This window comes from Streptomyces sp. NPDC102258 (assembly GCF_055584685.1).
In genome coordinates this window covers 56923-113384 of record NZ_JBVJLO010000001.1, presented here as the reverse complement: position 1 = coordinate 113384, position 56462 = coordinate 56923, and the positions used below count along the sequence as shown (strand labels likewise).

46 protein-coding genes, 1 tRNA gene and 2 pseudogenes (1 of these 49 running past the window's edge) are annotated in these 56462 nt (G+C 73.5%); 24 read left to right on the top strand and 25 right to left on the bottom strand.

What is annotated here, in order from left to right:
• Positions 1-291: 291 nt before the first annotated feature.
• The 3 genes from ACZ6ZT_RS00505 to panD are packed head-to-tail and all read right to left on the bottom strand — an operon-like array spanning position 292 to position 1699.
• On the bottom strand, positions 292-930 hold the full coding sequence (locus tag ACZ6ZT_RS00505; protein ID WP_469714128.1) for an aspartate/glutamate racemase family protein: 639 nt from the start codon (positions 928-930) through the stop codon (positions 292-294).
• Positions 924-1265, bottom strand: a complete 342-nt coding sequence (locus ACZ6ZT_RS00500; protein ID WP_469714126.1) for a GNAT family N-acetyltransferase — start codon at positions 1263-1265, stop codon at positions 924-926. Before ACZ6ZT_RS00500 ends, ACZ6ZT_RS00505 begins: the two co-directional genes overlap by 7 nt.
• Positions 1266-1279: 14 nt before the next feature.
• Positions 1280-1699 carry an aspartate 1-decarboxylase gene (gene panD, locus ACZ6ZT_RS00495; protein ID WP_469714124.1) on the bottom strand — a complete coding sequence of 140 codons (420 nt, stop codon included), beginning with the start codon at positions 1697-1699 and terminating at the stop codon, positions 1280-1282.
• A 691-nt stretch (positions 1700-2390) separates the two neighbouring features.
• Here panD and ACZ6ZT_RS00490 point away from each other — a divergent pair.
• From ACZ6ZT_RS00490 to ACZ6ZT_RS00480, 3 genes are all read left to right on the top strand, one after another.
• The gene (locus ACZ6ZT_RS00490; RefSeq protein ID WP_469714122.1) at positions 2391-4607 is read left to right on the top strand and encodes a hypothetical protein; all 2217 of its coding nucleotides are present in this window, start codon (positions 2391-2393) and stop codon (positions 4605-4607) included.
• A 222-nt stretch (positions 4608-4829) separates the two neighbouring features.
• On the top strand, positions 4830-6647 hold the full coding sequence (locus ACZ6ZT_RS00485) for a GmrSD restriction endonuclease domain-containing protein (protein ID WP_469714120.1): 1818 nt from the start codon (positions 4830-4832) through the stop codon (positions 6645-6647).
• Positions 6644-7687 (top strand): CBS domain-containing protein, encoded by a 1044-nt coding sequence (locus tag ACZ6ZT_RS00480; protein WP_469714119.1) that lies wholly within the window; start codon positions 6644-6646, stop codon positions 7685-7687. The genes ACZ6ZT_RS00485 and ACZ6ZT_RS00480 overlap by 4 nt, the downstream gene beginning before the upstream one ends.
• A gap of 193 nt (positions 7688-7880) precedes the next feature.
• Here the strand turns inward: ACZ6ZT_RS00480 and polX are convergent.
• A pseudogene (polX, locus tag ACZ6ZT_RS00475) lies at positions 7881-9598 on the bottom strand (DNA polymerase/3'-5' exonuclease PolX).
• Between the two features lie 650 nt (positions 9599-10248).
• Between polX and ACZ6ZT_RS00470 the strand changes: the two are divergent.
• From ACZ6ZT_RS00470 to ACZ6ZT_RS00460, 3 genes are all read left to right on the top strand, one after another.
• Positions 10249-11016, top strand: coding sequence for a DUF4142 domain-containing protein (locus ACZ6ZT_RS00470; RefSeq protein WP_469714117.1), 768 nt, complete (start codon positions 10249-10251; stop codon positions 11014-11016).
• Between the two features lie 9 nt (positions 11017-11025).
• Entirely contained in the window at positions 11026-12435 is a 1410-nt protein-coding gene (locus ACZ6ZT_RS00465; RefSeq protein WP_469714115.1) for a DUF1996 domain-containing protein, read from the top strand.
• Between the two features lie 106 nt (positions 12436-12541).
• Entirely contained in the window at positions 12542-13351 is an 810-nt protein-coding gene (locus ACZ6ZT_RS00460) for an RNA polymerase sigma factor (protein ID WP_469714113.1), read from the top strand.
• A gap of 76 nt (positions 13352-13427) precedes the next feature.
• On the opposite strand, the gene ACZ6ZT_RS00455 is transcribed toward ACZ6ZT_RS00460, so the two are convergent.
• Complete coding sequence (locus ACZ6ZT_RS00455; protein ID WP_469714111.1) at positions 13428-14702, bottom strand: PucR family transcriptional regulator; 1275 nt, start codon at positions 14700-14702, stop codon at positions 13428-13430.
• A gap of 454 nt (positions 14703-15156) precedes the next feature.
• Between ACZ6ZT_RS00455 and ACZ6ZT_RS00450 the strand changes: the two genes are divergently transcribed.
• From ACZ6ZT_RS00450 to ACZ6ZT_RS00430, 5 genes are all read left to right on the top strand, one after another.
• Positions 15157-16134: a hypothetical protein gene (locus ACZ6ZT_RS00450; RefSeq protein ID WP_469714109.1), complete on the top strand. Its 978-nt coding sequence runs from the start codon at positions 15157-15159 to the stop codon at positions 16132-16134.
• Positions 16131-17579, top strand: a complete 1449-nt coding sequence (locus tag ACZ6ZT_RS00445; protein WP_469714108.1) for an NADH-ubiquinone oxidoreductase-F iron-sulfur binding region domain-containing protein — start codon at positions 16131-16133, stop codon at positions 17577-17579. The genes ACZ6ZT_RS00450 and ACZ6ZT_RS00445 overlap by 4 nt, the downstream gene beginning before the upstream one ends.
• A gap of 196 nt (positions 17580-17775) precedes the next feature.
• Positions 17776-18786, top strand: a complete 1011-nt coding sequence (locus tag ACZ6ZT_RS00440) for an SCO0930 family lipoprotein (RefSeq protein ID WP_469714980.1) — start codon at positions 17776-17778, stop codon at positions 18784-18786.
• A 118-nt stretch (positions 18787-18904) separates the two neighbouring features.
• Positions 18905-19426: a hypothetical protein gene (locus ACZ6ZT_RS00435; RefSeq protein ID WP_469714106.1), complete on the top strand. Its 522-nt coding sequence runs from the start codon at positions 18905-18907 to the stop codon at positions 19424-19426.
• A 179-nt stretch (positions 19427-19605) separates the two neighbouring features.
• Positions 19606-21243: an alpha/beta fold hydrolase gene (locus tag ACZ6ZT_RS00430; RefSeq protein WP_469714105.1), complete on the top strand. Its 1638-nt coding sequence runs from the start codon at positions 19606-19608 to the stop codon at positions 21241-21243.
• A 69-nt stretch (positions 21244-21312) separates the two neighbouring features.
• Here ACZ6ZT_RS00430 and ACZ6ZT_RS00425 read toward each other — a convergent pair whose 3' ends face one another.
• The 8 genes from ACZ6ZT_RS00425 to ACZ6ZT_RS00390 all read right to left on the bottom strand — a co-directional run bounded on the left by ACZ6ZT_RS00425 (position 21313) and on the right by ACZ6ZT_RS00390 (position 32187).
• Positions 21313-21726: a PaaI family thioesterase gene (locus tag ACZ6ZT_RS00425; RefSeq protein ID WP_469714104.1), complete on the bottom strand. Its 414-nt coding sequence runs from the start codon at positions 21724-21726 to the stop codon at positions 21313-21315.
• Between the two features lie 44 nt (positions 21727-21770).
• Positions 21771-23786 carry an oxidoreductase gene (locus tag ACZ6ZT_RS00420; protein ID WP_469714102.1) on the bottom strand — a complete coding sequence of 672 codons (2016 nt, stop codon included), beginning with the start codon at positions 23784-23786 and terminating at the stop codon, positions 21771-21773.
• A 168-nt stretch (positions 23787-23954) separates the two neighbouring features.
• On the bottom strand, positions 23955-26975 hold the full coding sequence (locus ACZ6ZT_RS00415; protein WP_469714100.1) for an alpha-mannosidase: 3021 nt from the start codon (positions 26973-26975) through the stop codon (positions 23955-23957).
• Between the two features lie 74 nt (positions 26976-27049).
• The gene (locus tag ACZ6ZT_RS00410; RefSeq protein ID WP_469714098.1) at positions 27050-27898 is read right to left on the bottom strand and encodes a carbohydrate ABC transporter permease; all 849 of its coding nucleotides are present in this window, start codon (positions 27896-27898) and stop codon (positions 27050-27052) included.
• Positions 27895-28881 carry a carbohydrate ABC transporter permease gene (locus tag ACZ6ZT_RS00405; RefSeq protein WP_469714096.1) on the bottom strand — a complete coding sequence of 329 codons (987 nt, stop codon included), beginning with the start codon at positions 28879-28881 and terminating at the stop codon, positions 27895-27897. Before ACZ6ZT_RS00405 ends, ACZ6ZT_RS00410 begins: the two co-directional genes overlap by 4 nt.
• A complete protein-coding gene (locus ACZ6ZT_RS00400; protein WP_469714094.1) occupies positions 28878-30194 on the bottom strand; it encodes an ABC transporter substrate-binding protein in 1317 nt (438 codons plus the stop codon). Before ACZ6ZT_RS00400 ends, ACZ6ZT_RS00405 begins: the two co-directional genes overlap by 4 nt.
• 416 nt (positions 30195-30610) lie before the next feature.
• A complete protein-coding gene (locus tag ACZ6ZT_RS00395) occupies positions 30611-31531 on the bottom strand; it encodes a serine/threonine dehydratase (protein WP_469714092.1) in 921 nt (306 codons plus the stop codon).
• Positions 31532-31545: 14 nt separating this feature from the next.
• Positions 31546-32187, bottom strand: coding sequence for a TetR/AcrR family transcriptional regulator (locus tag ACZ6ZT_RS00390; RefSeq protein WP_469714090.1), 642 nt, complete (start codon positions 32185-32187; stop codon positions 31546-31548).
• Positions 32188-32371: 184 nt separating this feature from the next.
• On the opposite strand from ACZ6ZT_RS00390, the gene ACZ6ZT_RS00385 reads away from it, so the two are divergent.
• The 7 genes from ACZ6ZT_RS00385 (at position 32372) to ACZ6ZT_RS00355 (ending at position 41585) form a co-directional block, all read left to right on the top strand.
• Entirely contained in the window at positions 32372-34054 is a 1683-nt protein-coding gene (locus ACZ6ZT_RS00385; RefSeq protein WP_469714088.1) for a ricin-type beta-trefoil lectin domain protein, read from the top strand.
• Between the two features lie 10 nt (positions 34055-34064).
• Positions 34065-36326 (top strand): alpha-N-acetylglucosaminidase, encoded by a 2262-nt coding sequence (locus ACZ6ZT_RS00380; protein WP_469714086.1) that lies wholly within the window; start codon positions 34065-34067, stop codon positions 36324-36326.
• Positions 36327-36544: 218 nt separating this feature from the next.
• Positions 36545-36865, top strand: a complete 321-nt coding sequence (locus ACZ6ZT_RS00375) for a hypothetical protein (protein WP_469714084.1) — start codon at positions 36545-36547, stop codon at positions 36863-36865.
• Positions 36866-36977: 112 nt separating this feature from the next.
• Entirely contained in the window at positions 36978-37574 is a 597-nt protein-coding gene (sigK, locus tag ACZ6ZT_RS00370) for an ECF RNA polymerase sigma factor SigK (protein WP_469714082.1), read from the top strand.
• Complete coding sequence (locus ACZ6ZT_RS00365) at positions 37571-38635, top strand: anti-sigma factor (RefSeq protein WP_469714080.1); 1065 nt, start codon at positions 37571-37573, stop codon at positions 38633-38635. The genes sigK and ACZ6ZT_RS00365 overlap by 4 nt, the downstream gene beginning before the upstream one ends.
• A gap of 67 nt (positions 38636-38702) precedes the next feature.
• Positions 38703-40286 carry a molybdopterin-dependent oxidoreductase gene (locus ACZ6ZT_RS00360; protein ID WP_469714078.1) on the top strand — a complete coding sequence of 528 codons (1584 nt, stop codon included), beginning with the start codon at positions 38703-38705 and terminating at the stop codon, positions 40284-40286.
• 228 nt (positions 40287-40514) lie between these two features.
• A complete protein-coding gene (locus ACZ6ZT_RS00355) occupies positions 40515-41585 on the top strand; it encodes an alpha/beta hydrolase (RefSeq protein WP_469714076.1) in 1071 nt (356 codons plus the stop codon).
• Between the two features lie 26 nt (positions 41586-41611).
• On the opposite strand, the gene ACZ6ZT_RS00350 is transcribed toward ACZ6ZT_RS00355, so the two are convergent.
• Positions 41612-42880, bottom strand: coding sequence for a cytochrome P450 family protein (locus tag ACZ6ZT_RS00350; RefSeq protein ID WP_469714074.1), 1269 nt, complete (start codon positions 42878-42880; stop codon positions 41612-41614).
• 136 nt (positions 42881-43016) lie between these two features.
• On the opposite strand from ACZ6ZT_RS00350, the gene ACZ6ZT_RS00345 reads away from it, so the two are divergent.
• Positions 43017-43949, top strand: coding sequence for an SDR family oxidoreductase (locus tag ACZ6ZT_RS00345; RefSeq protein ID WP_469714072.1), 933 nt, complete (start codon positions 43017-43019; stop codon positions 43947-43949).
• Between the two features lie 92 nt (positions 43950-44041).
• Positions 44042-44788 carry a TetR/AcrR family transcriptional regulator gene (locus ACZ6ZT_RS00340; RefSeq protein ID WP_469714070.1) on the top strand — a complete coding sequence of 249 codons (747 nt, stop codon included), beginning with the start codon at positions 44042-44044 and terminating at the stop codon, positions 44786-44788.
• Between the two features lie 34 nt (positions 44789-44822).
• On the opposite strand, the gene ACZ6ZT_RS00335 is transcribed toward ACZ6ZT_RS00340, so the two are convergent.
• Together ACZ6ZT_RS00335 and ACZ6ZT_RS00330 are read right to left on the bottom strand one after the other, a co-directional pair.
• On the bottom strand, positions 44823-45920 hold the full coding sequence (locus ACZ6ZT_RS00335) for an enoyl-CoA hydratase/isomerase family protein (protein ID WP_469714068.1): 1098 nt from the start codon (positions 45918-45920) through the stop codon (positions 44823-44825).
• A gap of 115 nt (positions 45921-46035) precedes the next feature.
• Positions 46036-46812, bottom strand: coding sequence for an AraC family transcriptional regulator (locus ACZ6ZT_RS00330; RefSeq protein WP_469714065.1), 777 nt, complete (start codon positions 46810-46812; stop codon positions 46036-46038).
• Between the two features lie 223 nt (positions 46813-47035).
• Here ACZ6ZT_RS00330 and ACZ6ZT_RS00325 point away from each other — a divergent pair, with 223 nt between their 5' ends.
• The gene (locus ACZ6ZT_RS00325; protein WP_469714063.1) at positions 47036-47476 is read left to right on the top strand and encodes a MarR family winged helix-turn-helix transcriptional regulator; all 441 of its coding nucleotides are present in this window, start codon (positions 47036-47038) and stop codon (positions 47474-47476) included.
• A gap of 33 nt (positions 47477-47509) precedes the next feature.
• The gene (locus ACZ6ZT_RS00320) at positions 47510-48112 is read left to right on the top strand and encodes a hydrolase (RefSeq protein WP_469714061.1); all 603 of its coding nucleotides are present in this window, start codon (positions 47510-47512) and stop codon (positions 48110-48112) included.
• Positions 48113-48121: 9 nt separating this feature from the next.
• Here the strand turns inward: ACZ6ZT_RS00320 and ACZ6ZT_RS00315 are convergent, their stop codons facing one another.
• From ACZ6ZT_RS00315 to ACZ6ZT_RS00305, 3 genes are all read right to left on the bottom strand, one after another.
• A complete protein-coding gene (locus ACZ6ZT_RS00315) occupies positions 48122-48550 on the bottom strand; it encodes an ATP-binding protein (protein ID WP_469714059.1) in 429 nt (142 codons plus the stop codon).
• A 19-nt stretch (positions 48551-48569) separates the two neighbouring features.
• A complete protein-coding gene (locus ACZ6ZT_RS00310; RefSeq protein WP_469714057.1) occupies positions 48570-48938 on the bottom strand; it encodes an STAS domain-containing protein in 369 nt (122 codons plus the stop codon).
• A gap of 151 nt (positions 48939-49089) precedes the next feature.
• Positions 49090-49163: transfer RNA gene (locus ACZ6ZT_RS00305), tRNA-Pro, on the bottom strand.
• A 109-nt stretch (positions 49164-49272) separates the two neighbouring features.
• Between ACZ6ZT_RS00305 and ACZ6ZT_RS00300 the strand changes: the two genes are divergently transcribed.
• Complete coding sequence (locus tag ACZ6ZT_RS00300; RefSeq protein ID WP_469714055.1) at positions 49273-49782, top strand: DUF309 domain-containing protein; 510 nt, start codon at positions 49273-49275, stop codon at positions 49780-49782.
• A gap of 58 nt (positions 49783-49840) precedes the next feature.
• On the opposite strand, the gene ACZ6ZT_RS00295 is transcribed toward ACZ6ZT_RS00300, so the two are convergent.
• The 4 genes and pseudogenes from ACZ6ZT_RS00295 to ACZ6ZT_RS00280 form a co-directional block, all read right to left on the bottom strand.
• Positions 49841-50233: a VOC family protein gene (locus tag ACZ6ZT_RS00295; RefSeq protein WP_469714053.1), complete on the bottom strand. Its 393-nt coding sequence runs from the start codon at positions 50231-50233 to the stop codon at positions 49841-49843.
• Between the two features lie 5 nt (positions 50234-50238).
• Positions 50239-50972: pseudogene (locus tag ACZ6ZT_RS00290) on the bottom strand (LutC/YkgG family protein).
• Positions 50969-52447, bottom strand: a complete 1479-nt coding sequence (locus tag ACZ6ZT_RS00285; RefSeq protein ID WP_469714052.1) for a lactate utilization protein B — start codon at positions 52445-52447, stop codon at positions 50969-50971. The pseudogene ACZ6ZT_RS00290 and the gene ACZ6ZT_RS00285 overlap by 4 nt, the downstream one beginning before the upstream one ends.
• Positions 52444-53202 (bottom strand): (Fe-S)-binding protein, encoded by a 759-nt coding sequence (locus ACZ6ZT_RS00280; protein WP_469714050.1) that lies wholly within the window; start codon positions 53200-53202, stop codon positions 52444-52446. Before ACZ6ZT_RS00280 ends, ACZ6ZT_RS00285 begins: the two co-directional genes overlap by 4 nt.
• Before the next feature lie 18 nt (positions 53203-53220).
• Between ACZ6ZT_RS00280 and cobF the strand changes: the two genes are divergently transcribed.
• Positions 53221-53973 carry a precorrin-6A synthase (deacetylating) gene (cobF, locus tag ACZ6ZT_RS00275; protein ID WP_469714048.1) on the top strand — a complete coding sequence of 251 codons (753 nt, stop codon included), beginning with the start codon at positions 53221-53223 and terminating at the stop codon, positions 53971-53973.
• Here the strand turns inward: cobF and ACZ6ZT_RS00270 are convergent.
• Positions 53960-55117, bottom strand: coding sequence for an aminotransferase class V-fold PLP-dependent enzyme (locus ACZ6ZT_RS00270; RefSeq protein ID WP_469714046.1), 1158 nt, complete (start codon positions 55115-55117; stop codon positions 53960-53962). The genes cobF and ACZ6ZT_RS00270 overlap by 14 nt on opposite strands.
• A gap of 333 nt (positions 55118-55450) precedes the next feature.
• Positions 55451-56462: the 3' portion of a glycoside hydrolase family 71 protein gene (locus tag ACZ6ZT_RS00265; RefSeq protein WP_469714044.1), read on the bottom strand. The gene runs 638 nt beyond the window's last position; 1012 of the gene's 1650 nt are visible here — the last part of the coding sequence; its start codon lies off the right edge, out of view; the stop codon is at positions 55451-55453.

The following is a 56462-nucleotide window of genomic DNA, read 5'->3' as shown; positions in this document are numbered from 1 at the left end:
ACGGGGCTACGGGAATTCCGGGCCGGGAACGGCCGGGACCCTCAGCTCAGCGGACCCGGCTGCGGGATCGGCGCGGGCCCGGGCGGCGGGGGCACCGGATCGGGCTCGGGGACGGGCGCGGGCACCGGCGGCACCGGCTGCGGCACGGGCCCGGGGCCCGGTGCCGGTCCGGGGCCCGGCACGGGCGGGAACGGCGCCGGGACCGGATCCGGCTCGGGCACCGGGGGCTGCGTCTGCTCTGCGTTTCGCACCATGGACCCCACCTTCCCCCGATCCGTTCCCGTACGCCTCTCAGCCCGCCGGGGGCAGCGCCCCCAGGCGCAGGGCGGCGGCCAGGCCGGGGCGGGGGCTGGAGAGGACGGGCACACGGGTGCGGACGAGCGCGGCGGCCCCGGCCATGGAGGCCTGGGCCAGCACGATGACGTCCGCGTCGGCCACGGCGTCGGCCGCGTCGGCCACCGCCGCGAGGTAACCGGCGGCGTCACCGGCCTCGAAGAGCTCCCAGGCCCCGTCGACGAGGTGCGTACGGATGGTCAGCGGCCGGCCGTCGGCCTCCTCGGCCAGCAGCTCCCCGGTCGGCGCGAGCGTCGACGCGACGGTGGCCAGTACGGCGATCCGCGGCCCCGTCCGGACGGCCTCGGCCGCCATCGGCCGGTCCACCCGGAGCACGAGGGCGCCGACGGCGGGCGCGAGGGCCTCGGCGACCGCCCCGAGCGTCGAGCAGGTGACCAGCACCGGCCCGCCCGCGCCCCCGAGCAGCCGGCGCAGCTCCGGGACCACCGACTCCGGGCCCCGCTCGCGGGCCCGGTCCAGCAGTTCCGGGACCACCAGGTGCCGCAGGACGGCGCCGGGGTGGTCCCGGTCGCGCAGCGCGTCGAAGACCGGCACGTGCACCGGGGAGGTGTGGAGCAGCGTCAGCCCGGTCACCACAGCGCCGGGTCGTCCGCCAGCTGCGTCTTGGCCGCCTCGACCACCTCGGCCGGGGCCTCGGGCGCCTGGTCGGGATGCTTGGCGGCCCAGCTCGCCGCGTAGGGGCACAGCGGCACGACCGGAACGCCCTCGGCCGCGGCGATCCCGTAGAAGGCCTTCACCAGGTCCCCGGCGATGCCCCGCCCCTCGTGCCCCGGCTCGACCACCGTGTGGACGGCCACCAGCGCGTGGGGCTCGGCGGCGAGGACGAAGTAGGCGATGAAGCCGACCACCTCGCCGCCCTCGACGGCCAGCAGCCGCCCGGCCTTCCGCTCGTCGCGCACCTCGATCGCCATGTCCCCGACTCCCCTCAGCCAGCCACCGCGTGGGGGCTGCGCTCCTGATCCGTACCCGGCACCGGGGCGGACGGATCCGCCCCGAGTTCGACGATCTTATTGTCCGCGTCGACGTGCACGACGCGCGGCACGAACGCCCGCGCCTCCGCGTCGTCGACCTGCGCATAACTGATCAGGATGACCAGGTCCCCGGGATGCACGAGATGCGCGGCAGCCCCGTTGATCCCGATGACCCCGGACCCCCGCTCACCTTCGATGACGTAGGTCTCCAACCGCGCCCCGTTGGTGATGTCCACGATGTGGACAAGCTCCCCGGGCAACAGATCGGCCGCGTCGAGCAACTCGGCATCGATGGTCACGGACCCGACGTAGTGCAGGTCGGCCTGCGTGACGGTGGCCCGGTGAATCTTGGACTTGAACATGGTCCGAAACATGAAGAGGCTCCCAAAAGGTCTGCTCCCTGCCTGCTTCCCGCAGGTCAAGGGCGTCTCCGGAGCCTACAACGATTCACATGCGCGGTCAGCTCTTGCCAAGCCTTTCAAGGGGCATCGCCTGCGATCCGCGACCGAGAACCAAACCCTTGTTCGGTGAGCCTGACTACCGGCCATAGTCCGCGCCCCCCCACAGTCCCCTGCGGCACGCCTCCACCTCGCACCCTCATAACACTGATCGCCAGTTATTGCAATACTCTCTATCGGATTGAGTGAAGACAGCCTGCTGATACGTGGTTAGTTTTCCCAACTCCCGCCGTGAGTCCACAAGTTCGACGTCGACTCGTGAGAGTGAACACTCGACACCGAGGCCCACGGCGGTGTGGGCGGGTGCCAGGATTCCGCTCGTTCACTTAACAAGCTCAGGCGGTGCGGGAGTTGACCGGCTGGTCGATGCTGCCACGTCTCTCCTGAAGGGCCTCAGCCATGCGTTCTCCTGCGGAATCCCCTCGTTCGGGTGACGATCGGATGAAGTGCCATCCTCGTTGCCGGATCAGTATTTGGATCACTTTGGCCAGGCTCGCGCTTGTGAGCCTGGGTCTGTTCACCGACAACCCCGCCGTGCGTGTGGCGCACAGGGTCGCCGTCTGGCTGTCTGGCCACATCCGGGAATCCGAGTGATGTAAGGATGCACATGCCTGAAACCTTCACCGAAGGTCCATTTCCGCTGCCCGCTTCCAGAGAGGTACAAGAAAAATGGATTGAGGCAGTGTTGGCCACGGACGGGGTCAACCTTCCCCGAGGCGCACTGGAGAATGTAGCCCCCTTCATCGCCAACCCGGGTGAGATGCTCGGAGATCCGGGCTCCGATGGCGTCCGACGGCTCAAGGGCGCTGCGGTGCGGCGCATCCGCACGGATGCCGGTGAGATGCTGGTGGCGATCGTCCGCATGCATGGTGTCGGGGGAGTGCTGTGGAGCCACAATGAGCGCATCAGTTCGATCTGGCGTTCCCTGGCGGACCCTACGGTGGCGCAGGGGACCGAAAAGACGCTGGCCTCCGTGCAACCCTGGAGTCATGTCGATGACGAAGGGCGCGAACACTTCTTCGCAGCCCTAGAGAGTTCCGTACCGACCCGGCAGGCATTGATCATGGATGCCGAAGATGCTGCGGACGCCCTGTTGAAGTACGACCGGCTACGAAAGTACGACCTCGGCGAGGATCTAGTCCTCAATGGGCAGCAGGAGCCCGGCATGTACGTTCCACAGCACATCCGCTTGCAGGACAATCCGGAGCTGGACGCGGCAGGGAATCCCCTCTATCCGGGGGCGTATTGGGGATGGATGGCGGTCCGTGGAAATAATCGAACACAGAAGCGTCAATCCATCTTCCGAGTGAGCTCCGGTGAGGTACTCACCGGGGTCCCGGCCGAAAAGCTGGGGCGAGCCGAGGGTGGCATCGTCTGCGACCCACAGGTTTGGCTGGCTGAATTCTCTACTCTACTCAACCAGGAATACGGCGCCTCGGAAGAGGACTTGGACCCGAAGTCCGGCACGCGGGCGCACCGAGCCGCGGCAATCGCCGTCGTGGAAGCACATCTCGTCATCGGTACGCCGACCCCACAGCGCCTCTACCGCATCGTGCAGATGAGCAACCGTCGCGACCACGTGAACCCCCCGCTGGAGTTCGATGCCGTTGGTCGTTCCCGCGCCCTCGGGCGTGGTGTTCTGGGGATGTACGTCGCACGACAGCTCATGGACGAGAAGACTGCAGAGGTGCTGTCCGGGCTGGCGCCCATCCGTGAACTCCCTGGCGCCGCAACCAACATGTCGGTCTCAGAATTGCGTGATCGGCGTGCCATGGCACTGCTGCAGGCTCTGTTTCCCACCGACCCACAGAAGCGTCTCCTTCTTCAGCGGGCACTCAGCGAGAATCCGCCGTCCCAGCTGAAGGCGACCGAGATCCACCAGCGCGCCCGGGCCTGGTCGGCCCTCACGTCCGAGAGCTACCCGAAGCCGTGGAATCCGAGGGTCGGCGAGATCTTCACCACCAAGATCAGGGACGGCGTGGTCCTCTCTGGACGCTCACTGCCTGAGCTCCTGGCGGCCGCTCACACCGACAACGACGCGTTTGAGGAGTTGATCTCTTACCGCGCGGTGCACTGGCTGGCCTCCTTCGCCCTAGTGGAACCCGACCGCGGCTCTCTAGACGGCCAGGGGGCGTTCGACGACGCGGGTGGGCGCGTGGCCAGGGAGCGGCGGACGGTGACGAACGTCCTACAAGCGCTGCGCCATGAAAAGAAGCGGATGATGGCGGTCGGCGTCCTCAGGGCGCTGGTTGCGGCGATGGATGACGGGGACCGCAAGCCATGGCGGGTCAGCAGCCATGGCGTGGAGCGACCGGGCCATGAGATGACGCGCATCTGGTTCGACATGGAATTCCCCAAGGAGATGGGCACTCGGCCTCGCAAGGTGCCCGTTCCCTCTCCCATCCCGCCGCCCACCACCTCCACTCCGCAGGCCGCGCACCCTGCGCGGGAGCAAATTTGGGTCCAGGCGGAGACTGGTCCCCCCGCGCTCTCCGGAACCGCCGGTCGTGCCGCTGCACTACCCGCCCAGGGGACGCAGGTTGTCCATCCCGCGCAGCCGGCGGTGCCAGCCAGCCTTCCACCGAGTCTGCCTGCGACGGACGCCTTGATGGTGAAGATCGAGGAACTGATCCACGCTGTCGGTGACGGATCGACCGAAATCAGTCGGCTACTCCAGGAGCTGAAAAACCGGGCGAAGGACTCCGCGACGGCTCCGCCCATCGCCCGTGGCCGCGCTGACGCCGCCGTACGCCGTCTTAACCAGACCCTGGGCCGCCTACGCGAACTGCCCGAACTAGTCGAGTCGTTGGCAGAAACGGAGTGACTGGGGCCACCGGGGCCGGCCTGGACCAGCCCACTGTGGCCTTGCCACCAACGGTGATCGAGGTTTTCCGTTTCGGCTCTGCCCGCTGGCCATGGTGCCCCGCCAACCGACACGTCCGGCCACCCGCTACGGCTCGCGCTCTTCGGCGAACCGGTTGACGGTCACCGTAGAGCCCTGCTGGAATCACTCTCCGTACACGCAGCAGGGTGGGAAGAGAGATTCATGGCGGCACTGGACAATCTGAAGCTCAGGGACGTACTCGCGGATGTCGCCTCGGGGGCGTTACAACTGCCCGACTTCCAGCGGAACTGGAAGTGGGACGACGACCGGATCAGGGCGATCATCGCGACAGTGACGCTGGACTACCCCCTCGGTGTGGTGATGACACTGCAGACGGGCGGTGCCACTCGGTTCCGTTCCCGTACGCTCACCGGCGCGCGACCCACGGGCGATCCGAAGCCGGACCTCCTGCTGCTGGACGGCCAGCAGCGTCTCACCTCCCTGTTCCAGGCACTGTGGCTGGACGCACCGGTGGAAACGTCGGACTCTCGGGGCAAGCCCATCGAGCGCTGGTACTACGTCGACATCGAGAAGGCCGTCGGTCCTTCCGCCGACCGCGACGAAGCGATCCTGTCCGTCCCAGCGGACAAGGTGCTGCGCACCGACTTCAACCGCACGGTGATCCTGGACCTGCGGACGGAGGAGGCCGAGTGCGCAGCCGGATTCTTCCCGCTGCACCTCGTCTTCGACGCCCAGCGCGTCAACCAGTGGAAGAGGAACTACATCAAGGCGGACGAGGAGCGGAACTGGGACCGGTGGGGCCAGTTCGACGACCTCGTGCTCCAGCAGGTCCGCGCCTTCCAGGTCCCCATGATCCGGCTGGCCGCGACCACCTCCATGGACGCCGTCTGCGCGGTGTTCGAGCGCGTCAACACCGGCGGCGTGCCCTTGAACGTCTTCGAACTTCTCACCGCCACTTACGCCGGCGACCCCGAGTACGTGGAAAGGACCGGCGATTACTACCAGCTTCCCGAGGTATGGCGGGAGATCAAGCACGCGCTGGCGTCGAAGTACCCGGTCTTCGGCCGGCTCGACAGCGGTCTTGAGAATGGCCTGAGCAGCATCGACTTCTTGCAGGCCATCGCGCTGGTACGTACGTGGGAGCGCAAGGGGGCGGGTATCGGCGCCGCGGTGTCCTGCAAGCGGCGCGATCTGCTGGACCTTCCTCTGACCGACTTCGTTCGCCTGGCGCCCGAACTCGCCGAGGCTTTCGCCTGGGTGGGTGATTTCCTGGAGCGGCAGTGCATCGTCCGTTCCAACGACCTTCCGTACAAGACTCAGCTTGTCCCGCTCGCGGCCGTCCGCGCCATTCTCGGCGATGAGACGGAGGAGGTGGGCCAGGACGAGAAGATCGAGCAATGGTACTGGTGCGGGGTTCTGGGTGAGATGTACGGCGGCTCGACCGAGACCCGCTTCACGCGGGACGTCGAGCAGCTCGTCGACTGGATCCGGCGGGAGGAGCGCGCGCCCGACACGGTCGCGGACGCCTACTTCTTCGCCGAGCGGCTCGACGGCCTCACCACCCGCAACAGCGCCGCCTACAAGGGGATCTACGCCCTGCTGATCAAGCAGGGCGCGGTCGACTGGCACTACACGGACGCCCCGCTCAGCCCGGGGCGGCTCGACCAATACAGTGTCGACGTCCGGCAGATTTTCCCCAAGGCCTGGTTCCGCCGGGGCAACAGCCAAGGTCTGCCGACGAATTCCATCGTGAACAAGACCCCACTGTCCTACCGGGCCACGATGGACATGATGGGGGCACCCTCGTCCTACCTCTCCACCCTGATCGCCGCTTGCGACATGCGCCCTGAGTGGTTCGACGATGTGCTGGCCACCCACTTGATCAACCCGGAGGCACTGCGCGAGAGCGATTACAAGCGCTTCTACACCGACCGTTCCCGGCAGTTGCAGGAGCTGGTGCGGTCCGTCATGGGCAAGCCCACCGTGCTCCGCGACCTGTCGGAGGGCGGCCCGCGATGAGTATCAGGCCCAGCGAGCAGGATCTCACGGCGCTCAAGGGAAGCACCGTGCCCGTGCAGGGGATTCTCGACCTGTTCCAGGTCCGGGTCCGGGATCACCGCACGGTGCACCTGATCGCGCAAGCACTGGCGGACTCGGGCCTGACGACGCTGCCGGACTTCGCGGTCTGCGGATTACGCAGTAGCGTCGACGTGGTCCCCATCGCCTCCGTCCCCGCGCAGGCCGCACCGGTCGAAAGCGATGCCGGGGAAGAGACGGATGAGTCCCTCCCCTCGCTTCCCCAGCGTCTGTTGCTGGGTGACATCCCCTCGGCCAGGAGAGGGGTACGCGGCGTCACCCCCGGCAACTCCCTGGCGCACGCCACCTTCCTGATGCGGACCGAGAGTTTCTCCCAGGTGCCGGTGACCACCGGCATGGCGCAGATCCACGGCGTGGTCACCTGGAGTTCCGTGGCCAGGATGTACGAGGCGGGCAAGTCCGCCACGCTGGAGAACGCCATGGACAAGGACTCCCTGCCGGTCGCGGACGCGCGCCAGGAATTGTTCGCGGCACTTCCGGTGCTCAAGGAGCACGGCTACCTGCTCGTGCGCGGCGACGACGGCTGCCTGTCAGGCATCGTCACCGCCGCGGACGTCACGGAGCGCTTTGAGGGGGCGGCGCGGCCCTTCTTCATCGTGGGGGAGATCGAGTCCCTGCTGCGGCGCTGTCTGGGCGCGGCCTTGGACGAGGAGTCCGTCAAAGCCGTCCAGACTCACAAGAAGCCCGAGCACCGCACCGGCCAGGTGTCGGACCTGATGTTCGGCGATTACCTCAAGTTGCTGGACGGCGAACAGACGAAGCAGGCGCTGGCCGATCGGGCCGATCTCAACTGGGACGCCCTGAAGTGGCGGAACATGCCCAGGGAGCAGTTCATCGGCCGCCTGAAGCGGGTGAAGGACATCCGCAACCGGATCGCCCACTTCGATGAAAAGCCACTCCCGACCCAGATGATCGAGGAGTTGACCGCCTTCGCCGCGCTACTGCGGGCGTTCGTTTCCTGATCGGAATACTCGCCGACCGAACCCACCGGGTAGGACGACAACGGGCTGCCGACCGAGCGCCGGGTGCAGAACCACTTCGGCGCCCGGTGCGATCCCTCGCTGCCGTACGACCGGGATTCACTCCCCCTACATCCCCGGCAAGCAGCAGACCCCGTGTCCCGCCGCGGAGCGAGGGCCACGGGGTCCGGGCCCGCTACGGGGTCAGGAAGCGTCGTAGTTTGGTCAGGGGCCAGGTGTTGATGACGTCGTCCTTGGTCAGCCAGCCGCGTTGGGCCGTGGCCACGCCGTAGCGCATGTACGGCAGGTGGGTGGTGGAGTGCGCGTCGGAGTTCACCGCGAACTTCACGCCGTACCGCTTCGCGCGCAGGATGTCCTCGTCGCACAGGTCGAGCCGTTCGGGGTGCGCGTTGATCTCCAGAGCGGTGCCCGTCCGCGCGCAGGCCTCGAACACGGCGTCGAAGTCGGCGTCGATGGCGGGGCGTTTGCCGATCCGGCGGGTGGTGGGATGGCCGATGACGGAGACGTGCGGGTTCTCGCATGCGCGGATGAGGCGGCGGGTGAGTTCCTGCCGGCTCTGGTGGAAGTGGGAGTGGACCGACGCCACGCAGAGGTCGAACTCCGCGAGGAACTCGTCGGGCCAGTCCAGGGTTCCGTCCGGGCCGATGTTGAGTTCGGTGCCGTGCAGCAGCCGCATCCTGCCGTGTTTTCCGTCCAGGGCCCGGACCCGTTCGCGCTGGGCGAGCATCTTCTCGGTGGTCATGCGCTGCATGTACAGGTCGGGGGCGTGGTCGGTGATCGCGTAGTACGCGTAGCCGCGGGCGGCAGCGGCGGCGACCATGTCCTCCAGCGGGGCGAGCCCGTCGGTGAGGTCGGTGTGCGTGTGGAGGTCGCCGCGGATGCCCCGCTCCGTGAGCAGGTCGGGGAGTTCGCCGCGCAGCCCGGCCTCGATCTCGCCGCGGTCCTCGCGCAGCGTCGGCGGTATCCAGGGCAGTCCGAGCCTCTCGTAGACCGCCTCCTCCGTCGCCGAGGTGACGCTCTCGCCGCTCTCCGCGTCGAAGAGCCCGTACTCGGAGAGCTTGAGGCCCTGGCGTACGGCGCGCTGCCGATGTGGATGTTGTGGGCTTTGGAGCCGGTGAAGTACAGGAGGCCCGCGCCCCACGAGGCGGGCGGGAGGACCCGGAGGTCCACCTGGAGGCCGGTGGCGGTGCGGATCGAGGTCTTCTTCTCCCCGCGTGCGATGACCTCGGCGGTCTGCGGGAGGGCGGTGAGGGCGTCCATGAACGGGGCCGACCGGCGCGCGGCCACCAGGATGTCGACGTCGCCGATGGTCTCCCTCATCCGGCGCAGGGAGCCCGCGTACGCGCACCGGACGCAGCCGCGTACGCCGGACAGCTCGGTGACGAGCTGCTCCGCGACGTCCATCGCCGCGTTGAGGAGGATCCGGCCCTCGCCGGCCTTCTGGAGTACGGAGATGCCGTGGAGGATGTTCTCCTCGGTGCGTTCGCCGAAGCCCTTCAGGTCGCGCAGCCGTTCCTCGTGGATGGCGTCGAGGAGCTGGTCGGCGGAGGTGATGCCCAGCTCCTCGTACAGGACCATGGCCTTACGGGGCCCCAGCCCCGGAATCGCGATCAGCTCGCGCACTCCGGCCGGTACGGAGGCCCTCGCCTCGTCGACGGCCGGCATGCGGCCGGTCCGCAGGTAGGTGAGGATCTTGTCGGCCAGGGAAGCGCCGACGTGGGGGATCTCGCGCAGGCCCTTCGCGTCGAGTGTGGAGATGTCCTGCGGATGGCCGCCGACGGACCGGGCGGCCTTCTCGTAGGCGCGCGCCTTGAAGGCCTCTCCGCCCCGGATCGCGATGATGTCGGCGTACTCCTGGAGGAGCGCCTCGACCTCCGCGTTGGCTCGGATCATGTCTCCAGGGTGCCCCGACCGGTCCACGGCCGCCTTTCGGACCCCGCCGGCGGCCGGGGGACGTCCGGGAGGGCCGCGACCGTCTGCCCGGCGGATCGTGCGGGCGGCGGACGGTGGGGGTCTGGAGGCCGCCGCCGACGGTGAGGTTCCTGGCCCTGCGGGTGACGATGCTCGCGCCGCCGTACGGGGGTGGATCGGCCGCCGGGCCGGTCGCGCCCGGGACGCGCTTCCCGGCGGCGCGGACGCGAGGCCCGGCTCCGGGCATACCGGGCGGCGACCCGTCCGCGTGGATGCTAGGGCGGTCTACCGTACGGACTGCGTGGGAGGCCGTGACGACGGCGTCGGCCGTCTGAGGGCGGGGCGCCGCCCGTGCCGGAGGGGCCGGACCGGGCCCCGGACCGCGTGCCCGCGTACGGCTACAACCCCCTTACACAGCAAGGAAATTGGGCGTGCGAACGCGGCACGATAGCAGTCTTTCGAGGTCTTGCCCGGATGTTTATCCGATGGTGATGGGCCTTCCTCGGCGGCACCACAACGGGCACTAGCGTCCCGTGGCACCCCAGGAGAGCGGGTGCGCACCGTGTGGAACATGCGGGCGGCGGCCGATCCGGCCCCGCGTCTCCTGTCGGACCACGGAGCGAGGAGGCACTGTGCTGTCATTCCGGCGGCGATCCGTCAACGGCGTGTCGGTGGCGACGAAATACACCATCGGAAGCGGGCTGGTCATCGGCGCCCTGGCCGTCACGCTGATCGTGCTGCTGATCCCCGTGGCCAAGTACGGTGACCGGGCCTCGGCCGCCACGACGGGGACGGCGGCCCTGCCCGCGGGGGTCGAGGACGACGGCGGCGGGATCATGAGCACCGCGTACGGGCCGCTGACCCCCGTCGACCGGGACTTCGTCCGCAAGGTGCGGCTCGCCGGGCTCTGGGAGCTGCCCGCCGGACGGCAGGCCCAGCAGCGCGGGACGCGGGCCTCGGTGCGCACCGCCGGGGAGCACCTCGTGATGGGCCACACCGATCTGGACCGGCAGGTGCTCCAGGTCGGCCAGGCTCTCGGCGTCGACCTGCCCGACCGCCCCACCGCCCAGCAGCAGGGCTGGCTCGATCAGATGACGGCCGCCCAGGGCACCGAGTACGAGCGGCTCTTCGTCCAGCTGCTGCGCCGGGCGCACGGCAAGGTGTTCCAGCTGGTGGCCCAGGTACGGGCGCAGACCCGGAACTCCATGGTGCGGGCCCTGGCCACCTCGGCCAACACCACCGTCCTGGACCACATCGCGGTGCTGGAGGAGAGCGGCCTGGTCGACTTCGACTCCCTCGACGTGAGCCCGGCCCCCTCTTCCCCCGCCGCCCCCGTCTCCCCTTCCTCCCCGGTCCACCAGGGGGTTTCACCCCCCTCCCCCGTCCGATCGACGAAGTGAAGTGATCGCATGAGTAAAAAGGGCCATAGGCGCCCCCGGTTGAAACTCCTGGCGGCGGTGTCCGCGCTGGTGCTGGGCGGTGGCGGGGTCGCCGTCGTCGCCGGCAACGCGAACGCCGGGCAGGACGGCGGCCGTTCGGGCGAGGCGACCGCCACCATCGACTGCCCCGACGTGGGCGACCGGCTCCGGGACGTCCCCGACCAGGCCCGGGGCGAGGTCGACGAGAACCTCGCCCAGCTGGACGTCCAGGTGGCCGACGCCTACCGGCAGCTCGCCGCGGGGCAGGTGCGCAAGCAGGAGGTGCCCAAGGACGCGCTCCTGGGCAAGCTCCGGGACCAGCGTTCCGCGACCATCAACCGGATGTCCGACGCGATCGGCCGCGACGCGGGACGCCCCGAGGGGCTGGACGCGCTGAGCGGGTGCGCCATGAAGGAGGCGCCCGCCGAGGCCGACCCCGGGACCGACGCGGCCGCCGACGCCGCGATCGCCGCCGCCCCCGCCGGGGACCTGAACGCGGCTCGCGGCATCGGGCAGAAGCGGGGCCCGGCGCAGAGCGACTTCGTCGCGGTCGACAAGGTGCGGCCGAACGTGAAGACCCCCGGCGCCGGGCGCGCCGCCTCCACGGGCTCGTTCTCCTCGCAGTGCGGCCGTAACGAGAACGGCCACTTCAACCCGGACAACGTCATCGTCGCGCCGGGCGTCTCCAACGGCGCCCACCACATGCACGACTACGTGGGCAACAAGTCCACCGACGCCTTCTCCTCCAACAACAGCCTCGCCGCCTCCGGAACCACCTGCGGCAACGGCGACCAGTCCGCCTACTACTGGCCCGTGCTGCGGCTGCGCGACGGCAAGGCCGAGCGCGACGCCCGGGCCCCGGGCGGGGGGCAGGACGCCAACGTGGGCACGATCCTGCGGCCCAAGCAGGTCACGATCGACTTCAAGGGCAGCCCGGCGGGGAAGGTCAGGGCGATGCCGCGCTTCCTGCGGATCATCACCGGTGACGCCAAGGCCTTCACCAACGGCACCGCCAACGCCAACGCCTCCTGGAGCTGCACCGGCTTCGAGGACCGCCAGCTCAAGGACAAGTACCCGGTGTGTCCGAAGGGCAGCGACGTGGTGCGCACCTTCAGCTTCCAGAGCTGCTGGGACGGACGCAACACCGACAGCGCCAACCACCGTACGCACGTGGCCTTCCAGGACGGCAACGGCCGCTGCCCGAAGGGCTTCTCCGCGATCCCGCAGCTGGTCCAGCGGATCGTGTACGGGGTCGCCCCCGGCGCCCGCTTCGCCGTGGACAGCTTCCCCGAGCAGCTCCACAAGCCGGTGACCGACCACGGGGACTTCATCAACGTCATGCCGAACGGCCTGATGGCCCAGGCGGTGGACTGCATCAACAGCGGGCGCGTCTGCCGCTGATCCCGCAGCGCAGCGGAGCGCCGGCCCGGGGGCCCTCCCCGGGCCGGCGCCGTTCACCCCGCCCGGCCGGGTGCCGGGGCGCCGAGGACGAGGAGTGAGGAGTGCCATGTCCGGCTCTCGTACCACCGCGGACGGTCCGCTACCCCTGGACGCGCCACCCTCCGACGGACAACTCACCTCGCTGCTACGGGATACGGGCGCGGGAGCGGAGGCGGCCGCGGTGTGCGAGCTGCTCTACCGGCGCCACCGGCGCGCCGCCCTCGCGTACGCGCGCACCTGCTGCCGCACCCCGCAGGACGCCGAGGACCTGGTCTCGGAGGCGTTCGTACGGACCTTCCAGGCCGTCCGCTCCGGCACCGGACCCCGCGGGCCCTGGCGCCCGTACCTGCTGGCCGTGGTCCGGAACACGGCGATCCAGTGGCGGGAGGGGGCCGGGCGGACGCTGCCGACGGCCGACTTCGACTCCTGGCCCCAGCCGGTGCCCGTCGGCGGCGACCCGCAGCGCGAGGTGCTGGCGGAGGAGGACCGGCGGCTGGTGGCACGTTCCTTCCGCGCGCTGCCCGCCCGCTGGCAGGCCGTCTTGTGGCACACGCTGGTGGAGGAGGAGTCCCCGCGCCGGACCGCCGCGCTGCTCGGGATCACCCCGAGCGCGGTGACCTCGCTGGCCTTCCGGGCCCGCGAGGGGCTGCGCGAGGCCTACCTCGGCGCCCACCTGGACCCGGCGGCGGGCGGGCGGTGCGGGCATTACGGCAGCATGCTGGGCTCGGCGGTCCGGCGGGGCGCCACCCGGCGGCCGCGAGGACTCGTCCGGCACCTCGCCCGGTGCGGGTCCTGTGCCGGGGCGTACGCGGAGCTACTGGACCTCAACACCGCGCTGCGGGCGGCGCCGGCGCCGGCGGGTGCCGTACCGGCGTAGGCCGCCGCCCGCACGGGCGGCGCCCGCCCGGCCGCCCCGTCGTGGGGGAGGCCGGGCGGGCGCGGGCGCGGCCGGGTCACAGGCCGTTGACGCGGGCCATCCGTCCGACGACCAGGGGGGTGAAGCCGGCGGTGACGACGCGTCCCGTACGGCGGCCGGCCCGCGAGTGCTGGCGGCGTACGTGGGCCATCAGGCGGCGGCTGCGCAGGGCCATCTCCAGTTCGAAGCGGGTCCGCGGATCGCGCAGACCGGGCCCGAACAGCTTCTCCAGCTGCCGCATGCGGTAGCGCACGGTCTGCGGATGCACGCTCAGCGCCTTGGCCGCCTCGGGGGCGCCGCCGCCCTCCAGCCAGGCGAGCAGGGTGACCTCCAGTCGTTCGCTCTGCCGCGGGGTGAGGTCGGCGAGGGGGCGCAGCCAGCGGGCGGCCAACGCGTGGGCCAGCGGCTCGTCCTGGAGGAGCAGGAGGGTGGAGAGGTGGTCGTCCACGAAGACGGGGCGGGCGTCCGGTCCGGCGCGGTGCGGGGTCAGCGTGAGCAGGCGCAGGGCCCAGCGCAGCGAGGAGGCGGTGTCGCGGAGGGGGACGGCGTGGCCGACGGCGGCGTACCGGCCGCGCAGCGGCAGTTCGAGGGCGGGCCGGCTGTCGGGTTCGGGTTCGGGGACGGGGAGCAGCAGGCACGGCCGGCCCGCGAACATCCCCGGGAGGGCGTCGTCGAGGACGGCCGCCAGCTGCTGGGTTTCGCCGGGCGTGGCCGGGGCGATGGCCCGTACGGACTCGGGGAGGGGCCAGCCGGCGGCTTCGGCGAGTTCCGTGAGGGAGCTGTGGGAGGTGACGCGGTCGTCGGTGAGCGCCTTGAAGAGGTCCTGGCGGGCCCGGTCCTGCGGGGCCGTCGGCTCCGGCCGCGCGTCGCCGGGGCCGGTCTTCGCAGCGCCGCCACCACCATGGCCGCCGCTGCCGCCGTGGCCGCCACTGCCGCCGTGGCCGCCACTGCCGTGGCCCGGGGCGCGCACCTCGGTGGGGCCGGGGTCGCGGCCGCCCTCGGGCCGGGCGCCATGGGCGGCGGTCGCCGTCCCGTCGTGCCGCTCCTCGACCTCGTCCGGCACGTCGGCGCACGCCGCGTCCGGTTCCGTCTCCTCCCGATAGCCGAGGGCGACGAGAAGGGCGTATTCCACCCTTTGCCGGAGAAGTTCGTCATCGATGGCATCGTTGTCGTCGAGCAGCGCGGAAAATTCGGGAATTCCATGCAGAAGCTCCTCCACTATCTCCCCGGCCAGCGCGGGGAGTTCCCTGCGCAGGACACGGGTCCACTCGCCCCGGGGGCGGGACCAGATGCGGTTCAGAAGTTCGCACATCGTTTCCTCGTTCTTGCGGGGGTGAGGCCTGTCCGGTGGAGGCACCACAGGCCCGTCAAGGTCGTCCGCCTCACCAACAACCTTGTCCGTCACGACAGTTGCAGCATCCGTACGCCCTCCCGGAGGGTTCCGGCCACGTTGCGTCCCGGAGGTTTGCCTTGTTTTTGCCGTCGGGTACGCGTAGACGGCCGAAGACGCGTTGGCCTGTCACGACCTCCACTGGAGGGGAATCTTCCGGGCTTGTTCGACGCACCGGAGACGGGGTGCGAGAAATTATCACGTTTCGATAAATCCTGTGGAGATGCTGCGCAGCTCCACGATGCTGGCGCACTCCGGCCCCCGAGCCCTTCGGCCGACGTGGGAATTCCACAGCGCTGCCGGCCACCACGACCACGACCCCCGGGCGCCGAGCGCCAGGTGGAGTGCTCGGAGCCCAGGCGCACAGGAGAACTGGATGCCCCTGCCCCAGCCTCACATGCCCCGCTCCCACAGAGCCCGACGCAGGAGCCGTCACGCGGCGGCGGCCCCGGCCGCGGGACGGCGGGCCGTCCGGCGGCCTCCGTTCCTGCCCGTCGCCGGACGGGTGCGCCCCGGCGTCGCGGTGAGCGCCGCGCTCGCCGCGCTCGTCTCCCTCGTGGTGACGGCCCGCGCGGGCGCCCTGTCCCATGTGTGGGACTTCCTCGACTTCGGGTCGGGCGTGCTCGCCCTCGTCTCGCTCACCTCCACCGTCCTGTGGGGACTGGTGGCCACCGACCGGGTGCTCCTCGAATCGGGACACCGGCTGCTGGCCCAGGGCGTGCATCGCGCCCTGGCCGTGGCGGGGCTGGGCTTCCTGGCCCTGCACATCTGGGTGAAGGTGGCCGAGGGCCACACCGGCGCGTCCGCCGCGGTGGTGCCGTTCACCGACGCGGACCGGCCCGTGGTCATCGGCCTCGGCACCCTGGCCGGATATCTCCTCGTGACCGTCGCGGTCTCCGGGGCGCTGCGTAGTGTGTTCGCGACGAAGAGCCGCTCCCGGTGGTGGCGCGCGCTGCACGTGGGCGCCTACCCGGCGTGGGGCGCCTCGCTGGTGCACGGCCTCAAGGCGGGCCGCCCGGCCGACGCCTGGGTGACCGCGGCCTACGTGCTCGGGGTGGCCGGCGTCATCGGCGTCCTCGCCCTGCGGGTACGGGCCCGGCGGCGCGAGGCCGCCACCTCTCCCCTGACCGTCCCGCAGGCGGGTCCGGCGGTACGGGGCGGCGCGCGCGGCCGCCCGTACGCCGTCCGGGCCGTGCCCCTCGGGCGGCTGCGGCCCCGCCCCGGGGGCGGCCCGGCCGGCACTCCCCTCCCGGCCACGCCGGCCGGCGTACCGGCGCCGGCCGGCGTACCGGCGCCGCCCGGGCAGCCGCCGTACGCCGCCGCGTACGCGCCCGGACCGGAGGGACGGCGGTGAGCGAACCGACGCGCCCCGGCCTCGGCTGCGTGGGCGCTCCCCGGCTGCTGACCGGACTCGACCGGGCCCCGCGCCTGGACCGCGAGGCCCACCTCGCCGCGCACGGGCCCCTCCCCCGCTACCACCCGGACGCACTGGTCGACTTGGCCGCCGACATCGACCTGCGGGGCCGCGGCGGCGCGGGCTTCCCCTTCGCCCGCAAGCTGCGCGCGGTCAACCAGTCGGCCCGCGGACGCGACGGGCAGACCGCCGTCGTGGTCAACGGCAGCGAGGGCGAGCCCAGTTGCCTCAAGGACAAGGCGCTGCTGCTGCACGCCCCGCACCTGGTGCTCGACGGGGCCCTGCTGGCCGCCGCCGCGGTCGGCGCCGAGGACGTGGTGGTCGCCGTCACCCGGCCGGACGTGGAGCGTTCGGTGCGCGACGCCGTCGCCGAACGCGGGCCGGGCGGACGCCAGGTACGGGTGGCGCTGCTCCCGGAGCGGTTCGTGACCGGCGAGGGCACCTCGATGATCAACGGCCTGAACGGGGGGCCCGCGCTGCCGTCGGGGCAGCGCGTGCGCACCAGCGAGCGCGGTCTGGGCGGGGTGCCCACCCTGCTGTCGAACACCGAGACGTTCGCGCAGCTCGGCGTCGCGGCCCGGCTCGGCGCCGCCGGGTACCGGTCGGTCGGCCTGCCCTCCGAGCCGGGCACCGTCCTGCTGACGGTGGCCGGCTCGACGGTGGTGGAGACCCCGACCGGTACCTCGCTGGCGTACGTCCTGGAGCTGTGCGGCACCCGTCCCGGGCAGGGCGTGCTCGTCGGGGGCTACCACGGGCGCTGGCTGGACCCCGGCTCCGCGCTCGGCGCCGAGGTGTCCCGGCAGTCCCTGGCCTCCTTCGGGGCGGTCCTGGGCGCGGGGGCGGTGCTGCCGCTGCCCGAGGACACCTGCCCGGCGGGCGAGGTGGCCCGGGTGACGCGCTGGATGGCGAAGGAGTCGGCGGGCCAGTGCGGCCCGTGCGTACGAGGACTGCCCGCGCTGGCCGACGTACTGGAGGAGGTGGTCGGGGGCGGGGGCCTGGCGGCGCTCGACGCCGTGGAGGCGCGCATGCGCGGGGTGCTCAAGCGCGGCGCGTGCAGCCACCCCGACGGCACCTCGGCCTTCGTGGCCTCGGCGCTCACCGCCTTCCCCGACGAGTTCCGCGACCACGCGCTGGGCAGCGGGTGCGGGCGCCGGGTACTGGGGGCGCTGCCGCTGCCCGAGGACGAGAGTCCCGAACGGCTGGTCGTGGACTGGACGCTGTGCAAGGGGCACGGGCTGTGCGTGGACATCCTCCCGGACGTCGTACGGCTCGACGTGGACGGCTACCCGGCGCAGGCGTCCATGCCGGTCCCGGGGCGGCTGCGGCCCAAGGCGCTGCGCGCCGTCCGGCGCTGCCCGGCGCTGGCGCTGCGGATCCAGGAGTGACGGACATGGCGGGCGCGTCGGGCGCTACGGGCGCTACGGAAAGGAGCCGCGCACGGCCGCGGATTGCCCCCGAGTTCAATGTTGGCGCGATCTGACAAATTCCCGGGGATACGCACTGGGATGGCCGCGCACCCCGTATCAATTGTGCAGGCAATGAGAACGCGGAACCGAAGCTGAAGGAGAGACCGTGAAGAGGATGCGCCGTGAGGTATTCGCCGGTTCGGCGGTCGCGGTACTGCTGCTGACGGCCGGGTGCGGGCTCTCGGAAAAGCCCTCCGCGAAGGGGAATTCCGTACAGCCGGTCAGCGACAGCAAACAGCTCGACGGGTACGGATCGGGTTCGCTCCCGGGGTACGGCAGCGATAGCGGGGCCGCACCGGCCGGCGGGGCCGAGGCGGCCGCGAAGAGCGGGCCGGCCGGTGAGCTGAAGGTGCGGGAGGTCCCGGCCCTGGGCTCGGCGGTCACCGACGGCGAGGGCTTCACGCTCTACCGGTTCGACAAGGACACCGCCAAGCCGCCCAAGTCCGCCTGCGAGGGCGACTGCGCCGCCGTCTGGCCGGCCGTCCCGGCCGCCGACGCCAGCGCCGGGGCGGGCGTGGACGCGGCCGTGCTCGGCTCGGTCATGCGGTCCGACGGCACCATGCAGCTGACGATCGGCGGCTGGCCGGTGTACCGCTACGCGAAGGACGCCAAGGCGGCCGACACCCTCGGCGAGGGCGTCGGCGGCACCTGGCACGCGGTGGGGCCGGCCGGGAAGCCCGCCGCCGCGTCCCAGGGGACGGGGGCGGCCCCCGAGAAGCCGGCGGCCGGACAGGACCAGCAGGCGGGGCGACAGGCGCAGCCGCAGGCGTCCCTGTCGGTGGGGCAGAACGCCCGGCTCGGGGCGATCGTCGCCGACGCGCAGGGCCGCACGCTCTACCGCTTCGACAAGGACAGCGCCTGGCCGATGAAGTTCGGCTGCCTCGACGCCTGCCTCGACACCTGGAAACCGGCTGCCGCGGTGGACAAGTCGAAGGTGTCCGGAATTGCCGCCGCATTGGTCGGATCGGTGAAGCGGCCGGACGGTTCGGAGCAATTGACGATCGACTGCTGGCCGGTTTACACCTTCACCGGCGACAAGGAACCGGGCGATATCAACGGCCACAACAAAATGGGCCTCTGGTTCGCCGTGACCGACAAGGGAAAGAAGGCGAAGGCCACCGGCTGAAAAACCCCACCGTCCCCCCACCCCCGATCCCGTGGTGCCCGGCCCCCCTCCCCGCCGGGCACCACGGCCCCTTTTCCCGGTCCGTCAGCGTCAGCGTCAGCGTCAGCGAGGTAGTGCCATGCCGTCCACCGACCGTCCGACGTGCCGAATCCTCGTGGCCGTCGCCGTGATGTGCGGCTCGCTGCTGTGCGGCGGCTGCGCCGGAAGCACGCAGGCCCGGCATGCCCCGGCGGCCGCCGCGGCCCCGGCCGCGCCGCCCGGCACCACCGTCGAGCAGATCGCGGGCGCGCTGGGATGCACCGCAGAGGTGAGCGTCGAGGCGGACGAGCTGCGCCAGGGCGCCTGCGAGACCGCGCAGGGCGCCTACCGCCTGACCACCTTCGCGGCGGAGAAGGGGCTGCACTCCTGGCTGGACGAGACCCGTACGTACGGCGGCGTCTACCTGGTCGGCGACCGCTGGGTGGTCACCGGACCGTCGGCGGACGCCCTGACGGCACTGCACGAGCGCCTCGGCGGCACGGTCGAGACGGGCACCGACCACACGGGCCACTCCGCCACGGCTCCCTCGACGGCCCCGATGCCGGGGATGGACGGCATGGGAGCCATGAACGGCATGGACGGACACGGCCAGGGGCACTGACCCAACGGAGTGGAACGGCGGCCAAGAGGCGCGGCGCGTCGGCCAGTTGTCCGGAATTGCGCTCGTTCGTGAGGTGCACGAGGAACCGTGAGAGCCGCCCTGAGGGATGATTCGCCCGGCCGCCGCTTCCTCCAGGGTGAGCAGGGAACCACCCCTCTCCCCGAAAGGAACGGCCCTTCGTGCGCACGCATCCGCGCCTACCGCGCTCAGCGTCCCTGCTCGCCGCCACCGGTCTCCTCGCGACCGCCCTCCCGCTGCTGTCCGCGACGCAGGCCGCGGCCGACCCGGCCGCCGGTCCGGTGTCCGACTACCAGCCCCCGAAGCCCTCCTGGCACCGGTGCGACGCCGGGCAGCCGGCCGCGTACGAGTGCGCCACCATCAAGGTGCCGCTCGACTACCGGCGGCCCGAGGGGCGCCGGATCGACCTCGCGATATCCCGGATCAAGAGCCGCGACCCCGGCCGGCGGCACGGGGTGATGCTGCTGAACCCGGGCGGCCCGGGCGGCTCGGGCCTCGACCTGCCGCTGATGATGGACGCCTCGATGCCGCAGGCGGTCAAGGACCGGTACGACCTGATCGGCTTCGACCCGCGCGGGGTGGGCCGCAGCAACCCGGTCACCTGCGGGCTCACCGACGCCGAACAGAACTTCAACCGCGCGTACCGGCCCGAGACCTACGCCGCCGACGTGGCCTGGGCGCGCACGGTCGCCGACAAGTGCCGCGAGAAGGCCGACGACGTCCTGCCGTTCCTCACCACCCGCAACACCGCCCGGGACATGGACGCCGTCCGCGCGGCCCTGGGCGAGCGAAAGATCTCGTACGTCGGCTACTCGTACGGGACCTACCTCGGCGCGGCGTACACGCAGATGTTCCCGCGGCGTGCCGACCGCTTCGTTCTCGACAGCGGGGTCGACCCCGAGCGCGTCTGGCGCGGCATGCTCCAGGTGTGGGCGACCGAGGCCGAGCCGGCGTACGCGCGCTGGACGCGGTGGACGGCGGAACGCGACGGCGAGTACCACCTCGGCGCCACCCCGCAGGCCGTGTCCCGGACGTTCTGGGACCTGGTGGCGCGGGCGGACCGCGATCCGATCGTGCTCGACGGCCAGAAGCTGACCGGGGACGACATCCGCGCGGCGCGGGGGGTGTTCTTCTACCCGGCGACGGCGGCCCCGCTCGTCAGCGCGCTGAAGGCGGCGGCCGAGGGGAAGCCGCAGCCGGCCGGCCCCGCCGCGGCGGAGCTGTTGGGGGCGCTGCGCACGGGTCAGCCGGCGGGGGCCGGGCGGGCCGAGCCGTCGCCCGGGACCGGTGAGCGGGCAGCGGAGACGGCGCCGGACAACGCGACGGCCGTCTTCTGGTCCGTGGTGTGCGGGGACACCGACGCCTGGCCGCGTGACCCCGAGCGCTACCGGCGCGACGCGGCGAAGGACAGGCAGCGCTATCCGCTGTACGGGGACATGGCCTCCACCATCAAGCCGTGCGCCTTCTGGCAGCGCCCGGTCGAGGGGGCGACGCCGATGCGCAGCCGGGTGAACGTGCTGACCGTGCAGAACGAGTGGGACTCGCAGACGCCGCTGGTCAGCGGCCAGGGGCTGCACCGTTCCCTGGCGGGCTCGCGGATGGTGCTGGCGCTGGGCGGCGAGGGACACGGGGTGTACCTGGCCGATCCGGCGTCCTGCGCCAACGCTCCGGTCAACGCGTACCTGGAGTCGGGCAGGCTGCCCGCGGCGGACGTGACCTGCCGGACCGCGCCGGGCGCCGCCGAACGCGGTACGGGTCCCCAGCACCCGCTGCCGCTGCCGTCGCCGCAGCGCTTCTGACGCGCGGCGGGGCTGGTTCGGCCGGCCCCGCCGCCGGTTGAGGCGGGGTCGGGGGCGGGGGACCCCGGGTCAGCCCAGGAGGGCGTAGACCGTGGAGGCCTTGGCGGCCGGGGCGTCGGCGCCCTCCGGGGTCAGGGTGATGTCGGCGAACGCCATCCGTTTGCCGAGCTTGGTGACGCGCACGTCGACCAGTACGTCGGCCCCCACCACCGCCCGCTGGAAGCTCGTCGACTGCTGGACGGTGGTCATCGGCCCGTACCCGCCGCGCGCGGCGCTGATCGCGATCACGGTGGCGGTGTCGGCGGCGGCCATCATCGCCTGCCCGCTGAGCCCGCCGCCGTCCCGGGCCAGCGCGTCGGACCACGGCAGCCGCAGCACGGCGTGCCGTTCGCCCGTCTCCTCGACCGTGAGGCCGAGCGCGAGCACCCAGGGGGCGAAGTTGTCGCGGAGGATCGTCTCGGCGTCGGCCGGTGTCAGTGTCACCCCCGGATTGTGGCGGCCCGCCCGGGGCCGCCACAACACCCCCGTCAGAAGCTCGCGGCGAGCTCCGTGCCCTGCCGGATCGCCCGCTTCGCGTCGAGCTCGGCGGCCACGTCCGCGCCGCCGATCAGGTGTGCCTCGACCCCGGCGGCGCGCAGCGCCTCGTACAGGTCGCGGCGCGGTTCCTGTCCGGTGCACAGGACGACGGTGTCGGCGGGGACGAGGCGGGTCTCGCCGTCGACGGTGATGTGCAGGCCCTCGTCGTCGATCCGGTCGTACGCCGCCCCGGCGACGGAGACGACGCCGCGGTGCTTGAGCTCCGCGCGGTGGATCCAGCCGGTGGTGGTGCCGAGGCCGGCGCCGACCTTGGTGGCCTTGCGCTGGAGCAGGTGCACCTGGCGCGGGGGCGCGGGCCGCTCGGGGGCGGTGAGCCCGCCGGGGCCGGTGTACGCGGTGTCGACGCCCCAGTGGCGGAAGTAGACGGCGGGGTCCTGGGAGGCGCCCTCGCCGCTGTCGGTGAGGAACTCGGCGACGTCGAAGCCGATGCCGCCCGCGCCGACGACGGCGACGCGCTCGCCGACGGGGGCGCCGTCGCGCAGCACGTCGAGGTAGCTGACGACGTTGTCCCGCTCCACGCCCTCGATGGCCGGGGTGCGCGGGGTGACGCCGGTGGCGACGACGACCTCGTCGTAGCCGGTCAGCGCCTCGACGTCGGCCGGGGTGTTGAGGCGGACGTCGACGCCGGTCGCCTCCAGCTGCGTGCCGAAGTAGCGGATGGTCTCCTCGAACTCCTCCTTGCCGGGGATGCGCCGGGCGATGTCGAGCTGGCCGCCGATGTGGCCGGCGGTTTCGAAGAGGGTGACGGCGTGGCCGCGGCCGGCGGCGGAGACGGCGCAGGCGAGTCCGGCCGGACCGGCGCCGACGACGGCGACGCGCTTCTTCGTCCGCGTGGGCGAGAGCACGAGTTCGGTCTCGTGGCAGGCGCGCGGGTTGACCAGGCAGCTGGTGATCTTGCCGCTGAAGGTGTGGTCGAGGCACGCCTGGTTGCAGCCGATGCAGGTGTTGATGGTCTCGGAGCGGTCCGCGGCGGCCTTGGCGACGAAGTCGGCGTCGGCGAGGAAGGGGCGGGCCAGCGAGACGAGGTCGGCGCGGCCGTCGGCGAGGATCTCCTCGGCCTTCTCGGGGGTGTTGATGCGGTTGCTGGTGACGAGGGGGACGCTGACGGCGCCCATCAGCCGCTGGGTGACCCAGGTGTAGGCGCCGCGCGGGACGGAGGTGGCGATGGTGGGGATGCGGGCCTCGTGCCAGCCGATGCCGGTGTTGATGATGGTCGCGCCGGCCGCCTCGACCTCCTTGGCGAGGTGGACGACCTCGTCGAGGGTGGAGCCGCCGGGGATCAGGTCCAGCATGGAGAGCCGGTAGATCAGGATGAAGTCGGGGCCGACGGCCGCGCGGGTGCGGCGGACGATCTCCAGCGGGAAGCGGACCCGGTTCTCGTACGCGCCGCCCCAGCGGTCGGTGCGCTTGTTGGTGGCGGCGGCGATGAACTCGTTGATCAGGTAGCCCTCGGAGCCCATGATCTCGACGCCGTCGTAGCCGGCCTGCTGGGCGAGGCGGGCGGCGCGGACGAAGTCCTCGATGGTCCGCTCGACCTCGATGTCGGAGAGTTCGTTCGGCACGAAGGGGCTGATGGGGGCCTGGAGGGCGCTGGGGGCGACCAGGTCCTTGTGGTAGGCGTACCGGCCGAAGTGCAGGATCTGCATGGCGATCCTGCCGCCCTCGGCGTGCACCGCCTCGGTGATCACCCGGTGCTCGGCGGCCTCGTCCTCGGTGGTGAGGCGGGAGCCGCCCTCGAAGGGGCGGCCGGCGTCGTTGGGGGCGATGCCGCCGGTGACGATCAGGCCGGCGCCGCCCCGGGCGCGCTCGGCGTAGAAGGCGGCGAGGCGCTCGAAGCCGCCCTGGTGCTCTTCGAGCCCGGTGTGCATCGAGCCCATGATCACGCGGTTCGGCAGGGTGGTGAACCCGAGGTCCAGGGGGCTCAGCAGGTGCGGGTACGGGCTCATGGGTCGGCGTCTCCTCGCGCGGGGTGGTCCCTCTGTTCTAGCGAGGAAGCCATTCTTTTGCAACTAGGTGCATAATCCGCCGCGAGTGGCTCCGGGGCCCCGGACCAGGCGCCGGAGGGCCGCCCGGTCGGGGCGTGTGGCACAGTTCACGCCCCGGCCGGGGCCGGTTCAGCCGCGGTGGAGGCGCAGGGTGAGGATCTGGAAGGGGCGCAGGGTCAGCGGGACCGTGCCCGCCCGGGTGAGCGGGCCGACCGCGGTGCCGGTCAGGGGGCGTTCCAGCAGATCGCTCTCCACGGCCGCCGAGACGGGGAAACCCGGAGTGAGGGTGGCGGTGGCGCGGCCGCCCCGGGACTCGTAGAGGCGGACGATCACATCGCCACCGCGGTCCTCGGCCAGCTTGACCGCCTCGACGACGACCGCGTCCTCGTCCACCGCCACCAGCGGCGCGACCGGTCCCGCCCCGGTCAGGGCGCGCTCCGGGAGGTTCAGCGCGTGGCCCTCGCGGACCGCGTCCCCGAGGGTGGCGCCCGGGGCGAGGGAGAAGCGCAGGCTGTGGCGGCCCTGGTCGGTCTCCGGGTCCGGGTAGCGCGGGGCGCGCAGCAGGGAGAGGCGGATGGTGGTGGTCTGGCCGCCGTCGGGGCGTACGTCGCGCGTCACGTCGTGCCCGTACGTGGACTCGTTGAGCAGCGCCACGCCCCAGCCGGGCTCCTCGGCGTGGATCCAGCGGTGGGCGCAGATCTCGAACTTGGCCGCCTCCCAGGAGGTGTTGGTGTGGGTGGCCCGGTAGACGTGCCCGAACTGGGTTTCCGAGGCGGTCCGTTCGGCCTTCACATCGAGGGGGAAGGCAGCTTTGAGGAACTTCTCCGTCTCCTGCCAGTCCACGTCCGTGACGATGTCGACGGTCTTGGCGCCGGAGCGCAGGGTGAGGGCCTGGACCGCGGTGGAGGAGCCGAAGGAGCGGGTCACGGTGACGGTCGCGGCGGCGGCGCTCTCGGTGACCTCCAGCGCGTCGAGGCCGACCAGGTCGGTGACCTTGTTGCGGTAGAAGGAGTCGATGTCCCAGGCGTCCCACATGTTGGGGAAGTCGGGGTGGATCTGGAGCAGGTTGGCGGCGGCGCCCGGGGCGAGGGCCTCGCGGCCCTCCTCCAGGTCGTAGGCGGAGACGAGCAGCCCCCGCCCGTCGATCTCCAGCAGCAGCCGGCCGTTGGCCACGACGTACCCGCCGCCGTGCCGTTCCTCCACCGTGACCGGCTGCCCCGCGTCCCGCGGCCGGTCCGCGCCCCCGGCCGGGACGCCGCGCCGGGTGTGCGGGGCGCAGTTGAAGACGAGCTCCTCCTCGCCCCGCCCGGCGAGCGCGCTCTGCGCGGCCAGGGTCAGGCCGCGCAGTTCCTCCCGTACCCGGGCGTACGTCTCGCGCGCCTCGCGGTGCACCCAGGCGATGGAGGAGCCGGGCAGGATGTCGTGGAACTGGTGGAGCAGGACGGTCTTCCAGAGGCGTTCCAGGTCGTCGTACGGGTAGCCGAAGCCGGGGACGCGGACGGCCGCGGTGGCCGACCACAACTCGGCCTCCCGCAGCAGGGATTCGCTGTGCCGGTTGCCCTGCTTGGTCTTGGCCTGGGAGGTGTAGGTGCCGCGGTGCAGCTCCAGGTACAGCTCGCCGGCCCAGACGGGGGCGTCCTCGTACTCGGCGCGGGCCTGCTCGAAGAAGGCGTCGGGCCGTTCGACCTCCACGCGGGGCGAGCCTTCGAGGTCGCGCTGGCGGCGCGCCCGGGCCAGGTGCTCGCGGGTGGGTCCGCCGCCGCCGTCGCCCCAGCCGAAGGGCACAAGGGAACGCGAACCCCGGCCCTTCTCGCGGTAGTTGCGGGCGGCGTGGGCGAGCTGGGCGCCGCCGAGGTCGCTGTTGTAGGTGTCGACGGGCGGGAAGTGGGTGAAGACGCGCGAGCCGTCGATGCCCTCCCACCAGAAGGTGTGGTGGGGGAAGGCGTTGACCTGCGACCAGGAGATCTTCTGGGTCAGGAACCAGCGGGAGCCGGAGAGCTTGACGAGCTGCGGCATGGCGGCGGTGTAGCCGAAGGAGTCGGGCAGCCAGACGTTGCGCGTCTCGATGCCGAACTCGTCGAGGAAGAACTTCTTGCCGTAGAGGAACTGCCGGGCCATCGCCTCGCCGCCGACCATGTTGGTGTCGGACTCCACCCACATCCCGCCGACGGGCACGAACTGCCCGTCTGCCACCTTCTTCTTGACCCGCTCGAACAGGCCGGGCCGGTGGGTCTTGATCCAGTCGAGCTGCTGGGCCTGCGACATCGCGAAGACGAACTCCGGGTGCTCGTCCATCAGCGCGACCACGTTCGACGCGGTCCGGGCCACCTTGCGCACCGTCTCGCGCAGCGGCCACAGCCAGGCGGAGTCGATGTGGGCGTGCCCCACGGCGCTGATCCGGTGCGCGGAGGCGTGGGCGGGGGCGGCGAGCACCCCGGCGAGGCGGGCGCGGGCGGCGGCGGCCGTGCCGGGGACGTCGCCGAGGTCGACCTCGTCCAGGGCGGAGTCCACGGCCCGCAGGATCGCGTAGCGGCGGGCGTCGGCGGCGTCGAGCTGCGTCATCAGGTCGTGGAGGACTTCGAGGTCCTGGACGAGTTCCCAGACCTCGGTCTCGAAGACGGTGAGGTCCATCCGGGCGAGCCGGTAGAGCGGCCCGTCCGAGCTGGTGAGCCGGTCGCCCTCGGCCGTGGGGGCGTGCTCGATCAGGACCGGATTGGAGGCGGCCTCCACGTACCACTCGACCCGCTCGCCGCCCGCCGCCCGGTCGGCCACCCGGACCCAGTCGTTGTACGGGTTGAGACCCTTGACCTCGCCGCCGTCGGCGCGGTGGACCAGGCCCTCGCACTGGAAGCCGGGCATCATCCGGTCGAAGCCGAGGTCGAGGACGGCTTCGACGGTGCGGCCGGCCCACTCGGCGGGCACGGCGCCGGTGACCTTGAACCAGGTGGTGCCCCAGGCCGGGCCCCAGGCCTGGCCGGGCGCGCAGGGCACGTACGCGGCGGCCAGCGCCTCGGCGACGGGGACGGGCTCGCCGGGGGCCTCCCAGCGCTCGACGGTGAGCGGGACCGGGCGGGTGTGGACGGCCGGCTTGATGCGCTCCTTGAGGAACCGGCGCAGACGGTGTTCGGTGATGCTGCGGTCGTCGTGCACGTGGCGGCTCCAGAGTTCGGCGGGCTCGTGGGAGGAGGGTTCGGGGTCCGGGCGGGATCGGGGTCCGGGCGGGATCAGATCTTCACGGCTCCCTCGCCCACGCCCCGGAAGAAGAAGCGCTGGAGGGCGAAGAAGAGGAGCATCATCGGGATCAGCGCGGCCATGGCGCCGGCGGCGATGATCCGCTGGTCGCTCGTGGTCGTCGCGCCGGCCAGGGACTTCAAGCCGAGCTGGAGGGTGTAGTGCTCGCTGTCGGTGAGCACCAGCAGGGGCCACAGGAAGTCGTCCCAGGCGCCGATGAAACTGGTGATGCACACGACGGCGAGGGCCCCCTTCGCGGACGGCAGGAAGACCCGGGTGAAGCGCGTCCACTCGTTCGCCCCGTCCAGGACGGCGGCCTCCTCGATCTCCCGGGGGACGGCGAGGAAGGACGCCCGCATCACCATGATGTTGAGGACGGACACCGCGCCGGGCAGCCAGACCCCGATCAGCGTGTCGACCAGGCCCATCGCGCGGACCGTCAGGAACATCGAGATCATCACGGACTCGAAGGGGAACATCAGGGTGGCCACCAGCACGGTGAAGACCACCCTGCGGCCCCGCCAGGCCGCCCGGGAGAGCGCGTAGCCGCCCATCGCGGCGAAGAGCAGGTTCGACACGACCGCGAGGAGCGCCACCGTGAGCGTGTTGCCCACGTACGCGAGCAGCGGGAAGGACTCGGCGACGCGGACGTAGTTGTCGAGGGTGGGGTGCGCGGGCAGCACCCCGTCGTAGACGTTCTCGGTGCGGCCCCGGATCGAGGTCAGGAACTGCCAGACGATCGGCCCGAGCATCACCACGAGCATCAGCAGCAGCGTGGCGTACCGGGCGGCGAGGCCGAGCAGCCGGCGCCGGCGCCCGCTGCCGGAGACGTACGCGCTCACTCCTCGTCCCCCCGCGACAGGCGGCGGCCCAGCAGGCTGAAGCCCAGCGTGAGCAGGAACAGCAGGATGGAGACGGCCGAGGCGTACCCGGTCTCGCCGGAGAAGCCGAGGCCGACCTGCCGGATGAGGAAGGGCAGGGTGCGCGAACCGCCACCGGGACCGCCGCTCTCGCCGCCGAGGATGTAGATCTCGGTGAAGACGCGCAGCGCGGAGATGGCGGACAGGGTGGCGACCAGCAGCATCATCGGCTTCACCTGGGGGACGGTGATGCTGAAGAAGCGGCGTACGGGGCCGGCCCCGTCGAGGGAGGCCGCCTCGTAGAGGGCGGTGGGGACGTTCCCGAGGGCGGCCAGGTAGAACACCATGTAGTAGCCGAGCCCCTTCCACACGGTCACGATCATCGCGGAGACCAGCAGCATCGTGCTGTCGGTGAGGAAGGGGACCGGCCCCGAGATGACGCCGATCCGCTCGAAGACGGTGTTGACCAGCCCGTCGCTGCGCAGCACCCACTGCCAGATGAGGCCGACGACCACCGCGGAGGCGATCACCGGGGTGTAGAAGGCGGAGCGGAAGAAGCCGATGCCGGGGACCTCGGTGCGGACGAGGACGGCGAGGGCCAGCGGCAGCAGGACCAGGCAGGGGACGACCACGGCGAGGTAGAGCACGCTGTTGCCGGTGGCCACCCAGAAGTCGGGGTCGGCGAGGGCGCGGGTGTAGTTGCCGAAGCCGGTGAAGGAGCCGCCGCGCAGGATCTGGGAGTCGGTGAAGGAGAGGATCACCGTGTTGACGAACGGCCACAGACTGAAGAGCGCCACCATCAGCAGGCCGGGCGCGAGGAAGAGGTACGGGACCCACCACCTGCGGTGCCGGAGCCCGGTGCCGGCGTCCGCGGCCCGCCGCGCCGCGCGCCGGCTCGCGCGGCCGGCGGCCTCACCGGCCCGGCCGGCGCCGCTCAGGCCGTCCCGGGCGACGGTCGCGGTCACTTCCGTACCGCCGCGGCCAGCAGCTGGTTGGCCTCCTCCTGGGCCTTGCGCACCGCCGTCCGGGCGTCCTGCTCCCCCTTGATGGCCTTCTGCATCTCGCGCACCACCGCGTCGCCGACCTGCGAGGTCCACTCGACGGGGGTGTTGGCGTCGAGGCCGGCGGTGGTCAGCTGCCGGGCGCCGATCGCGCGGGCGAGCGTCTCGGCGTCCTTGCCGTCGCCCTCGTCGGAGAAGTAGGGATCGGCCAGGCCCCGGGCGCTGGAGGGGTAGATGGTGGCCTTCTTGGAGAACTCCACCTGGTTGGGCCCGTTGGTGACCCACTTGGCGAACTCGGTGGCGGCGTCGAGGTGTGCGGTGTCCTTCTTGATGCCGAGGGACTGGGCGTAGATGCCGATGTGGCCGAGGCTGCCGGTCACGGCGCCCGCGACGCGGGTGTGCGCGTAGACCTGCGGGGCATTGAGCCGGATGTCCTTGACGAAGCCCGGGGAGCCGGGGCCGAACACCAGCCGCCCGCCCCCGTACAGCTGGTTGATGTCGTCGGCCTTGAGGAGGGACTCCTTGGGCATGGCGCCCTTGGCGTACAGGTCCTTCATCCGCTCGGCCCAGGCGACGGCCTTGTCGGTGTCGAAGGTGAAGCGGTCCCGGGCCGCGTTCAGGATCGGGACGCCCATCTTCTGCCAGTCCCCGGGCAGCCTGCCCTTGGGGTCGGCCATGAAGGCGGAGTACCGGCCGCCGGAACGGGCGGCGATCCGCTCGGCGTCGTCGAAGAACTCCTCGACCGTGGTGGGCGGCTTCGCGGGGTCGAGACCGGCCTCGCGGAAGAGCTCCTCGTTGAAGGTGAGGACCTCGGGGGTGACGTACCAGGGGTAGGCGTACACGCCGTCGCCCTTCCCGGCGAGTCTGAACTGCTCCCAGGCTCCGGGTACGTAGTCCTTCGCGACGGCGCCGTCGAGCGCGGCGACGTCCGCGAGCATCCCGCGGTCGCCGAGCAGCTGGAAGGAGTCGGTGGACAGGTTGACCACATCGGGCAGGGCCCCGGCCTGGGCGTCGGCGACGAGCTTCTCGTTGTAGCCGTCGCCCGGGACGTCCTCCCACTTCACCTTGGCGTCCGGGTACTTCTGCTGGAAGGAGTCGATGACCCCCTGCACGTAGGCGGTGTACGTGGGTTTCAGCTGAAGGGTCCGGAAGGTGATCTGCCCGGCCACCTTGCCGGTCTTGCGCCCCTGTTCCACGTCCCCGCCACCGCTCATACCGCACGCGGAGAGCGCGAGCAGGGAGCCGGCCACGACTGCGACGAGGGCCGTACGGGTCACCTGTGCACGAGCCGGACGAGCTGAACGAGCCGGACGAGCCGAACGAACTGAATGAGCCGAACGAGCTGAACGAGTCATCGTCGCCGCCTTCAGGGAGAGTTCCGGCCTCTCTGCCGAAACGCTCCGCCCCACGCTGTCCGCAAACCCGCACCCCGTCAACGTGCCCCCGCCCCCGCTGGCCGACAGGGGATAGGTGCCGAACGGAAGAGAGCGCGGAAGACGGCCTGAACCCTTACCTTCACGGCCCTTCCGACCTGGACTGATGCGCTTTAGTGGACAACTCCCGCGCACAGGTCCCCTGGTGCCGGTGAAGGCGATTCGGAGCCGCTCTTTGACTTCTTATCGACGGTGACCGGGAGGGCCTCTGGAGCCCGGGACTAATGCGCTTTACCTGTGCCCCCGCGACAGGGAGCCGGTCAGAGGTCGGCGGGGTCCGTGTTCGCGCCGCAGAGGATGACCGCCACCCGGGAGCCGAGGGGTTCGGGGGTGGTGTGCAGGGCGGCCAGGGCGGTGGCGGCGGCGTGTTCGACCAGGAGGCGGTGGTCCTGCCACAGGGCGCGGCGGGCCGCGGTGATGGCCGCGTCGGGGACGAGGACGGAGGTGACGTGGCCGGCGCGGGCGGCCGTCAGGGCGTCGGCGGAGACGCGGGTGGCGCCGAGGGAGTCGGCGGCGACGGAGTTTACGGGGACGTCGACCGGACGGCCCGCCTCCAGGGCCGCGTTGAGGGAGCGGCAGTGTTCCGGCTCGGCCGCGACCACCCGTACGCCGTGTTCCCGCGCGGCGGTGGCGACGCCCGCGAACAGGCCCCCGCCGCCGACCGCGACGACGACGGTGTCCAGGCCGGGCAGCGCGGAGCGGATCTCCTCCAGGAGGGTGCCGGCGCCCGCGGCGACGAGGGGGTGGTCGTAGGCGTGGCTGGCCAGGGCCCCGCTGTCGGCGGCGAACGCGCGGCAGGCGGCCTGCGCTTCGGCGTACCGGTCCCCGACGAGGCGTACGTCGGCCCCGTAGCCGCGCAGCCGTTCCACCTTGACGCGCGGCGCGCTCACGGGCAGGAAGACGGTGGCGGGCACGTCGTGCGCGCGGGCCGCCCAGGCGCAGGCGAGCCCGGCGTTGCCGCCGGAGGCGATGGTGACCCCGGCGGCGGGGAGGGCTCCGGCCTCGCGGTGGGCGGCGAGGAAGTTGTGCGCGCCGCGGGCCTTGAAGGAGCCGGTGTGCTGGAGGTGCTCCAGGGCGTACCAGACGCCTTCGGCGGCGGGCACGACGGCGGCGGGGCGGACCGTGCCCGCGATGCGGCGGGCGGCGGCGCGCACGGCGGCGTGATCGAGCTGCTGTTCCATGGTCGGACTGCCTTTCAGGCGGCGGGCCGGGCGGCGGCGATGAGCTGGCGCAGGGCGCCGTAGTACACCTCGTGGTCGGTCAGCGGGGGCAGTACGTCGGCCAGTCCGCCGGTGAGCACCGGAAACTCGGCCGGGTCCAGGGCGGCGAGGGCGCTCCGGGAGGCGGCGGTGACGGCGTCCGGGTCGCGGTGGTCGACGAAGGCGGCGCAGCCCAGGGTGAGCAGGTACATGCGGCGGTAGGCGGTCATCGCCTCGCCGGGGCTCATGCCGGCGGCAACGCTGTCGGCGAGGGCGGGTTCGACGAGCCGGCTCAGCAGTTGGCGGCCGAGCCAGGGGCGGCCCCCGCGCAGGACGAGCAGTCCGGGGTGGGCGGTGAGCAGCCGGTAGAGCGCGCCGAAGCGCTGCTCGGTGGCCTCGGCCCAGTCGGTGCCGGCCGGGATGTCGGGGAGCCGCGCGGCGAGGTGCTCGGTGCACAGGTCGAGCAGGCCGGCCAGGTCGGTGCAGCGGCGCTGGACGGTGGCGTGGGAGACGTCGAGGCGGTCGGCGAGGGCGCGGAAGCTGAGCGCTCCGGGGCCTTCCTCGTCGAGGATCCGCAGGGCGGCGACGGCGATGGCCTCCGGGGTGGCGCGTTCCAGGGCGGTGGATGTCCTCGGCATGAGATACATCGTATCAGCCGATGACACATACAGCGTATCTTCGCTCGGGCCGTTCCCGATTACACCCATACTGCTGGTCCTTGATCCGCAACCGTTGACTTGTGTTGACAGCGGGTAGTCGCACCGCTGCACTGGGCGCACGAATCGCTCCCGCCCGGTTACGCCACCCCGCCAAGGAGACCCCGTGCCGCCTCGCCTGCGTGCGTCGCTCCCCTGCCTGACCGCGGCCGCCCTGATCGCCCTCGCGCTCCCCGCCGCCCCGGCCGCGGCCGAGCCGACCGCGACGTGGGACACCCCGCTCGCCCTCACCCCGCCCATGGGCTGGAACAACTGGGCGCACTACCTGTGCGACGTGGACGAGGCGACCGTGGTCGCCAACGCCGACGCGCTCGTTTCCACCGGTCTCGCGGCCAAGGGCTACGACACGGTGACGGTGGACGACTGCTGGATGCGCAAGGAGCGCGACGCACGGGGCGCTCTGGTCGTGGACACGGAGAAGTTCCCGCGCGGCATGGCCTGGCTCGGCGCGTACCTGCACGCCAGAGGGCTGAAGTTCGGCCTCTACGAGGACGCCGGCTCCCTCACCTGCGAGCGCTACCCCGGCAGCGGCGCGCCCGAGGGCGGCGGCGCGGACCACTACGCCCGCGACGCACGGCAGTTCGCGTCATGGAACGTGGACTACGTGAAGATGGACGGCTGCAACCTGTGGGTGCCGCCGGGGAAGACGAAGGAGCAGGCCTACCGGGACGCCTACCACTCCGTCGCCCGCGCACTGCGCGACAGCGGGCGCCCCATGGTGCTGTCCGCCTCGGCGCCCGCCTACTTCCAGCAGGGCGAGTGGGGCGGCGCCGACTGGCACAAGGTCCTCGACTGGGTCGGGAACACGGGCCAGTTGTGGCGCGAGGGCCGCGACATCAAGGTGTACAAGGCCGCCGCCCCCGACACCTCCCGCTGGAGCTCGGTCCTCGGCAACTACGGGTACAACCGCTGGCTCGGCCGGTACGCGGGCCCCGGCAACTGGAACGACCCCGACTTCCTGATCGCGGGCGCCCCGGGGCTCACGGACGCGGAGAGCCGCAGCCAGGTCGGGCTGTGGGCGATGATGGCGGCCCCCTTCATCCTGTCCTCCGAGGTCGCGCAGCTGAGCCCGGGCGGTCTCGCGGCCCTCGGGAACACCGACCTGATCGCCCTCGACCAGGACCCGTCGGGCCGGCAGGGGGCGGTCGTCTCCTCCAACGCCACCTTCGAGGTGCTGGCCCGGCCGCTGGCGGGCGGGGACCGCGCGGTGGCCGTCCTCAACCGCTCGGGCAGCACCCGTGACGTCTCGATGCCGCTGGCCGACATCGGGCTGCGCGCCTGCACGGTGCGGGCCAAGGACCTGTGGAGCGGCAGGACCTCGGAGGTCTCCGACGCGCTCACCGGGCGGCTCGCCGCGCACGACACGGCGGTCTGGCGGCTCACCCCGCACGGCTGCGCCGAGGCCGTGCCGACCGGGCAGATCAACGGCCTCGGCGCCCGGTGCGCCGACGGTACGCGCACCGGCGGCGCGGGCGCGGTCGGTCTCGCGGCGTGCACCGCCGGCGCCGGCCAGCGCTGGACCCTGGGCGGCGGCGGGCGGCTGCGGCTGGCCTCGCAGTGCCTGACGGCGGGCGCCGGCGGACCGGTGGCCCTGGCCGACTGCGCGCCCGGCCGGCAGGCGGGGCAGAGCTGGCGGCACCGCCGCGACGGGGCGCTGGTCGAGGAGGCGAGCGGGCAGTGCCTGACCGCACCGGCCGCGCCCGCGACCCCCGATGCCCCTGCCGAGCGGCTGCGGCTCGCCCCCTGCGGTGACCACCAGGCCGACCAGGTCTGGTCCCTTCCGGTCTGACGGAGCGCTGATGACGATGATCCCCCCGCCCCGCGCCCGCCGCGGGGTCCGGCCCGCGCTGCCCGCGCTGGCCGCCGTACTCCTGGCCCTGACCGGCACGGCCGTGCCCGCGGGGGCGGCCGTGCCGGCTCCCCGCGCGGCCCTCCGCCCCGCCGTGCCCGCGCCCCGGACCTTCGACGTGGCGCCCGCGCGGGCAGCCCTGGAGCGGCTGCTGCCCAGGCACGCCGGGCAGTTCACGTTCGTCCCCGACGCCTCGGCCGGGCCGGACACCTTCACCGTCTCCGGGACGGCGGGCGCGCTCACCGTACGCGGCTCCACCGGCGCGACCCTGCTCACCGGCGTCGGCTGGTACCTCCAGCACATCGCCGGGGTCGACATCGGCTGGCCGGGCGACAGCCTCGGGATGCTCCCGGCGACCCTGCCCGCCGTGCCCCGGCCGGTCACCCGGGGCGCGCTCGTCCCGCACCGGTACGCCCTGAACGACACCGACGACGGGTACGCGGGCCCGTACCGCTCCTTCGAGGAGCACCAGCGGCAGATCGACCTGCTCGCCCTGCACGGGGTCAACGAGGTCTTCGTACAGGTCGGCGCGGAGTACCCGTACTACCGGGCGCTCCAGCGCTTCGGCTACTCCGGCGCGGAGCTGCGGGAGTGGATCCCCGGCCCCGCGCACCAGAGCTGGTGGCTGCTGCAGAACCTGAGCGGCTTCGGCGGGCCCGTCACCGAGCGGCTGATGCGCGAGCGCGCCGCGCTGGGCGGCCGCATCGCCGATCAGCTGCGCGGGCTCGGCATGACCCCGGTGCTGCCCGGCTACTTCGGCACCGTGCCGCCGGAGTTCGCCGCGCGCAACGCGGGCGCCGCCACGGTGGCGCAGGGCGACTGGGCCGGTTTCGAGCGCCCCGACTGGCTCGACCCCGCCTCGCCGGCGTTCGGGCGGCTCGCGGCGGCGTACTACGCCGAACAGCGGGCGGTGTTCGGGGACAGCGGCATGTACCGGATGAGCCCGCTGCACGAGGGCGGCCAGACCGGCTCGGTCGACGTGAGGACCGCCGCCCGCGCCATCCAGGGCGCCCTGCACGCCGCCCACCCGGGGGCGCTGTGGGCGGTGCTGGGCTGGCAGGACGACCCGGTGCCGGAGCTGCTCGCCGGGGTGGACACCTCGAAGCTGCTGATCCTGGACGGGCTGTCGGACCGGTACAACCGCCTGGACCGGGAATCCCGTTGGGGCGGCGCCCCGTACGCCATGGGCAGCATCTACAACTTCGGCGGGCACACCACGATCGGCGCCAACACCTCGGTGTGGCTGGACCGGTTCGGCTCCTGGCGCGCCAAGGACCGGAGCGCGCTGGCCGGGACGGCGTACCTGCCGGAGGCGGCGGGCACCAACCCGGCGGCCTTCGACCTGTTCACCGACCTCGCCTGGGAGCCGGCGCCGATCGACCAGCGGGCCTGGTTCGCCTCCTACGCGGCCCGCCGCTACGGACGGCCCGACCGGGAGGCGGCGGCGGCCTGGGAGGAGCTGCGCACCGGCCCGTACAGCACCTCCTCGGGCCTGTGGTCGGAGTCCCAGGACAGCCTGTTCACCGCCCGGCCGTCCCTGACCGCGGCCGGGTCCGCGCACTGGAGCCCGAAGTCCATGCGCTACCAGGCCGGTTCGGTGCGCCGGGCGCTGGACCACCTGCTGCGGGTGGCGCCGTCGCTCCGTTCCTCCAGCGCCTACCGGTACGACCTGGTGGACACCGCCCGGCAGGCCCTCGCCAACCACTCGCGGGTGCTGCTGCCGCAGATCAAGGCCGCGTACGAGGCGAAGGACGCGGCGCGGCTGCACGAACTGCGCGGTCAATGGGCGGACGGGGAACGCCGGTTGGACGCGCTCACCGGCACCGATCCGAACTTCCTGCTCGGCCGGTGGGTCGACGCGGCCCGCTCCTGGGGCACGACCCGGGCGGAGCAGGACCGCTACGAGTACGACGCGCGCTCGATCCTGAGCGTCTGGGGGCGCCGCGGCACCAGCGAGGGCGGCTTCCTCCACGACTACGCCAACCGCGAATGGAGCGGCCTGGTCTCGGAGTTCTACGCGGCGCGCTGGGAACTGTACTTCGACAGCCTGGAGGAGGCGCTGGCGCGGCGGTCCGCGCCCCGCGCGATCGACTGGCACGCGTACGAGGACGCGTGGGCGCGGCGCACCAGCCGCCCGTCGGCCACCCCGAGCGGCGATCCGTACGCCCGGGCCGCCGCGGTGGCCGCCGCCCTGCCCCCGGCGGCGCGCTGAGTACCGCACCGGATCCGTCCGCGCACGCGACACTCCGCAGCACTCACCCGGGCGGGTGAGGTGTCCTACCCGGACGGAGGAGATTTGGTCCGGGGACTCCCTCCCGGAGTGGGTGGTGGGTTGACTGGCCGGGACCTGTGAGGGGCGGCCGCCGCAGCGATGCGGCGGCCGCCCCTTTCCGACGCCCCCGGGCCTGAGGCCGACAGGAGTGCACCGACATGTCCGAGACCGCGCGGGAGCGGCCCCCGGCCGACGCCCCCGAGGACGTACCGGCCCCGCCCGTGACCACGGCTGCGGCGACGCCTCCGGGGCCGTCCGCCCTGGAGCTGCTGACCGCGCTGGTGAGCGGGGCGTGCGCGGCGGCCGGGGAGCCCCTGCCCCCGGCCGCCCGGGACCGGCCGGAGCGGCTCACCGACGGGGTGGTGGAGCTGCGCAAGCGCGGCGAGCTGGCCGTGCGGCCGGCCGGGACGGATGCCGGGGAGTGCCTGGAGGCGATGGCCCGCCGGGCGGCGGAGCGGGCCGGCCGGCCCCGTGCCTGAACGCCGCGCGGACCGGCCCCGGCAGGGGACCGCCCGCCGGGGCGGCGGCTCCGCACCCCCTTTACGGGACCCGGACGCGGCGGGCCCCGGGCCGGTCGTGGAGGATCACCGCGTGGACGACGTCGCGCGGGCGGGAACCGGGACCCGGGCCGGGGCCGAGGAGGCACTGGCCGCCGCCCTCGGCCGGGCCGCCGGGGGCGACGAGGCGGCCTTCGTCGCGGTGTACGAGGCGGTCGCCCCGGCCGTACTGGGCGTGACCCGCGCGGTGCTGCGGGACGGGGCCCAGGCGGAGGAGGTGACCCAGGAGGTGTTCGTCGAGGTGTGGCGCACCGCCGGCCGCTACCGCGCCGACCGGGGCGCCGTACGGACCTGGGTGCTGACGATGGCCCACCGCCGGGCCGTCGACCGGGTGCGCTCCGCGCGGGCGGCCGCCGACCGCGACCGCCGGGCGGCGCGGCTGGAGGCGGCGGTGCCGGAGTTCGACGAGGTGACGGAGGCGGCGCTGGAGCACGAGGAACGGCGGCGGGTGCGGCGCTGCCTGGACGCGCTGACCGCCCGCCATCGCCAGTCGCTGATCCTCGCCTACTACCGGGGACGGACCCACCGCGAGGTGTCCGAAGAGCTGTCGTTGCCGCTGGGCACCGTGAAGACGCGGCTGCGCGACGGACTCCTGCGACTGCGCGACTGTCTCGGGGTGAGCGGCGGATGAGCACGGGGAACCCGAACCCGCACGAGGCGACGGGCGCGTACGTACTGGACGCCCTGCCGGAGCCGGAGCGCGCGGCCTTCGAGGCGCATCTGGAGACCTGCCCGCAGTGCGCCCGGGAGGTACGGGACCTCGCGGCGACGGCGGCCCTGCTGGCCTCGGCGGCGGCGGTGGAGCCGCCGCCCGCGCTCCGGGACGCGGTGCTGCGGCGGATCCGGGAGCTCCCGGCCGGGGCGGCGGAACCGGGCCCGTCCCGGCACCGACGCCCCGGCGGAGCCCGGCCGTCACGGTGGGCGCCGCCAGCCCGGCAGGCGGGGCCGGGGCGGCCGACGGGGGCGGCGGGGCCGGCGGGCCCGGCAGGGGCGGCGGGCCCGGCAGGGGCGGCGGGCCCGGCAGGGGCGGCGGGCCCGGAGCGGACGGCGGTGCCGGAGCAGCCGGCGGAAGCAGCGGGCCCGGAGCAGCCAGCGGGAGCAGCGGACCCGACGCGGACGGCGGGGGCAGCGGACCCGGCGCGGACGGCGGGGGCGGCGGACCCGGCGCGGACGGCGGGGGCGGCGCGGCCGGCGCGGACGGCGGCCCCGGGGTGGACGGCGCGGTGGGTGTTGGCGGCCTGCGTGGCGGTGGCGGTCGGCCTCGGCGGGGTCGCCGCCTGGCAGTACCAGCGCGCGGACGCCGCCGGGCGTCGGGCGCGGGCCGCCGAGGCACGCGCCGCCGCGCTGACCGGAGTGCTCTCGGCCCCCGACGCCCGGCTGGCCTCCGGCCGGATCGCGGACGGCGGCACGGGCACGGTGGTGGCCTCCCGGGAGCGGGACCGCGCTGTGTTCGTACCCGCCGGGATGGCGGCGCCCCCGGCCGGGCGGGCCTACCAGCTGTGGTTCGCCGCCCCGGGCCGCATGCGCCCGGCGGGCCTGCTGGACCGGGACCACCCCGACGCCCCGGCCCTCCTGGCGGGCTCCCTGCGCGGAACCACCGCCCTCGGCATCACCCTGGAACCGGAATCCGGCTCCCCCGCCCCCACGACGACCCCGCTCCTCCTGCTGCCCCTCCCCACGGCCCGGAGCTAGGTCCAGCAAGCGGAAGCACCGGTGGCGGCGGCACCCTGGAAGGGGACCGCGGGCGGAGGTGACGGCGATGGCCCCGGCGCAACGGGTACGAGGACGGGCCTGGGCGGGCGGCGCGCTCAGTGGGCTGGTCGCGGCGTTCGCCGGGCTGGCCGTGGCGGAGCTCGCGGCGGTGGCCGTGCGCCCCGAGGCGGCCCCGCTCACCGCGATCGGCGGCGCGGTGGTCGACCGTACGCCTGTCGCCGTCAAGGAATGGGCCATCCGCACCTTCGGCGCCTCCGACAAGGCCGCCCTGGCCCTCGGCACCGTCGCCGTCCTGGCCCTCCTCGCCGCCGTCACGGGTCTCCTCGCCGTACGCCGGCTCCGCGCGGGCCTGGCGCTCGCCGGGGCGGTGGGGGTGCTCGGGGCAGTGGCCGCCCTCAGCCGTCCGGAGGCCTCCTGGAAGGACGCCCTCCCCTCGCTGGCCGGCGGGGCGGTCGCGGCCGGGACGCTGTACCTGCTGGTCACGGCCCTGCGCCGGCCCCGCCTCGGCGCGGGCCGGCCGGCCGGTACCTGGCCCATGGACCGGCGGGGTTTCGGCCGCCTGGTGGCCGCCACCGTCGCGGGCTCGGCGGTGGCGGGTCTGGCCGGGAGGCGCCTCGGCGCGCACGGCTCGGCCCGCGCGACGGCCTCCCGGGCCGGCCTCGCCCTGCCCGCCCCGGCCGTCCCGGCGCGGCCCGTACCCGCCGGGGCGGACCTGCGCCTCCCGGGCCTGTCGCCGTTCCTCACCCCCGCCCGGGACTTCTACCGCGTCGACACCGCCCTGGTGGTCCCCCGCGTGGACGCCGGCTCGTGGCGGCTCACCCTCCACGGCGACGGGGTCGCCCACCCGCTGACCCTGAGCCTGCGCGACCTCCTCGCCCGGCCCCTGGTCGAGCACGACATCACCCTGACCTGCGTCTCGAACGAGGTCGGCGGCCCGTACGCGGGCAACGCCCGCTGGCTCGGCGTACGCCTGGCCGACCTGCTGCGCGAGGCCGGGGTGCGGCCGCCGTCGCGGGGCGGTCCGGCCGACCAGCTGGTGGCCCGTTCGGTGGACGGGATGACGATCGGCACGCCCGTCGAGACCGTCATGGACGGCCGGGAGGCACTGCTGGCCGTCGGGATGAACGGCGCGCCGCTCCCCTTCGCGCACGGCTTCCCCGTCCGGATGGTCGTACCCGGCCTGTACGGGTACGTGTCCGCCTGCAAGTGGCTGCGCGAGCTGCGGCTGACCACCTTCGCCGCGTACGACGCCTACTGGGTGCGGCGCTCCTGGGCGCAGCGGGCCGCCGTCAAGACGCAGTCGCGCATCGACACCCCGCGCGCCTTCGCCCACCCGCCGGCGGGCCGGGTGGCGGTGGCCGGGGTGGCGTGGGCGCAGCACCGGGGGATCGTCCGGGTCGAGGTACGGGCCGACGGCGGCCCGTGGCGGGCCGCCTCCCTCGCCGCCGCCGACGGGGTCGACACCTGGCGGCAGTGGGTGTGGCCCTGGGACGCGACGCCCGGGCCGCACACCCTTCAGGTACGGGCCACGGACGGCACCGGGCGGGTCCAGCCCGAAACGCGTACGGGAACCGTCCCCGACGGGGCGACCGGCTGGCACACCATCACCGTGGACGTCCGCTCCCTGTGAGGCCCCGCCACCCCTCGTTCGGGTGAGCGGGGCGGACGGGACGTGACGGGACGGGCGGCGGGCCCGTGGCCCGCACCGGTACGGGGCTGCGGCCCGCCCCGGGCCCCGGCCGCTCCCGGTGCCGCCCGGTCGCCCGCCGCCCCGGGCCCCGGCCCGACGTACATTGAGGGTCCGTCAGGGCACCGGCCGCCCGCCGTACCGCTCTCCCGTACCTGAGGAGCCGACGCCGTGGAGCTGACCAGCACCTCGTTCCTCGTCACTCTCGTCGCCGTCACCGCCCTCGCCATGTTCCTCACGCTGCTGCTGTGGAACCGGCTGCGGGGGCCCCGCCCGGTGCGGTGGGCGGTCCGGGTGGCGATGATCGGGCTGTGCCAGCTGACGGCGATCTGCGTGGTGGCCGCCTGCATCAACGGCGCCTACGGGCTCTACGCCTCCTGGGACGACCTGCTCGGCCGCGAGGGCGCCGGGAAACCGTCCGCGATGACGGGCCCGCCGGCCGGCCGGGCCAAGTTCACCCGGGGCAGCGACGGCACCCTCGGCACCTACTTCCGGGGCGGCCACTCGAAGCTCGCCGGACAGGTGATCGTGTGGACTCCCCCGGGGTACGACGACCCGGGCGCGGCCCGGATCCGCTTCCCGGTACTGGTGCTGCTGCACGGTTACCCGGGCTCCCCGCGCACCTGGACGGACCTCGGGGCCATGCCGGAGGCGCTGGAGCGGCAGGTGCGGTTCGGCACCTCCCACCCGTTCATCCTCGTGATGCCGGAGATCTATCCGGGCGGGGTGAACACCGACTGCAGCGACACCCCGCAGCGCAAGATCGCCACCTGGCTCGCGCAGGACGTGCCCGGTCTGGTCGCGAAGAACTTCCGTACGCTGCCCGGGCCGCAGGGGTGGGGGCTGATGGGGATCTCCACCGGGGGCTTCTGCGCGGCGAAGCTGCCGTTGCAGTACCCGAAGGCGTTCCGGGCGGGCGCGGCCCTGGATCCGGACCCGCTGACCGGGGACCCGTCGGCGCTGGCCGATCCCGGGCTGCGCGAGCGCAACAGCCCGATGTGGCTGGTCCGGCAGGTGAAGGGGGCGGACCTCGGGCTGTTCCTGGCGACCTCCGCGCAGGACAAGACGAGCCCGCCCCGGCAGCTGACCGCCTTCGCGGCGGCGGCGCGGGACACCGGGGTGCGGGTGCGGACGCTCGTGCGCCCCGCGGGCGGGCACAACTTCCAGACCTGGACGGGGATGTACCCCGAGGCGCTGAGCTGGCTCAGCACCGAGGTCGCCGCGCCCGCCCACTCCTCGTAAGACCGGCCGGACCGCGCGGGGCGGGGTCAGGCCAGGCGGACCGGCAGCGTCTCGACGCTGTTGCCGATGAAGCTGCGCTGGTACGGAAGCTCCCCGTCCGCCGCCGCGAGGCCGAGGTCCGGGAAGCGGGTGAAGAGCCGTTCCAGGGCGATGGTGGCCTCCAGCCGGGCCAGCGGGGCGCCGACGCAGTAGTGCGCTCCGTGCCCGAAGGACAGGCCGCGGGCGGCGGTGGGCCGGGTCAGGTCGAAGCGGTCGGCGTCCGGGCCGTGGAAGGCGCGGTCCCGTCCGGCCGCCGTGTAGCCGGCCAGGACGGGCGTGCCCCGCGGGATCACGGCGCCGTCGAGGGTCAGGTCGCGGGTGGGGTAGCGGAAGGGGAACCAGCTGACGGGTCCGTCCCAGCGCAGGGTCTCGTCCACCACGTCCGACCAGCTCGCCCGGCCCTCCAACACCAGCGCCAGCTGGTCCCGGTGGGTGCACAGGGCGCGGACGGCGTTGCAGATCAGGTTGAGGGTGGTCTCGTGTCCCGCGACGAGCATCAGGCGCATGGTCCCGACGAGTTCGGCCTCGCTGAGCCGGTCGCCGTCCTCGTCGCGGGCCGCGATCAGGGCGCTGGTGAGGTCCTCGCCGGGCGCGGCGCGGCGCGCGGCGGCGATGGCGCCGATCAGTTCGACGAGCTCGCGCACGGCGGCCGTCACCTCGGCGGGGGTGGTGTCGGTGGCGACGATCACGGTGTTCGACAGCGCGTGGAGGCGGCCGCGGTGTTCGGGGCCCACGCCGAGCAGTTCGCAGATGACGCTCATCGGCAGCGGCAGGGCCACGTGCGCGCGCAGGTCGGCGACCCCGTCGGGGGCGTGGGCGGCGGCCGCGGCGAGGTCGTCGAGGAGGGCGTCGGTCAGTTCCCGGACGCGCGGGCGCAGCCGCTCCACCTGACGGGTGGTGAAGGCGTTGCCGACCAGGGAGCGCAGCCGGCGGTGGTCGGCGCCGTCGGCGGTGTGCATGCCCCGGGCGTCGGTGAAGACCCGCAGGGGCCAGTCGGCGGGGATCGAGCCGTCGTGCAGGGCGGGGCAGTGGCGGGCGTCCTTGGCGACGTCGGGGTGGGCGAGGAACTCCTTGAGCGCCTCGTGCCCGAGGACGACCGCGCCGGGCACACCGCCCGGCAGGACCACTTCGGCCACGGAACCGCGGGCCCTGAGCCGGGCGTTCAGCGCGTGTGGGCAGCCGCCGGCCGGGTCTATGACGTGCGGCGCGCCGTCGGCGGGGGCCCCGGCGGGCGGGGGCGGGGTCGGCGAGGACATGGCGGTCTCCTGGCGAGGCGGCGGGGACGGGACCGGGCCCGGCAACAGTGCGGCCTCGGGGGCCCGTTGTTCAAGCCCGTTGCCGGCACGCCCCGTGTCGCGGCCCCGCGCGGGCGGGCCGCCGTAGGGTCGGGGCATGCCGGAGACAGCGGAGAGCGGACGGACCCTCGAAGGCAGGGTGGCCCTGGTGGCCGGGGGAACGCGCGGCGCGGGCCGGGGCATCGCGGTCCAGCTGGGGGCGCGCGGGGCGACGGTGTACGTGTCGGGGCGCAGCACCACCGGGCGGCGCTCGGAGTACGACCGGCCGGAGACGGTCGAGGAGACGGCCGAGCTGGTCACGGCGGCGGGCGGCCGGGGCATCGCGGTGGTCGCCGACCACCTGGTGCCCGCTCAGGTCGAGGCGCTGGTGGGACGGATCGACGCCGAACAGGGCCGGCTGGACGTCCTGGTGAACGACATCTGGGGCGGCGAGCGGCTCTTCGAGTGGGAGAGCACCGTCTGGGAGCACGACCTGGACCAGGGGCTGCGGCTGCTGCGGCTCGCCGTGGACACCCATGCGATCACCAGCCACTTCGCGCTGCCGCTGCTGCTGCGTTCACCGGGCGGGCTGGTCGTGGAGATGACGGACGGAACGGCCGAGTACAACGCGAGCCGCTACCGGGTGTCCTTCTTCTACGACCTGGCCAAGTCGGCGGTGCTGCGGATGGCGTTCGCGCTCGGGCACGAGCTGGGTCCGCGCGGGGCGACGGCGGTGGCGCTGACGCCGGGCTGGCTGCGTTCGGAGATCATGCTGGAGGCCTTCGGGGTGACGGAGGCGAACTGGCGCGACGCGCTGGAGAAGGTCCCGCACTTCGCGATCTCCGAGACCCCCGGCTACGTGGGCCGCGCGGTCGCGGCACTGGCCGCCGACCCGGAGGTGGCCCGCTGGAACGGGCAGTCGCTCTCCAGCGGGCAGCTCGCCGGGGTGTACGGGTTCACGGACCTCGACGGGAGCCGGCCGGACGCCTGGCGGTACCTGGTGGAGGTCCAGGACCCGGACCTGCCGGCGGACACGACGGGTTACCGCTGACGGCTCCCTTCGGCCGTACGGGGCCGCCCGACTCCGGAATCCGCACTGTACGCATGCTGCGTACAGTGTCCGCAGGGCGTTAGGGTGGGGGCATGTCCACTCCAGCACAGCCGCCCGCCGTACCGCCCGTCCCCTCCGTGTGGACCCGGCCGCGCCGCCAGAAGGAACAGCCCGCGCTCAGCCGGGAGCAGATCGTCGCGGCCGCGGTCCGGCTGCTGGACGCCGAGGGCATCGAGGCGCTCAGCATGCGCAAGCTCGGCACCGGGATGGGCACCGCCGCCACCTCGCTCTACCGGCACGTCGCGAACAAGGACGAACTGATCGAGCTCGTCGTGGACGAGGTCTACGGGGAGCTCGAACTCCCCGAGGCCGGCGGCCCCGACGGCTGGCGGGCCGCCCTGTCCCACAGCGGGCACAGCCTGCGCGACATGGTCCTGCGCCACCCGTGGGTGGCCTCGGTCCTCGGCCAGGTGGGGCTGGCCCACCTCGGCCCGAACCTGATGCGGATGTCGGAGCGGATGCTGCGGCTGGCACAGACGGCGGGCTTCCCGCCCGGCGAGGCCGACCTCGCGATGAAGGCCGTCATCTCGTACGTCATCGGCGCCACGACCAGCGAGGCCTCCTACCTCTCGCTCCTGTCCCGCAGCGGCATGAGCGAGAGCGACTGGCTCCGCTCCCTGACGCCGGAGCCGACGGAGGCGCTCGACGGGCACCCGCTGACGAAGGACCACACCACCGCCCGGCAGGACCGGGACCCGGCGCGGATGCGCGAGGAGAACTTCGACTACGGACTCCAGCGCGTCCTCGACGGCCTGGCCACCCGGATCATCCGCGACTGATCCGGCCTCCGGGCCACGATGAGCCCCGCCCCCGTCAGTCCGTCGGGAACGTCAGCTCGCGCCCCTCGCCGAGCGGGGCGAAGAACCGCTCCACCGCCGCCTCCCGCACCTGTACCAGCGCCGCCGGGGACCAGCGCGGGCACCGGTCCTTGTCGATCACCTGCGCCCGGATGCCCTCCACCAGGTCGGGGGTGGACAGCGCGGCCGCGGAGATCCGGTACTCCTGCTCCAGCACCCGCTCCAGCGAGTCCATCGCGCGGGCCCGGCGCAGCGCGGCCAGTGTCACCTTGAGGGCGGTGGGGGATTTGGCGTGCAGTGCCCGGGACGCCTCGCGGGCCGCCGGGAGACCGGTGCCCAGCAGCCGGGAGTGGATCTCCTCGACGGTGTCGGCGGCGTAACAGCGGTCGATCCACTCCCGTTCGGCGGCGACTTCGCCCTCCGGCCCGGCGGGGACGGCGTAGCGGGCCACGACCTTGTCGGCGGAGGCGCCGTCCTGGCCCTCCGCGAGGTCCCGCATCAGCTCGTCCAGGAAGTCCGAGGGCACGTAGTGGTCGGCCAGCCCGCACAGCAGGGCGTCGGCGGCGCCGATCGCGGTGCCGGTCAGGGCGAGGTGGGTGCCGAGTTCGCCGGGCGCCCGGGACAGCAGGTAGGTACCGCCGACGTCGGGCACGAAGCCGATGCCGGTCTCGGGCATGGCGACGCGGGCGCGTTCGGTGACGATGCGGACGCTGCCGTGCGCCGAGATGCCGACGCCGCCGCCCATCACGATGCCGTCCATGAGGGCGACGTAGGGCTTCGGGTAGCGGGCGATACGGGCGTTGAGCCGGTACTCGTCGCGCCAGAAGCCGAGCGAGGCGGTGCCCCGGGCCTTCGCGTCGGCGTGGATGGCCCGGATGTCACCGCCCGCGCACAGGCCTCGTTCGCCAGCGCCGCGGATGACGACGTGCGCGACCGCTGGATCGTCCTCCCACGCCGTCAGCGCCTGCGTGATTCTCTCCACCATGGGGTGGGTAAGGGCGTTGAGGGCCTCGGGGCGGTTGAGGGTGATCACCCCGGAGCGGCCCTGGGTCTCGGTCAGGACGGTTTCGAATTCGGTCTCCACACCGGTCAGTATGTCGCGCCGGAAGCCCATCGAAGATCATTTCCAGTGATCCGGATGATCTTCCCGGTGGCGCGGGGCCCGGGGCGGGGCCGCGGGGCGCTCCGCCCGGTTCTTGGCCGGTTCCCGGCCGGTCCGCGACGCCGCCTCAGCGGGGGTGGGCGCCCGGAGTGTGGCCGAAGGCGCGGCGGAAGACGTCGATGAAGGCACTCGCCGAGGACCAGCCGCAGCGATGCGCGACCGCCGTCACGGGTGTGCCGACGGCCAACAGCCGAAGCGCCTGGTGCAGCCGCAGCCGGGTGCGCCACTGTGGGAAGGTCATGCCCAGCTCGGCCCGGAACAGCCGGCTCAGCGTCCGCTCCCCCGCCCCCGCCCCGGCGTCCTCGGCGAGGACGGCCAGGCTCCGCTGGTCTCCCGGGTCGGCGTGCAGCAGGGCGCAGACCGCCAGCAGCCGGGGGTCGGCGGGTGCGGGCAGGTGCAGCGGCTGGAGCGGGGAAACGCGCAGTTGGTCGAGGAGGACGCCGAGCATCCGGCGCCGCACCGGGCCGGGATCCCCAGTGTTCCGGCTGTACGCCAGGATCAGCTCGCGCAGCAGCGGGCCGACGGCGATCACGGCCGGGGCGTCCAGGCCGAGCGGGTCGTGCCGGGTGGACAGGCCGACGCGGTGCACGTCCGTACGCCCGTACGCGCGGTGCTCGTACACCGTCCCGGCCGGGATCCACAGCGCCCGGGTGGGCGGCGCCACCCAGGTGCCGGAGCCGGTGGTGAGGGAGAGGACGCCGGAGCCCGCGTAGGCGAGCTGGTGGTCGTCGTGCCGGTGGGCGTCGATCCCGGTGCGGGTGTCGGGATGCCTGACGCCGGTCGGGGCGCGGCGGGTGTGGCCGGCCGGGGAGTGGCCGGTATCGGCCCGGCGGTTTTTCTGCATCACCCGGAAATTTATCGGAAGCGGGACGCCCGCGCGCCCCGCGATCCGCGACCGGTGACCCCCGTCGATCCAGCGAACACCGAACGTTCTTCCGCCGTTCCTCCGTCCGGGGTGGAATCCGGCACCTCCCGCGCCGCTTCCTTCTCCGCCCTGACTGATCCCCAGAGGCTGAAACCATCAGGTGGCCTTGCAAGTCTGCCTGTCGTTCTCTACGGTCGATGCCATGACGACCCCGGAACCGGAACCGGCGATCCGTGACACCGCGGAGGAGCTCCAGCTGACCCTCGGCCTGCTGGTGCGCCGGATGAGGGCGGCCTCGGGTGGCGGTGTCAGCCTCTCCCAGATGTCCGTCCTCAAGCGGCTCGACCGGCTCGGTGAGGCCACTTCCGCCGATCTGGCCCGCGCCGAACAGATCCGCCCGCAGTCACTCATCGCCACGGTGAACTCCCTGCGCGCCGAGGGCTACGTCACCCGCGGCCCGCACCCCACCGACGGGCGCCGGCTGCTGATCTCCCTCACCGACCGGGGCCGGGCCCTCGTACGCGAGCGCCGCGAGGCCGGGCACGGGCGGATCGCCGAGCTCATGGCCGAGCGGCTGACGCCCGGAGAACGACGGCTGCTGGCCGAGGCCGTCCCCCTGCTGCGCCGCCTGGCCGAAGACTGAACCCCTCCCCCCTCCCTCCCGAGGAGCTCCCTTATGACCGACTCCCCCGCACCCACCGCCCTCACCCTGGACTCCGGCACCGCGCTGGTCCTGATCGACCTCCAGCAGGGCATCCTGAACCTGCCGACGGCCCGGCCCGGTGTGGAGATCCTCAAGCGGGGCATCGCGCTCGCCGAGGCTTTCCGCGCGCACCGGCTGCCCGTGGTCCTGGTCAACGTGGCTTGGTCGCCCGACGGCGGCGACCTGCCCACCGCCGATGTGGACGCCCCCGGCCCGGCCGCCGCCCCGCCCGCGGCGTTCTCCGAGATCCCGGCCGAACTCGCCGCGCTGGGCGACGTACGGGTCACCAAGCGGCACTGGGGCGCCTTCACCGGGACCGAGCTCGACCTCCAGCTGCGCCGACGGGGCATCCACCGGATCGTCCTGGCCGGCATCTCGACCAGCATCGGCGTCGAGTCCACCGCCCGGACCGCCTGGGAGCACAGCTACCACCTGGTCTTCGCCGAGGACGCCTCGACCGACATGGACGCCGCCTCGCACGAGCACAGCTTCGGCAAGATCTTCCCGCGCCTGGGCCGGGTCAGCTCCACGGCCGAGATCATCGCGGCCCTGGACGCACTGCGGCCCCGGCCTTAGGGCCTGGGCCTAGGGCCAGGGCACTTCCAGCCAGACGCACTTGCCCGCCGCCCCCGGCCGGGAGCCCCAGGCACGGGCCAGCTGTTGCACGATCAGCAGCCCGTGCCCGCCCGGCCGGGCCGGGTCCACCGGCAGGCCGGGGTCGCGCGGCCTCGGGGGCGCGGGGTTGAGGTCCGTCACCTCGATGCGCAGCCGTTCCTCGGTGCGGTCCAGGACCAGCGCGCCGGGCCCGCCGCCGTGCAGGCAGGCGTTGGCGACCACCTCCGACACGAGCAGCAGCACGTCCTCGGCGGCCTCCCGGATGGACTCGACCTCCGCCGGCAGCCACTTCCAGGCGGTCAGCGCCCGGCGGGTGAACTCCCGGCTGCGGGACACGGGATCGGGCAGCCCGTCGAGGACCAGCAGCCAGTTCCGGTCCGCCGGCCCGCGCAGCTCCATGACCCCTCGACCCCTCTCCCTACCGATGGTCCGGCCGCAGGGCCCGGGCCACGTCCGCGTGCACCGGGAAGACCCCGTCGGCGCCGGTGATCCGGAACATCCGGGCGACCGGCCCGCTCAGCCCCGCCAGTTCCAGCCTGCCGCCTGCCTCCTGGACCGAGATGCGGCCGTGCAGCAGCGCGTTCAGGCCGGTGGAATCGCAGAACTCCAGACCTGCCATGTCCACCACCATCCGGCCGCCCTGCTCGGCCGCGGCGTCCAGGGCCTCGCGCAGCGGCTCGGCAGTGTCGTGGTCCAGCTCACCGGCGAGCGAGAGGACCATCACCCCGTCCACCGCCCGCACGGCGACGGTGAACCGCTCGTCGTCGCCCTTTCCCTCCGGCACCATCCGGCACCACCCTTCCCGTCCCACTGGTCGTACGCCTGCCCGGACCCGGGCGAACCATGCGCGGGGCCGCCATCCGGGCTGATGGCCCGGAAACGCGGAAGGGCCGTTTCAGATGTCTCTGAAACGGCCCTTCCACCACGACTCTTCCGAGTCGGGACGACAGGATTTGAACCTGCGACCCCTTGACCCCCAGTCAAGTGCGCTACCAAGCTGCGCCACGTCCCGTTGTGCCGTCCACCTGGGGTTTTCCCCCTCGCGGCGGGCACATGCAGAACATTACCGCACGCCGGGGGGTGCGTGTGCACGGGTGATCGCGGGGCGCGAGGATGGGTGGGTGGACGGACGGGATCGCGATGCGGAGGGGCGGGCGCGCAGTGCGCGGCCGCGGGACGGGCTGGGACGGCCGCTGCCGTACGGGGCCGAGGGGGTGGAACGGCAGGCCGAGGGGGTGGTGCGGACGCCGGCCGGGACGGTGGCGGAGGCGCAGCGGCTGCTGGACGCCGGGATGCCCTTCCATGCGCACGAGGTGTTCGAGGACGCCTGGAAGTCGGGGCCGCGGGCTGACGAGGCACTGTGGCGGGGGCTGGCGCAGCTGGCGGTGGGGCTGACGCACGCCGCGCGGGGGAACGCGGTGGGCGGGGCGCGGCTGCTGCGGCGCGGAGCCGATGCCCTGGCCGGGCGGGAGGAGGCGTACGGGATCGACCTGGCGGGGCTGGCCGCCTGGGCCCGGGACCTGGCCGGGCGGGTCGCGGCGGCCGGGGCACCGATCGACCCGGCGGCCGAAGCCCCCCACCTCACCGGCCACCCGGCCGCCCCCGCCGGGGGCGGAACGGACCCCGGCTGACCGGGCGGCGGTTCCGGGCGAGCCGGCGGTCCGGGCCGGACCCGGCCCGGCCCGGGTCTTACGCGGCGGGCTGGAGGAGGTCCCAGCGGTTGCCGTAGAGGTCCTCGAAGACGGCGACCGAGCCGTATGCCTCGTGGCGCGGGTCCTCCAGGAAGCGGACGCCCTCGGCGGTCATCCGGGCGTGGTCGGCGGCGAAGTCGGCGGTGTAGAGGAAGAAGCCGACGCGGCCGCCGGTCTGGTCGCCGACGCGGGCCCGCTGGGCGTCGTCCTTGGCGCGGGCCAGCAGCAGGGCGGACTCCTCGGCGCCGGGCGGGCGCACCACGACCCAACGGGAGCCGTCGGGCCGGGCGGTGTCCTCCACGAGGTCGAAGCCGAGGGCCCCGGTGTAGAAGTCGATGGCCTCGTCGTAGTCGTGGACGACCAGGGCGGTGAGGGCGATGTGGGAGGGCATGGGCCCTATTGTGCGCCGAGGAGGACGACGTCCAGCGTGCGGGGGCCGTGGACGCCCTCCACCCGGTCGAGCTCGATGTCGCTGGTGGCGGAGGGGCCGGAGATCCAGGTCAGCGGGCGGGTGGGGACGAGGCGTTCCAGGGCCTGCGGGACGGAGTCGACGACCTGATCGGGGACGCGGACGACGCAGACGTGGTGGTCCGGGATCAGGGTGATGCGGCGCGCCCCTGGTCGGGGCTGCCGTCGAGGACGATCGTGCCGGTCTCGGCGATCGCCAGGGCGCAGCCGGTGACGACCCCGCCCGCGCGGTCCAGTTCGGCCGGGGTGGACGCGGCCCGGTCGGGCAGCCGCGCCGGGGCGGCCGCGGCGAGCCAGTGCGGGGGCAGGGCGGGCGGTACGAGGACGGTCGCGTGCGGTGCCAGCAGCCGGGCCAGCAGCTCCGGGAGGCCGTCCTCGCCGGTGCGGTGGACCGTCGCCCGGTACTCGGTGAGGTGCGCGGCGAGCAGGTCGACGCGCTCGGCCGGGGTCCGGGACCCGTGGACGCGGAGGTAGTCACGCGGCACGGCCGACGGCCCGGCGGTGCCGGGGTGCTCGGCCGTGCCGGAGTGCCCGACTGCACCGGAGTCCCCGGCCGTGCCGGGGTGCCCGACGGCGCCGGAGTGCCCGACGGCACTGGGGTGCTCGGCCGTCGGGGGCAGTGCCCGGCGGATGCGGGAGAGGATGCGGTCCTTGGCGCTCACTGCGGGGTCTCCCGTTCTCGCGCCCACCAGTCGCGGAAGGACTCCGCCGGGATCTCCGGCAGGGCGCGGGTGTCGGTCCAGGCGCGGCCCGGTCCCGGCAGCCGGCGCGGGCGCAGCCGGCGGGCGCGGGAGAGGAGCCGCTCCCCCGCGCGCAGGGCGCCGGGGTGGTCGAGGAGCAGGCGGGCGGCGCGCAGGGCGGCCCGTTCGGCGGTGTGGCCGTGGGCGGGCCGGATCCGGACGCGGACCCCCGCGCGGGTGACGGGGCCGCCCTGGACCACCCGTTCGCGCAGGTGGAGGAGGATCTCCGGGATGTCGATGGCGACCGGGCAGACCTCGTAACAGGCTCCGCAGAGGGTGGAGGCGTAGGGCAGCGTGGCGTCGATCGCGCTCGCGGTGCCCCGGAGTTGGGGGCTGAGGACGGCGCCGATCGGGCCGGGGTAGACGGAGCCGTAGGCGTGGCCGCCGGCGCGTTCGTAGACGGGGCAGACGTTGAGGCAGGCGGAGCAGCGGATGCAGCGCAGAGCCTGGCGGCCGGTCGCGTCGGCGAGGGCGTCGGTACGGCCGTTGTCGAGGAGGACGAGGTGGAAGGCGGTGGGTCCGTCGCCGTCGGTGGTGCCGGTCCACATGGTCGTGTACGGGTTCATCCGCTCGGCGGTCGAGGAGCGCGGCAGGGTCTGGAGGAAGACCTCCAGGTCCCGGAAGGTGGGGACCACCTTCTCGATGCCGACGACCGAGATCAGGGTCTCGGGGAGGGTCAGGCACATCCGGCCGTTGCCCTCGGACTCCAGGACGACCATGGTGCCGGTCTCGGCGACCATGAAGTTGGCGCCGGAGACGGCGACCTTGGCGCGCAGGAACTTCTCGCGCAGGTGGAGGCGGGCGGCTTCGGCGAGTTCGCGCGGATCGTCGCCGAGGCCGTCCGGAGCGGGCCGGCCCCAGGCGCCCATCTCGGCACGGAAGACGTCCCGGATCCCGGCACGGTTGAGGTGGATGGCGGGGACGAGGAGGTGCGAGGGCCGGTCGTGGCCGAGCTGGACGATCAGTTCGGCGAGGTCGGTCTCGTAGGCGGCGATCCCGGCGGCCTCCAGGGCCTCGTTCAGGCCGATCTCCTGGGTGGCCATGGACTTGACCTTGACGACCTCGCGTTCACCGATCGCGAGGACCAGGCCGGTGACGATGCGGTTGGCCTCGGCGGCGTCGGCGGCCCAGTGCACGGTGCCGCCCGCCGCGGTGACGGCGGCCTCCAGCTCCAGGAGGTGGCGGTCGAGGTGGCGCAGGGTCTCGTCCTTGATCGCCTTTCCGGCGGCGCGCAGCCGGTCCCAGTCGTCGAGTTCGGCGACGGCGCGGGCGCGTTTGGCGCGGATGGTGTGGGTGGCGTGGCGCAGGTTGGCGCGCAGCACCTCGTCCCGTACGGCCTCGCGGGCCGCGTCCGGGAAGGCGGGGAAGGCGGGCATGCCGAGGTAGGTGCCGGTCATCGCGGGGGTGCCTCCGTCCCGGTCGCGGCCAGGATCTCGGCCAGGTGCAGGACGCGCGGTGCGCTGCCGGTGCGGCGCAGGATGCCGTCGAGGTGGGTGAGGCAGGAGTTGTCGGCCCCGCACAGCACCTCGGCGCCGGTGGAGCGGGCGGCCCGTACCTTGTCGGCGCCCATCGCGGCGGAGACGTCCGGGTTCTTGACGGCGAAGGTGCCGCCGAAGCCGCAGCACTCCTCGGCGCCGGGCAGCTCGATCAGTTCCAGGCCCCGGACGGCGGCGAGCAGCCGGCGCGGGCGGTCGCCGAGCCCGAGGGAACGCAGGCCGTGGCAGGAGGGGTGATAGGTGACGGTGTGCGGGAAGTACGCGCCGACATCGGTCACGCCGAGGACGTCGACGAGGAACTCGGTCAGCTCGTACACGCGCGGTACGAGGTCCCGCGCCAGTTCCGCGAGCCCGTCGCCCCGCCCCTCCTCGGCGGCCTTCCGGCCGATGCGCGGGTACTGCTCGCGGACCATCGCGGCGCAGGAACCGGAGGGGGTGACCACGTACGCGTACCCGGCGAAGGCCTCGGCGGTGCGGCGCAGCAGCGGTTCGCTCTCCCGCCGGTACCCGGTGTTGTACTGCGGCTGGCCACAGCAGCTCTGGGCGGCCGGGAAGTCCACCTCGACGCCGAGCCGCTCCAGGAGGCGGACGACGGCGGTGCCCGTACCGGGGTACAAAACGTCGTTGACGCAGGTGACGAACAGGGCGGCACGCATGACGGGCAGAATAGCCGGGTGAAGAAGTTCTCAGTGATCGGCATCGGCGCGGGCGACCCGGACCACCTGACCCTCCAGGCGGTACGGGCGCTCGGCGCGGCGGACGCGTTCCTCATCCTGGAGAAAGGGGAGGAGAAGTCGGACCTGACGGGGCTGCGCCGGGCGATGCTCGCGGAGCACGCCCGTCCGGGCCACCGGCTGGTGGAGGGCCGCGACCCGGACCGCGACCGGACCCCGGACGACTACGCCCCCACGGTGGACGGCTGGCGCAGCGCGCGGGCCGGCATCTTCGAGCGGTTCATCGCCGAGGACCTCGCGGACGGCGAGACGGGGGCCTTCCTGGTCTGGGGCGACCCCTCCCTGTACGACTCCACGCTCGCGATCCTCGACGAGGTGCGCGAGCGCGGCCGGGTGGAGTTCGAGCACGAGGTGGTGCCCGGCATCAGCAGCGTGTCGGCGCTGCTCGCCCGGCACCGCACCAATCTGAACCGGGTCGGGCGTCCGGTGCAGATCACCACGGGCCGGCGGCTCGCGGAGGGCTGGCCGCAGGACGTGGACGACGTGGTGGTGATGCTGGATGCCCGGCACGCCTTCACCGCCCACCTCGACCAGGACCTGTACATCTACTGGGGCGCCTACGTCGGCACGCCGGACGAGATCCTGGTCGCGGGCAAGCTGGCGGACGTGGCCGGGCGGATCGAGGAGCTGCGCACCGAGGCCCGGGCCCGCAAGGGCTGGATCATGGACACGTATCTGCTCAGGCGCCCCTGAGGAAGGCGGGAAGGACCTCGGCGAGGCGCTCGTACTCCTCGGCGCGGTTGTAGATCTGCCCGCAGACGCGGATGCCGCCGCCGCTCGGGCGGGCCCAGATCAGGGTGCGTACGCGGGTCTTGGCCGCGAGCCCCTCGCGCAGGGCCGCTGCCTCGTCCTGGGTCTCGGCGGTCCCGGGCGGCAGCAGCAGGGAGCGCATCGCGAGGCCCGGGGTGTACGGGAGCGGGGTGATCCCGGGGATCCGGGCGAGCAGGGCGGCGCCGTAGGCGGCGAGCGCGCAGTTGTGGGCGCGGACTTCGGCGGCGCCGAGCCGTTCGAGGAGGTCGAGGCCCTCGGGGGCGGCCAGCCAGCCGGTGTAGTCGGCGGTGGCGCGGTACTCGACGGAGCGCGGGAAGCCCGCCGCGTCCTGCCAGGACGGTGACAGGGAGCGGACCCGGGAGCGGTGCGCGGGGGCCACGGCGAGCAGGGCGGTCCCGGAGGGGGCGTAGCCCCACTTGTGCAGGTTCCCGAACCAGAAGTCGGCGCCGGCGGCGATCGGTTCGGCCAGCATGCCGGGGGTGTGGGCGCCGTCGACGACGGTGGTGACCCCGCGCGCGGACAGGTCGGCGAGGAGCCGGGGGCCGGCGATCAGGCGTGCGGTGGGCGAGCTGACGTGGTCGAGGACGGCCACCTTGGTGCGGGGCGTGAGCGCGGCGAGGACGGTCTCCCGTACGGCGTCCTCGTCGGGGAGGCGGGGGTCGAGGGCGACGGTGGTGACGGGGGCGCGGCGGGCGGCGGCCGCGACGACCGTGCCGTAGCCGTGGTCGGTGACGAGGATCTCGTCGCCGTCGGCGAGGTCGACGGCGCCGAGGGCGAGGTTCGCGCCCTCGGTGGCGTTGGCGATGAAGGCGAGGCCGTCCGGGTCGGCGCCGAGGCGGGCGGCGATCCGGGTCCGGGCCGCCGCGACCCGGTCGGGGACGGCGTTGAAGAACGCGTCCGGGTCGGCGTGGGCCTCGGCGCGCAGCGCGTCCTGGGCCTCCTGCACGGGCAGCGGGACGGCGCCGTACGAGCCGTGGTTGAGGTGGGCGACGCCCGGGTCCAGCCGGAAGAGGCCGGGACCGCCGGGGAAGGCGGGCGGGGCGGACGGGACGGACGGGTCGGGCACGGCTGCCTCCGGGTGCGGTACGGGGCCCTCGCCGGCGGGGCGCGGTGGTCCGGCTCCCGGCGGGGGCCGCGGGCGTGTCACCCGGAGCATGCGGGCCGCTCGCCCCGCCCGACAGGGCCGATTCCGCCAGAGTGGCCTACCTCGCGGCCGCCTCCGGGCAGGCGGGGCGGCGACGCCGGCCGCAGCCGAGGGCTCTGGGCGCCGGGCCGGCGCGGGCGGACCCGGGGGGGGGCCGGGCGGCGCAGACGCCCGCGGGTCAGCGCTCCGGGGCGCCTGGCCGACGGGAACCGCCTCGGGCAGGGCCGCACGCCGGGGGCCGGGCCGGCTCGGGGGTCAGGTGCCGCGGCCGCTGCTCGCCGCGTAGTACTGGAGGTCCTGCACCCGTACCGCCGGGTCGACGCGGTAGAGCAGCTCGACCCCGGCCCCGGCCTTCCCGTCGCGGACCACCTGCGCCGAGCTCGTGCCCGGCTTCAGCGGCAGCAGCTGCGCGTGCACCCCGGCCGGGGCCTCGTGCCGGCCCGCGACGGGGCCGACGGCGGTACGGACGGTGGCGGGCTGCGTGAGGAAGCTGAGCACCTCCACGGTGTCCCGGGGTGCGGCGCTGCCCTTGCGCGGGGACATCACCAGCGACTGGCCGCCGGTCGGGCCGGTGGCCGCGAACTGGGTGCGGGAGGTGAGGTAGAGGGTGTCGCGGACGATGCCCGGCCACCGGCCGGTCTTGAAGCGGGTCAGGTAGTAGGAGCTCAGGTCCAGGTACGTGTACCCGTTGTGCAGGGACGGGGCGAACTGGCTGCCCTCCGAGTAGTCGTTCCAGGTGGTCAGCTGGACCCAGTCCGCGCCGTCCTCGATCGCCCGGGTCCAGGTCGCCCGCAGGGTGGCGGTGTTGCCCGCCTCGTCGTAGATCCCCTGGTTCGGCCGGGCGTCCTGGACGGAGACCGGCTGCATCCAGATCTTGCCCAGGCCGTGGCTGCGGTCCACCGCCGAGGTGGAGGCCTCCTGGCCCACGTAACTGCGGCTGCCCCATTCGGAGAACCCGTAGCTGAGGGGCGCGAACGCCGTGGCGTGGGCGTCGAGGTCGAGGAAGAGCGGCACGAACGCGGTACGGACGCCGTACCGGGTGCGCAGCGTGTCCAGCACCCGGGTCCACCAGGCGGGGTCCTTCGCCTCCGCCTTGAACGGGGAGACGACGAGGCGGCCGTCGCCGAGCCGGTGCGCGGCGGGGGCCCGCCCGAGGGCGGCGAGGGACTCGGCGAGGACCGCCGGGTCGTCGGTGTCCAGGGAGGTCATGTCCGGCATCAGCATGATCCGGAAGGCGGGGTCGACGGCGTGGGCGGCCTTCATGAGG

What these genes read in the sequence shown, in the direction of transcription:
- ACZ6ZT_RS00500 (WP_469714126.1), bottom strand. Translation starts at nt 1,265, where the DNA reads ATGGCGATCGAGGTGCGCGACGAGCGGAAGGCCGGGCGGCTGCTGGCC.
- panD (WP_469714124.1), bottom strand. Translation starts at nt 1,699, where the DNA reads ATGTTTCGGACCATGTTCAAGTCCAAGATTCACCGGGCCACCGTCACG.
- ACZ6ZT_RS00490 (WP_469714122.1), top strand. Translation starts at nt 2,391, where the DNA reads ATGCCTGAAACCTTCACCGAAGGTCCATTTCCGCTGCCCGCTTCCAGA.
- ACZ6ZT_RS00485 (WP_469714120.1), top strand. Translation starts at nt 4,830, where the DNA reads ATGGCGGCACTGGACAATCTGAAGCTCAGGGACGTACTCGCGGATGTC.
- ACZ6ZT_RS00480 (WP_469714119.1), top strand. Translation starts at nt 6,644, where the DNA reads ATGAGTATCAGGCCCAGCGAGCAGGATCTCACGGCGCTCAAGGGAAGC.
- ACZ6ZT_RS00465 (WP_469714115.1), top strand. Translation starts at nt 11,026, where the DNA reads ATGAGTAAAAAGGGCCATAGGCGCCCCCGGTTGAAACTCCTGGCGGCG.
- ACZ6ZT_RS00460 (WP_469714113.1), top strand. Translation starts at nt 12,542, where the DNA reads ATGTCCGGCTCTCGTACCACCGCGGACGGTCCGCTACCCCTGGACGCG.
- ACZ6ZT_RS00455 (WP_469714111.1), bottom strand. Translation starts at nt 14,702, where the DNA reads ATGTGCGAACTTCTGAACCGCATCTGGTCCCGCCCCCGGGGCGAGTGG.
- ACZ6ZT_RS00450 (WP_469714109.1), top strand. Translation starts at nt 15,157, where the DNA reads ATGCCCCTGCCCCAGCCTCACATGCCCCGCTCCCACAGAGCCCGACGC.
- ACZ6ZT_RS00440 (WP_469714980.1), top strand. Translation starts at nt 17,776, where the DNA reads ATGCGCCGTGAGGTATTCGCCGGTTCGGCGGTCGCGGTACTGCTGCTG.
- ACZ6ZT_RS00435 (WP_469714106.1), top strand. Translation starts at nt 18,905, where the DNA reads ATGCCGTCCACCGACCGTCCGACGTGCCGAATCCTCGTGGCCGTCGCC.
- ACZ6ZT_RS00420 (WP_469714102.1), bottom strand. Translation starts at nt 23,786, where the DNA reads ATGAGCCCGTACCCGCACCTGCTGAGCCCCCTGGACCTCGGGTTCACC.
- ACZ6ZT_RS00395 (WP_469714092.1), bottom strand. Translation starts at nt 31,531, where the DNA reads ATGGAACAGCAGCTCGATCACGCCGCCGTGCGCGCCGCCGCCCGCCGC.
- ACZ6ZT_RS00390 (WP_469714090.1), bottom strand. Translation starts at nt 32,187, where the DNA reads ATGCCGAGGACATCCACCGCCCTGGAACGCGCCACCCCGGAGGCCATC.
- ACZ6ZT_RS00380 (WP_469714086.1), top strand. Translation starts at nt 34,065, where the DNA reads ATGACGATGATCCCCCCGCCCCGCGCCCGCCGCGGGGTCCGGCCCGCG.
- ACZ6ZT_RS00375 (WP_469714084.1), top strand. Translation starts at nt 36,545, where the DNA reads ATGTCCGAGACCGCGCGGGAGCGGCCCCCGGCCGACGCCCCCGAGGAC.
- ACZ6ZT_RS00365 (WP_469714080.1), top strand. Translation starts at nt 37,571, where the DNA reads ATGAGCACGGGGAACCCGAACCCGCACGAGGCGACGGGCGCGTACGTA.
- ACZ6ZT_RS00360 (WP_469714078.1), top strand. Translation starts at nt 38,703, where the DNA reads ATGGCCCCGGCGCAACGGGTACGAGGACGGGCCTGGGCGGGCGGCGCG.
- ACZ6ZT_RS00350 (WP_469714074.1), bottom strand. Translation starts at nt 42,880, where the DNA reads ATGTCCTCGCCGACCCCGCCCCCGCCCGCCGGGGCCCCCGCCGACGGC.
- ACZ6ZT_RS00345 (WP_469714072.1), top strand. Translation starts at nt 43,017, where the DNA reads ATGCCGGAGACAGCGGAGAGCGGACGGACCCTCGAAGGCAGGGTGGCC.
- ACZ6ZT_RS00340 (WP_469714070.1), top strand. Translation starts at nt 44,042, where the DNA reads ATGTCCACTCCAGCACAGCCGCCCGCCGTACCGCCCGTCCCCTCCGTG.
- ACZ6ZT_RS00335 (WP_469714068.1), bottom strand. Translation starts at nt 45,920, where the DNA reads ATGGGCTTCCGGCGCGACATACTGACCGGTGTGGAGACCGAATTCGAA.
- ACZ6ZT_RS00330 (WP_469714065.1), bottom strand. Translation starts at nt 46,812, where the DNA reads ATGCAGAAAAACCGCCGGGCCGATACCGGCCACTCCCCGGCCGGCCAC.
- ACZ6ZT_RS00325 (WP_469714063.1), top strand. Translation starts at nt 47,036, where the DNA reads ATGACGACCCCGGAACCGGAACCGGCGATCCGTGACACCGCGGAGGAG.
- ACZ6ZT_RS00320 (WP_469714061.1), top strand. Translation starts at nt 47,510, where the DNA reads ATGACCGACTCCCCCGCACCCACCGCCCTCACCCTGGACTCCGGCACC.
- ACZ6ZT_RS00315 (WP_469714059.1), bottom strand. Translation starts at nt 48,550, where the DNA reads ATGGAGCTGCGCGGGCCGGCGGACCGGAACTGGCTGCTGGTCCTCGAC.
- ACZ6ZT_RS00310 (WP_469714057.1), bottom strand. Translation starts at nt 48,938, where the DNA reads ATGGTGCCGGAGGGAAAGGGCGACGACGAGCGGTTCACCGTCGCCGTG.
- ACZ6ZT_RS00295 (WP_469714053.1), bottom strand. Translation starts at nt 50,233, where the DNA reads ATGCCCTCCCACATCGCCCTCACCGCCCTGGTCGTCCACGACTACGAC.
- ACZ6ZT_RS00285 (WP_469714052.1), bottom strand. Translation starts at nt 52,447, where the DNA reads ATGACCGGCACCTACCTCGGCATGCCCGCCTTCCCCGCCTTCCCGGAC.
- ACZ6ZT_RS00280 (WP_469714050.1), bottom strand. Translation starts at nt 53,202, where the DNA reads ATGCGTGCCGCCCTGTTCGTCACCTGCGTCAACGACGTTTTGTACCCC.